This window comes from Algoriphagus sp. 4150 (genome assembly GCF_031457395.1).
Classification (GTDB): domain Bacteria; phylum Bacteroidota; class Bacteroidia; order Cytophagales; family Cyclobacteriaceae; genus Algoriphagus.
The window spans coordinates 1-57,671 of record NZ_JAVDWS010000003.1; the positions used below are offsets into that span (position 1 = coordinate 1).

A 57,671-nucleotide genomic window follows, 5' to 3' on the forward strand; every position below is an offset into this window, starting at 1 on the left:
TCGTTAGTGGTTCCTCTTGGTATCTAAATAAAAGATCTTCAAACTCCATATTATTGTCACAATATCGCACAATAATCGGAAAATTTCCGATTATTTACCAAAAATTTGACAATAATTGAAAATATTGTTCAAACGAATACTGTCACAGATTTTAATAAGGTTTGTGAAGAATGTGGCCCGAAGAAGTAACTTAAAGGCCTCTTGAATGATTAAAAGCATTTCGATGTTTTCCTCGGACGTCAGAAGCATCACCTACATAAATCATAGCAGGTGTTCATTCTTTGCAAAAAATCCCGTTAACAAATCCCTGAAAATAAATGGGACTCTTTGCACTTCCCCAACGAGCCCAAGAGAAGAAAGTTCATGCCTGACTAAAAGGATTTAACAAAAACTATATTTTTAGTAAATCAATGATTTTAGTTTAATGCCTCGCTTATTATTTTAGAACCAACAATCTCATATCTATTCTTAAATATCTTGCTATTTTTTGTAGATTTAACTTGGAATAAAGTTCATTCAAATAATAGAAATAATACAGGCGTAAGTAAAGAGGATTTATTATAACATACTGTAAATCAGTATGTAACAAACCTTGCGTAAATCGTGTAGTTCTTGAAAATTTATAATTGTAAGTAACTGATAATTAGACGAATACAACCAAGGTTCACATCCCTCTTCCTCTGCTGATTGAATCACAAATCCCTGTTTACCACTGGTTTACAGGGATTTTTTTTTTTATTGCATTAATCACAAATGAGTCACCAATTTATTGTGATATTTTTTTTTGTTTTGAAATATTAAAAAACATGTCCTTCCAGCGAGAATAATTTCCAACCAACTATACAAGCTATAAAAACCACATTATAATGTGAAAATATAATCGAATAGGGAGTCAAGCTTCATAAATAGTCAAAAATCACACTATACTGTGAAATTGATTTGAATACCAGATCAAAAAGCTATCCGTACTGTGGGACAAAGGCCAAATTCGACTAACCTCGGAAGGAGAACAGGGGACTTACATACTTAAACCTATTCCCCGGGATCTGGATAAAATTGATCAAGTTCCGGCGAATGAACACCTGACCATGCAGATCGCTAAGCAGATATTTAAGCTAAAGGTCGATGAGAATGCCATGATATTTTTAGAAAATGGAGAACCGGCATATATCACTAAGCGATTTGATATTGATTCAGCGACATCAAAAAAATTGGGGGAGGAAGACTTTGCTACTCTTGCAGGCAAAACAAAAGAAACCGATGGTAATGAATTTAAATACAACTACAGTTACGAAGGGATAACTTCCTTGATCAAAAAATATGTTGCCGCCTACCCTGTCCCACTTGAGGAATTTTTCAGGCTCGTGACATTCAATTTCCTCTTCTCAAATGGAGATGCGCACCTAAAGAATTTTAGCTTATTAGAAACACCACAGGGCGACTACCATCTTAGCCCTGCCTATGATTTAGTGAATACAAGGATTCATGTCAAAGATCCTGAATTAGCTCTCAAAGATGGTTTGTTTGACAATGACTATTACACAAAAAGTAATGAGGCCAATGGTTTTCATGCTTATGATGATTTCTTTGAATTTGGAGTAAAGATCGGTTTATTAGAATCGAGAGTTCGACGAATACTAAATGAGTTAGCAGATCATAAACCAGAAGTAGAATCAATGATACGGCGAAGTTTTCTTAGTGACTATGCAAAGGAGATTTACAAAACCACCTACTTGGACAGACTAAAGTTATTGAATTACTCCTTTCTAAATTTAAAAAAGGATGGATGAAACATGTTGGTATTAGGAAGTGTACCAAAGATTCAAATCCTCGATTTTACCGTTTATCCCAAAAAACTGAATAAAATCCAGCATGGGAAATTAGAGATCTACCCTGAAAACAAGCGCATAAATAGGGCATACTGAGAAACGCCGGTAATAGATCAAAGGTTATCATATTGATTGATTAACCCATTTTTGATGTGAACGGTTTTTCAGCAAGCCCTAAATAAATGCACCACAAGAGATATTCGAATTCCTTTTTTTAATCCATTTTGATTGAAACATCTCCATAATGGAACAAACTCATGTTATAAGTACTGTTCTCGTAGATAAAGCCTACATAGTAGTTTCCGGAAGCCCAGGCTTTTTGACCGGTTATTGGTTGTACTGCGGGTGTATTATTGTCCGAAGCAGCTCCGATTTCAATCATTGGGTGGATTATAGTTAATGGCTTTGTTGAAAAATCATACATATTTGAACCGTATTCCGATTGGACAAGATCTTCGTGCTCCCACACATCGGCAACAATTACTTTTGAGAAATCTATGTCAGAAATCGTTTCGGGTCTGTGGTTATGCTTTTTGTCTATCAACAGACAATACATTTTCCCATCACCTTTTATGGATGCAATACCCGCAATAGGCGCTAGAAACTCATTCTTATTGATGGCTTCATCAGATTTATAGGGTTCAAAATCCTCATAAATAGTGCTTAATGCATACAACGTTTTTATTGACTTGAAATTTGCATCTACTACTTCAACACCGAAGTTAAATCCAAGATCGAGAGGTAGATTCTCAGGAGTGTAAATAGTAATGGCACGTTTGTCTTCCAATATAGTCCCATTTTGGTCGGTGACAATGATCAGAAAATCATAAGTCCCTTCCACAGCATCGGCAGGAATATCGAAGTGTTTGTGAATAGTTGCATTTTTGACTCCCCTATACTCCTCCCAGACCACTTCATGGCTCCACGTTTCGGAATAAGTCTCCTCACTTCGCTGCAGGATTCTTATCTGCACCGTTTCTATTCTGTCTCCGGCAAGTACTTCGGCATTGAAATGGAAATCGCGTCCTATGACCCCCATCTCATTATTATTCAGTCCTACCTCTACTTTATCCAGTGTGGGTACTACCTGAACAGGATCTACTTCATCATCCTTACATGAGAACAGTGAGACGATGAATAGACATATCAATAGAAATGGCATGCCTGCGATTGAATTCGGCTTTAGTTTAATGGATAGATTTTGCATGTTTGAATTGTTTGTAAAGATTTTTGCGTTAATAATAAAATGATATTGTGAGTAGCTTAATAGCGTTTACAGTGATGCTTGAACCCATAAAACAGTCCTTAGTTAAAGCTTAGGGTAGGGCATCAGCAAAGATTAAACTTCTATATACCGCCTGTTTTTTACTGATATCCCAGAAGAGTTCCAGAAATGGATATTGCAGGTCCATAGCCATCAGATTGGATTTTCGCAGTTTATAGATCGCAAGAAGTTCCTCAGCCTGCTCCCTCAGAAGAATATCTTCTTCCTGAAGTTGATACCCTTGCGGAACAGCATAGACAAAACTCCCCTCCTCCCTGCTGCTTACCGGAATCTGCAGAAATTCCCGTTTTACAAATTCTTTGGTTTCCTTCTCATGCTCCGATGCCTTTACAAAGAAGTCCACCGCATGATCCGGATATCCAAAGAAATATCCATAAGCCCTCCACCGCGAAGAGGTAAAATCAAATTCCGTTTGGCTCAAAACCTGTGAAACGGGCGTTTCAGGTAAAATCCCCCTTTTAAGGAAAAAAGGAGCATGGTCTTTAATTTTTGCTTTCACCGATTCTCTGTGATAAATCAATACTTCAAATGAACGTTGGTTCCCGTAGATCTCCCGAAAAGGAATGACAACAAAACCGACAGGAGCTTTTTCAAGTAATGAAAGGGCGACATAGAGATCATTCAACTGCCGGTTAACCTCATCTTCATTCAGATAATCCCGAGAGACTGAATCAATCTCAAACTGAAAATGAAGAATCGTACTGATCGGCTTGAGTCCTCCCATTACTGTATAGATCCCCTCATTTTCAAGGATTTCCTTAGCCAAAGAATCAGCAAGATGCAGTGTACGTGATGATTGTCCATGTGTCCCGATAGTAAGAGAAAACATGATTAATAGGGTTGAGAATAGGGTTTTCATCTGTTTATATTTTGATTTTTAATGGTCAGATAGCCTGTCCCGTCCGCCGCGGCGGACGGGAGAATCTCGCATGGCTAATAATCATCCCAGTGTGTGACTTTTGAGTCATGCTCGATTTCATGTGGATTAAAAGAGTAATTGGGTGAAAAATGAGAATTCATGAAGTGGATAACTTCGGGAAAGGCGATGCGAATAGCGGGATCCTACAAGTAGCTTATTTTCATCACTTAGTGGCACCATCCATTTGGCCCCAAGTCCCGGTTCGAGAAATGATCGGGAATAAAAAGCTTGTTGTGGACCAAGAAGCAGGTGGGATATCTCTTTGGATGAATCATAAACCAAGTCAGATTTCGCATTCCATGTTTCTACAGACGGGTTGATGTAAAACAGTGACTTACCTAAACCAAAGCGCTTCAGGACAGAAGCCTTAAGACTGAATACAGAGATGGAGACCTGTTCCCTCGCTGCCAAATCCTCAGAATTATCGGTACGGTACTGCAGTTGAAACTCTGCCTGCCAATCCTTGCCAGCGCCGAGGTTGGCAATATTGACCCAACTCACCTTTCGAAAGTCTCCTTCCACATTGATCGCATTGAAAACGGGATCATTACCGCTAAGCCGTTCCGAATCAATTGAGAGCAAAGACTCAATTTGCCCAATCCCATTTAAGCTAAAATCTAGCCCGCCTGTCCATCTAAGCCCTTTCATACGTGCCGCCCCGCCATTTAGAGGAAATGCAACCCCATCCCTCGCCTCATAGGATTTGGTTTTAAACTTCATTTCGGTGAATGCATGTACAGCTACTTTCCTATACTGCATGGCAAAAGAAACATTCGTTCCCTGCAAGCTCTGCGTTCTCTGAAAAGACTGGTAAATATTCCGCATAAATGTCCCCCACCCTCTTCCCTGGTAGATTTCCGCATCCTGCACCGCATAGCTTCCGATATGATTCTCTTCCTTGGCGGATAGCAACTGTATTCCTGCACTTACTGAAGTATAGGCTCCTGTGCGAAAGTTCTGTCCCAATCCTATGATGTATCTGTTTGTCCTAGCCAATGGTCTGGGCTCAGCATTCCTAGTATGGGTACCGACTTCATAAGCTAAATTACCCACAGTCTGCCAACGCTTTTCGGAGCCATATTCAGGGCTGGAGAATCCTACTTGAAAGCTTACCTCATCTCCTGACCAAGGCTGTATATCTTTGTCCATGAGCCGATAGGGCACAACTCCCCAGTCAGCCGTTTGAAGTAAGTATGGGCGTTTGGAACGAAGTGTTTTATGATAATTAAAATTCCCGGCCATCATCCAAGAGCCCAATTCCATTACAGAAGCGGATTGAAAATACGCCTGACTTAGGTGATGTGTATCAAAAGGCTGTTCCCGTATTCCTAAACGGGAAGTATAACCCAATCCCGCCTCATAGAAAGTAGGTTGTCCTTTTTGAAGCAAATAGGAATACTCATGAAGCTGGGCCACAAAGGGAAGATTTTGATAGAAAATCCGGTCAATAGGGAAATTTTGCCCGCCGGAAACCAGCGGGCAAAAAAGAAATCCTAGAAACCATTGTACTCTTTTGGGAATCATTGACAAGAATTATGGCAATACAGGAGTCGCTGACAATTCAAAGTCCAGCTGACTGTTATTGGTGTCCTGATACACTGTATTCCCATCCACGGAGGCAGATTTCCTGATTACAGATTCGCCTGTGTAGGTATTGGACACATAAGCAAACCCTGCATCCAAACTGGCGGCGATACGCTTATAAGCTCCATCTGCCTCACTTCTCAGAGTTTCCACAGCATCCAATACCAGAGAATTGGGAACCTTCACCACTTGGGGGAAAGTCGGGGAAGTGTCAGGAATAGCTACTTGTTCCAAGCTGCTAAAATCATCCGTTCTCCAGATAATCGTGCCCGGTCCAAAAACCGGCACCAGCGAAAACGTTGCGTTGAAGGGGTGATAAACCATCTCCATATTGGGTACATTCGGAGCATCTACATCTCTGGTCGAGCCTACTACAAACAGTTCGAAATCCGCATTGCTCAGATCGACAGGACTGCCGGGATTAGCCTCTTCAGCTTGGTGATTGATTCCTTGCTGGGCAATGATCACTCCTGTAAATGGCTGAAGAATATTATCCTGCCCGGCTCCCGGAATCCTCCAGGCTGTAGAGATGTAGACATGATCTTTGTCATCCTGAAAAGGAGATGGCGCCTGATCGGGATTGATCTGTCCGGAAACCCCATACACATTGGAAAGCATGAGACCGTCCAGTGCAATAGGTTCACTGGAGTTGTTATAGATCTCGAAAAACTGATCAAAGAAGTAATTTCCACCTTCAGGCGTTTTGGAACCGGAATAGTAAACCTGCTTGATCACCAATCCACCGGTAACAGAACCTGACAGCTGAACCGAAATCGGTCCTTTGGAGGCTAATTCCTCTGAGAGAGCAAGGCTATTATCCAAATAGTTCAGGTTGATCCCGGCAGGAATTCCCGTCAGCGCCATAGCCTGCTCCTCACTGAGAGTCATACTCGCACTGAGTTCGTAGCTACCCGGTATTAATTCTTCGAAAACAACTTTACCCTCAGCATCAGTTACTTTCTCCTGCTGGGAACCGGAGGCCAGGTTCTTCAGCCGTACAGTTACGCCTGCCGCCTGACCAACTTCGAAATCCTCAGGAAACAATGTGGAAAATTCGGCAGAGAAGGCTCTTAACCGCGGTTCATCATCCCGGTCGCAGCCAAGCAAACACAGGAAGAAAAACACCCCAAGTAGACCGGTCAATTTTGATTTAAACATGTTCATAGTTATTGTTGATTATAATTGATAGAATAGTTCAGCTCCGAAGAATAGGCTAAGGTTTCGTTGTGAATAAGTATCCGATCGGACACTCCGATATAGCGGCCTGTGATTGGTCAGATTGTTTACATAGAATGCAAAACCCCTTCCCTCACCGAATTCCTTGTTGAGTCTCAAATTAATAAGGGTAAGCGGAGGCATGCGCTCTGTTAGCAGCTGATTTTCAGCAATTTCCCTTCGATAATTGTCGTATTCAGGAAGAACAGCCTCATCCATAGACAAAGAAGTTTGTATCCCCCTTCTGTCAATAAGCCCCACAGGAAGTTCGGTATAACCTACCGGGCTGTCCATTTGGATCCAGATAGCCTGAACCAGGCAAGAGATTACTAGTCTTGCCGCCGGTACCCTGTGAATAAACCGGAGTGAGGTATTCCATTGGGCAGAAGACACCCCCACTCCTCCTGCGTAGATAGGTATATTGGGGCTATCCGTATATCTGTATATGAATCCGGGATCTACCACATTTCCCGAAGAAGTAGAAAGGGTTTTGATGTAGGCTCCTGTAAGGTTAAGTTGTGTATTTATGCGTTTGATCTCCGGAAAATCCACCGTGTATTCCAGGCCTGTATTGACAAGATTTTGATTATTGACAGGCCTATCATAAGCCAGAAACAGTGTATCATAGGACACCGGTGATCCACTCAGTATAGGAGGAGATCCTGTGGGGTATTCAAGAACTTCAAATTCAGCACGTCGGGCGAGATAATGTTCCCTTACATAGCCTGGACCGTTTTTAACAGTTTCGCGAAAAGCTGTAAGGCTAAAACTGGAGCCAAATAACTTCCCATCAACCCCTAACTCGGCTTTGGGACTTTTGTAAGGCCTTACGCCCCCATCAGGCAAATCAATTTTATTGGTGGTGACGATCAGCAGCCGCTCTTCAGGCACAGGTGCATAATAGTTGAAATTGATCAAGTCTATAAATCGTGGTCCCGGGCTGAGGTAAATCAAGGAGGGGACTTTAGACAGAACTCCATATCCTGCTTTAAGAGATAGTTTTTGCGGGATCAGCGCCCAAGAAGCATTCAGCCGTGGTTGGATATGGGTCCCCAAAGACATGGGGGATGCCCCAGAGAGAAAATAATGATCCGCACGTACACCAATCTGCCAAAACAGCGGCTTGCCCATTAACCGGGAGGAAAACCGGTCTTCCCCATACCACGACAGTTGATTGAGCCCAGGAATATCACTAAAGCTTCTGGGACGGTCTCCTGCAGAATAATTCTGACGTGGAGGCCGGGTTAAGTCAAAAGTTCTTCCGGGGCCACGGTTAGCATCATATCTCCATTCTGTACCCAGCAGCACTCTGTGAGACTCACCGAATAGTCTCCAATTTGCACTGGACTCCAGTCTATGGTAATAGTTGACAGCTCTTCCTGCTACGGTTGTTTCATTCAGATATCGTGCCGTTCCAAAAGGAACAGATCCTGTGCTGTCTTTCAGAAAAATCGGCCGTGGCCCAACGTTGGTTGTGATAAATTCTTGAAAGAACGCATCCTGCCGGTTCAGATTGAGAGAAATGGTAGCCTCAACTTTTTCGAGCCATTTGGAATCTGAATAATAAGTCAGGCGGTTGTTAATTCTGATAGCCCGATCCTGTGCTCTCCAAGCTCTCGCGGCAGGGTCATTTCCTTCGTCCTCCCTACTTACAGCCAGATTACTGCTTAGTCCCAGACGGCTTCTCCAAGTCAGCTTTGCCCCAAACAAACCGGTCAGCTCATGCCCAAGTGTAGCCGTGATTCGAGAGTACCCGTTTAGAATATCCCTGGGATCAGGCTTGGAATCAATAAAATCAAGATCCAAACTGACTGCTTGTTTTTCAGGCCGAACAGACAACCCAACTCCTCCACTGACTTGGAATGAATTGGGATTGGCACGGACACGCAGCTGAGGGGAAAATGCTCCTATTCGGGTTTCTACCAATATGGTTCCCGAAGTAGCATTTCCATGTCTGGCTGAAGCCACTCCCCGGATCACTTCCACCCGCTCAATCTGGTCTGCAGGAATCTGTCTTAGATCAGTCCCCTGTCCGGAAACTGATTGAAAAGGAGGTCGGGATCCGGGTGAAGAGTTCAGTATGTTTACATTGTATTGAAGATTGGCATCATTGGATATGGGACTGCCATCCATCACCAATGAGGTCCCAAGTTGTGCCAATGTACTTCCTGCAGAGGTAGAAGGAGCCTGACGGATCAGGATTTGTTGGGGTGAATTGACGCTGGGATTGATGGCAAGTTGCCCGGGCAGCAACTGGAGCACATCCCTGAGACTGTTGGGTTGGACATGCGCTATGGCCTGCCGGTTGATTTCCGTGCTTGTTCCCAGCCCTGCTTGGTTTTCCTTACCCGTAACCGTTACTTCGCCCAATTCCAAACTGCTTCTCTGAAGCCCCAATTTTAGGATATACCGGTCAGCACTTACATTAATCAGGGTATCCACAGGTGCATATCCCAAGAAAGAAACCTTTATACGTACGGCGGTGGACTCAGGAACTTCGACGGGACCAAAACTCCCTCTACTATCGCTGATTAGGCTTCTCCCGATTGGCTCAAGCTGAATCAAAGCCCCCGGAAGGGGAAGTTGGTTTTCATCAATTACATAGCCTTCAAGAGTCTGGGCTGTCAGGGAATGTAAAAGGAATAAGGTACAAACAAGGGTAAAGCCCCAACGCATTTAGAAATTATTTATGCAATACTGTTGCGCAAAATTAAACCCGATATTGTTTGATGCAACTTTATTGCATAAATATATTATTAGAATCAAAAAGATGTTTGGATACCAACGCAGTAGAGGTTTTGGGATTCTCTCTATCAAAGGCAACTTGGGGCAAGGAAGTGTGAGAGGAAAGAACAGCCGGGAGTCTTTCACCAAATCTCCGGGAGATTATAAAAAAACAATCCACCGAAGTGGATTGAGTAAAACTGAGTAAACTTATAGAAGTTAGCAGAAATATATAATGAGATGACAAGACCCATTATACATCTTTTCTAGCTCTACCTTATGAAAGGAATTTTGGGACTGTCATGGAATTAACCGGTTTTTTTCATCCTGGTCCAAAATCCCTTTATTGTTTATGGGGTGGTTAGCAGTCCATAATTTGTCATTAGAAAATCTTCCGAAAAACCCATTTTTTGATAAATGCCTTTTCCCATTGCAGAAGATTGAAGCGTCACAAATTCAACGTGGTCATCAATAGCATTATTGATTAAATGCGCCATTACTTCTTCTGCCAAACCTTGCTTCCTGAACTCAGGAATAATTCCCAATCCGTGTACACCCAATACATTTTCTGTTTTGTGTGCGATCACTGTTCCGATTATCTGATCATTGAAGCGAACAAGGTAATAGGAGATTAAATGGTTGGTCTTATTGAGAATTTCCGGGGAGATTTGGTATCCGAAACTTCTTGGATATAATGCACTCCAGCTAGTCGCCTGACTTTCTTCTGTCACTCTTTGCAGAGTTATACGATCTGAGTGGGTATACTTCCCGTGAAGCTTAAGAGACATTCCGATTTGCTCAGACTTCTTGCCAAAGCGAAATTGCTCGAAAATAGGATGAAGTTCGTTTTCAAAATCGCTCCAATGGCTCAGGGTCAGGGGAATCGATGAGCTCCAAATAATTTCGGCTGCTGTCTCCAACGTTTCCTCCGTTACTCCTGCAGTAAACCATACCCGGTTGGGCCATTCAGAACCGCTGACTTGACAGTAGTTTATAGTGTTTTGAGAAAATTGCTTTTGAAATGAGTTCCCTACAGTTTCCCACAGGGAAATCAGGTTGCTGATGTTTTTCTCTTTGACAGTATTATTCATTATATGCTAGTTTGAGTTGATGAAAGCTATTCCTAAAATCATTGCGGATACCCCAATCATCTTTTTCAATGTGATGGGTTCGAGCGGTAAATCCAGCCAGCCGAAATGTCCCGCTACTACAGAAAACACCAGCTGCCCGCACAATCCCATAGATATCATTTTAGAGATGCCCAGCTTGGGGATTGTAAAATAGTACAGGGTAATTCCTATTATACTAAACAAGCCTCCGGTAAACCACAGATACCAAGGAACCTGCTTTGCTGTTTGGATATTGGGTATATCTTTCGAAAAGAGCATCACAAAGACGAAAGCAAATAGAACTCCGCTGATTGATGTCGAAATGGAAGCAAGAATGGGCTTTTTGACCAGCACGCCCAATTGGGTGTTAAAACCTGCCTGTATAGCCAAGCAAACTCCGCCTATGAAAGCTATTATGGATAATAAGGATTGATTCATGTGATTATAATTTGTTTTTCAATGGCCACATAGCCTGTCCCGAACTTGATTCGGGAGAATCTCGCATGCATTATAATCATCCCAGTGTGTGTGTTCCCGTAGGTACAGGATCATGCTCGATTTCATGTGTTTTTAAACTATTTTTTACTTTTATAGAAATAGTTGAGTGGGTTTGAATGGGTTATTAAATAACATTCTGTATGATCCCGTAGGTACGGGATCAAGCCTGCGGTAGGCAGGCCTGTCTGCCACTGGCAAGCTAGATTTCTTTGTTCTTTTGGCTTGGCCCAAAAGAACCAAAAGGCCAAGACGCCAGCAATCTTCCGCCCTCAGACCAGCCGCACCCTCGTGCTGCGTCACCCCAACGCGCCCTAACAACAAGCAAATCTGCTGATGCGGTGTATGTCTGGATCATCCCCCTGTGTGTTCCCGTAGGTACAGGATCATGCATGTCTGACTCAGGCAGGCTCGATTTCATATGGTAAAATTATTTCAAAGAATCCGGCACACGCTTTACATATGTTGAGAGGGATGTTTTTTTTTACATGTATATCCGCTTTTCTGCCAGTAAAGAGACTAAAGCATTATAGGATTTGGTCAATAATAGCATTGAGGCCACTTCGGTCTCCCGTCTTCCTGCCTAATAAGCCAAGGCACTAAGGAGTCTGGCATCATTGCAATAATCACATTTTTTATATCCGATTTATTCCAACAGTGAGATGAACTCAAACTAATCTGATCAATTCGAACAGCGCTTTTGTTCTGCCTCTTTGCAAAAAATAAGGCAAATCAAACTCGCTGAGGATAATCAGATTTACTTTAAATCTTTCCGGATTCTACTCAGTTGTGTAGGGGTAATTCCCAAATGCGATGCGATGTGCTGCAAGGGAATTCTTGTGTCTATGTTCGGATACTTATCCAAAAACTTTAAATACCGCGTTGTGGCATTTTCCATTACCAAGGATATTTCCCGTTGTTCTTTATCGATTACCCAATTCTTTTCGAGGTAGGAAATGTAAAAATTTTTGACCTCATCATTTTGGGAAATAAGTTCTTTGTATCGGTAGTAATCAACACTTATAAGGGTGGTATTTTCTATTGCTTGTAAGGTGAATTCAGAAGGAATCTTTAACAGTGCCGAAACGGTGGATCCGGCAAACTGCTTTTCCAAAAAAATATTCTTATTGTATGTATTCCCTTCACTATCCGTGAAAAAAGCTATTATCGCACCTTCACAAATAAAATAAATATGCTTAGCGACATCGCCGATATTGAGAAGTATCTCATCTTTATTCAACGTTCGAAAGCTTATAATAGCTTCAAACAAAGAAAATGACTCATCGGAAATCGGAGAATACCCCAGTACCGTTTCTTTGAATTCAGCTAGGTATTTTTCAGTTATGCTCACTTGTTTTTACAGCTTGGTTTGATATTGCCTGTTAGTTTGAGACACTCGGAAGATACCTGTGCTAAACCTTAATTGGAAAGTTAAAGTTGCTTCGCAAATTTTCTTTTTGTCGAGAAATCCTATTTTCGTCTAACTTCATTTAGCTTGGCCTGTTCTTTAATCAGTCGTATTAATTCAGACTTGGGGACTTTTTGGTCCGGCTTAATCTGAATAGTTTTCTTACCTGTTTTATATCCTTTTTTCTTAAGTATTTCACGTACTTCATCATCCAAAGCATCAATACCGAAACTCACGTGCTTCTTAGCTACATCAAACCCCGCAAGTATTCCGTGATAGTTATATATGGGGACATTCCAGCTTATCCCGCCTTCAGCCTTTGGAATTGTGTTTTTTATAATTTCCGCAAGTTCGTACATGATTCCTTGAAATTCCCGGGGTGCGGCATCTATGTATTCTTCAATCGTTGTTGGTTTTATGTCCTTCATTTATTTGTTAATTATTTTATCCCAATTTAAATCGGTAAAGGATTAAAAAAAACAAGAGAGGTCAGTACATATGTGGGGCTCCCGAATGAAACCCTCACATCAAGCCGGAATCCACAAAGCGCCCCATTATCGAGTGGATAGAATTGGCATAAAATCCCGTTACAGATTTCATGTATTCCAAAGAAGCGTACCAATATATTACAGCTGTTCCAAGAATACGGAGCGGAGGAGGCGAAAAAAAATGCCACCATTGAAAATGGAGATTTTATTTAAAAATCATTTCAACAGAAATTCAACAACCAAAATATTCAGAGCCGGGTTATCGATAGAGAACCCAGCCTGTTTAATCAAAGTTTATTTTAGAAGTATCTCTTAATAGATATTTCACCGGTTCCTGATATCTTATTGTTATCACTACCAAAATCCCCGGCTCTTTGAAACTGACAGGTAAACTTGAATTCCCCCATAGCCAATCCGGTGGAAGCTCCAACGCCGGGAGTTTCCTGATAATTAAGACCACTTGCAGAAATACTCCCCGAAATACTTCCAAACCGTGAAAAAACATCCGTTCCCGGAGGTGTAATTATGATAAATCCACCATCTGCCTCTTCTGATTCAGGATCCCGGATTGGCAATACTGTATTGCCATGCATCATTACTTGGACCAGCATTTCAAAATCCCCATCCATAATATTAAAGGTAATCATCCTGTATGTAGGTTCCCCTGGAATATCAATGTACTGAGCCATAAGTTCTTCATTGGGGATGGTACCTGAATAAGACTCTCCATTTGACAAATTCACATGGTACGTATGCTCTTGAAGCACTTCAGGACCGCTTCCGCAAGAACTAAGACCTCCAATCAGCAAAGCTGAAATAAAGAAATACAGTAGTCTCATACCTCAAAAGTTGAATTTTATCCCACCTGCCAATACCAATCGGTCGAAATCACTGAGCACATACTTTATTTCGGCGAAAGGAAGTAAGTTTTTGCCCAGATCAAAATTTACACCTGCACCTAAGTTCAGACCAATCCTTCCTTCACTGACTGAAAAATCTGAAGTGCCCCCAATGATGGACAGGTCCGTTTTCACTTTCATCTGGGTATAATTCAGCCCTCCAAGTCCGTACAAATGTATCGCACCTTCCTGAAGCAGCATATAATTCAAATTCCCATTGATTTCAAAGGCACTGGTTTTCACAATCGTTTCGTCTTTGGGAAAATAAAATGAAAAGCTGGGTGAGATTATCATTTTCTCAGCAATTGGAAATTCGGCAATAGCCCCGACACCCAATGAATTGATGTTGGTTCCGTAGATCAGTTGCCCACCGATCCGTTTGGAATCCTGGGCAGAAACTTGGTCTATTCCTGCGATTAGTGTAATCACAAAAACAATTAGTAATTTTTTCATTTGTTTGTAATTGGATAAATGATAGTTAAAACAAGGTCATACTCGACCGTCTTTAGTTAGTCTGGAAAAAGAAAAAAAGGTAAACGCGGGCATTAAAATTTGCGCATAAAAAAGAGGCTGTCTCATAGCTCATAATTGTCACATTGAGCAGCCAGTCTGCCGAAGGCATGAAAGTCGAAATGGGATTAATTAGCATATAAAAGGCTTCGACTTCCCGCCAAGGCGAGGCAAGCTGCTACCAATGACGGATTTAATCTGAGTGCAGGTATTGTGTCAGTTCGAGCACCCGGAAGACGGGAGTCTGAAGGAACGAGAACCCTTCGATTTCGAGACTCTCGCCTCTCAAGTGCTCAGGATGACCTTAATTTGCCCTTAATTACCTTGCTGTCACTACTCTTCTTTTGTAAATTCTAATTTTTTATTACTCAGCCTGACAAGAAAAGCTGACTATGAGACAGTCTCAATGCGCTGAGCATCCTTACTTAGTAGCAGTCCCCAACCAGTTCTATGGAATCCGTCAAAGGTAAAGTCTGCAGTTCTCCTTGGGTATTCCTTATTCTCAGGGTGTAATCTTTGATAGGTCCCCAGTAGGTGGTGGGGTCAACTGTTTCCAGCTTCAATTTGCTCCAATACATTTGCCCCTTAGAGTCAGTATAGGATGATTCAATCCTTGTCACCAGCTGATCATGCCCCAGACCGAAAACCTGACTGAGGATTTCCGGCAACCGAAGTTCTTGCGCCTGTTGATTAAAAGCATAGATGAGCCGCGTATCATAGTCCACTGTAGCAAGATGGATAGTCTCCAAACCGTTGGAATCCTTTAACCTCCTAACCTTATACGCCTTGCTTTCCAAACCCGCTATTATCTCATTGGATTCAGGAAGGGCAATAAACTCGATATACTCATCCTTAGGAGGAATGTCTGAAAGCTGGTCCTTAGGCTCCAGATATACCGAGTCCACCGTGACCACCTTGCCGTTGCCTGGCCCTTCGGCTTCAGTGCCGAAGGTCAGGTAACTGCCATCAGGCTGGGCGATGACGTAGTCGATCATCTCGTCTTCCCTGCCCCATGCAGCCTGGTCAAAAAGAAAGCGCTTGCTGCAGGTGCTGTAATAGATCCAGATTTCGCCTGATTGTCCTGTATGATCTGAATAGGAGTAAATAATAGCCTGATCAAAATAGAGCCCACCTTCTTTGCTATCGTATGTGGCAAGGTCTATTTCCTGTGGAAACCCGACTGAAATTGAACTCACGACTCCAACTAAGTGAATGATGATTTTAGCTAGAAACTTCATATTGATCAGATTATTTGGTGACAATAAATCATATTTACCCCCTTTCCTATTCAATAATTTCTACGGTAAAAGCAATCATTACTGCAGGCGTTTTAAACTGCTGATCCCTTTTGACTGCAAAAAAGTAATAGGGAGGACTGACTAAAGCACCGGCATTATGATGACCTTGACCTTCCAGAATTCTATTGAATTTTTTTTCATCATCTGTCAGTTTAGTCTGGTCTCTCAATTCATGAAGATACACTTTGCGATGTATATTCCCGAAGTTAGCATCACCTAGAGGAAGCGCATTTGAAAGGTGTGCTTGTCCATTTATAGCTACACGTTCTGTTTTGCCCTCCAAAGCAGCTCGATTTACTTCAAATTCAAGAAATCGATCAACAGGAAATAAAGCGGGTCTTGTAACTCCCTCTCCTGATTTCGGCATATCTGCATCTTTAGCAAAACTGTAAAAACCGAAAAAATGGTAGTTTATACCTCCCCAAGACCGGTTTTTTATTTTGTCATAATATGAAAGATTATGTTTACTCGAAGCTCTTGATTTGGGAATATCAAAAACCCGTGCCGGAGCATTATTGGTAGCTTTAAGCTCTGTGGTATTGGATGAGGTCTCTTTATAGGCACGGATACTTCCAGTCCCATATAAAGCTATTGAGGCTTCATCGGTTAGGACATAGTTGAGAAAAGACTTATCCCAATACGTTGAACCTGCCAGATAAATAAATTTATACTCCACCCTCACCTTTACCGTCGGACTCAATTTGACACCTTCTCTTTCGGCTATGCCTTTATTTGTTTTCTCCACCTTATACCCAACCGTTGGGGATTTGATATAAAGTGAATTATCGTTTCCAACTATAGATCCTTCTGCATTGACCAGCTTTTTCCCCTTTTCATATAGATTATTTATAAGGAAGGTCACGCTGTTCCCCTCTACATCCCCCACAAAGAAGCGTTTATATGGATCTCCTGTGATCCCATAGTCGTTTCCTACTACACGGGCTTCAATAGTATGCTTGTGTTCTTGGTTTGGATACTGCTTGATTTCGAAGTATATGTCACGCTTGATCCCTTTGGGGTCGTCCAATCCTCTAACCACGTAAAACCCTGCCATTGGTCTAGGCTTTACTTTTGGGATGGTTGCCATCTGAACTCCTACTTTTGGAGTACCCGTTGCTTGCGTCACTACCGTACCACTTCCCACACCAAGTGCACCTTTTTGAAGTGAGGTAGCTGCCTGAGCTTTACTTGCCTGCTGATTGGTCAAGGTCTGATTCTTGAACATTGGCCCACCATAGTAGCGTGCCCCCTTTGTGCTCTCGTGCATAAACATAGTGGCATTATCATTGGCTCTGATGAAAATCCTGAACTTCTGATCCAAAGAAGCCCATTGGTTTTTGTCATATTTCAGTGTACCCGTGACTTCCTTATTGGCCATGATACCGGTAAGTGTGGCCTTCATGTTTTCCTTTTTATGAATAATTTCCCCTGTGATCGTATTTCCATTTTGGGTCAAATGGTACTCGATATTAGGATCCACTTTTGATTTGTCATTCACCATAGATGCATTCCATACACCAGTGAAATTTTGCGCCTGCGCCCATCCTGCCCAAAAGAGCAGAAATAGCTGTATTAAAATATACTTTCTCATCATGTTCGTTTTTTTAATAGAATTTGAATCTCTTTAATCTCCAGCTAGCAAACGATTGATGAAATGCTGAGCTCCGGTGGATGTGAGTTGGGGAAGTTTCGTGTCTTTGCGCTCCCCTCCCCAAGGCGTCCATTCTGTCTGCCTGCCCCATCGGTAGGTTCCTTCAAACTTATCATCACTGATTCGTGTAATTTTGAAATAGCCATCTCCCTTAGTACTGGACATAAATTCACCCTCCACCTCATTACCCGAAAAACCGATCAGGTGAATTACCCCGGTATTTTCAAAATCCCCACTTACAAAAGTTTTTCCTGTCTTTACATCATTGATCTGGATTAGCCGGATCATCCCAAGATTAGTTTTCCAAGTACCTGTCCAGGTTCCTTTTCCCATATAGGGTTCATTTGATTGGGACTGATCAGATCCCGCAGCACAATTAAATGCCAAGCTGGGTCTTGTCCGTCCTTTCCTTGTCCCTGCGGCTTTTCGGTCATTGCCTTCCAGGCCAAAATATACCTCCAATACATCCGCATTATTTCGGGTAAAATAGAACAGGAGTGGTTCTTTCTTACCTTGACAATAGGTCAATTCTCCTTCAAACTTCCCAGTATTTTTATCATAATTGCCTTTGAAATCAGCTAGTTTTTCCTTTTTCGGGGAAGCCAAAATCCCCTGAATTTCAGCCGAAGGAAGAGTCTGAAGCACTCTGAGTTCATTCCCAATATCCAGAGTAAATATCCCGGTGGCCTGAGCAGGAAAAGTCTGTGCAGACGCTAAAGTGCCCAAGGTCATAATCACCAAAGCGCCTAGTAGCAGTTTTTTGATGTAGTTTTGCATGTTATTATTAGTTTAGAAAGACCATAATCCTCCCAGGCAGAAGATGAATATCATCTACGCCGCATGAGTTACAGCCTGATTTGTAAATGGACAGTGAGGCAGATTAGAGCCGCCAAAAAGAAAATCACCTTGGATCGAACCCCTTTACCCAACCTTTGATCTTGACTTTTTCACCAGAGGTAGTTTCGGTAAAATCCCCCTCAAACTCAGCTTCTATATCTAAAATCGGATACTCTTCTTTAGTGATCTGATCCACCCATGATTTTTCCTTTTTAGATATTATCTTGTAAGAACCGCTATCGGACAAGAAAACATATTTTTTATCGTTTTTCTCCACCTTCAGCTCTATAAAAGAATTCTTTCCAAAGGGATTTTCTTCGGGCTTAAGCGGACCTATCTTATCCTCTTCCCAGATCATTCTAAAGGTACTGTTGCCCTGTGGCGGATCAATGAAGCTAACTGTGGACGCACTGATTTCCTTGTTCTCGTCCCATCTGGAATCGATGCCACCCTGCGCATACACAGGTGTAGTGAACGTTTGCCCGTCCAGCGAACCGCCGGAGATTTTGAAGGAATAGAAGGATTTGGATTTCAGTTTCTCCTTGTCCATACCCAGCTCCTTGGCTACTTTTTCAAGCGCTTGATCTTCTTTTGAGCCACCACAGGAAAATGTGATGAGTAACACACCTGCAAGGAGTATTGCCTGATTAATTAGTTTTATTTTCATGAGATTTCTATTGAATAGTGAATGAAAAAGTGGCGGGTTTGATTTGACCTTTGGCTTCTAATGGTCTGGCGAGCAGCTTAACCTGATAGCTTCCGGGGGCAAGTTTCCCAGGAGTCTCTTTCATAGTAGCCCGGTTTTTCTCGTTATAACTTAGCATAGAGATAAAGTCAAAACCTTCTGTTCCTATGATCATATCACCGGGGATATAAGGCATGGGATTTCTGGAAGTTTTCCCTACCAGTTTACCATTATGGTACACTTCGGTGATAAACTCAAAAAAGATAATCTCCCTACCCTCTTTGGATTTGATCCCATCGCCCTGAAAGGCAAATAAGATGGGATACCTATCCTTCCTGAAATCGACAAAAATATCAATCAGATTGTCGGATTTGGTTTCCAGTTTCAATTCAGAGCTTTTTCCAACGGTAATAGCTCCTTTGACAGTTTGGGCATGGGATTCGATCAAAATAAATGTGAACCATGCCAAAGCGATGATGCGGATAAATGTTTTCATTTTTTTTATGTTTTATAGCTTGGTGAAAATTTGATTTCAGGATTCTTGACCACTTTTCTTAGTATCATTTTGAAGAGAAATATCATTCCTCCTCCGGTGATCGATGGGCAAAATCACATCTCGAACTGCAGGTAATTCTTTGCAGAAACCTTCCCGGAAAAGGGAACCCAAAGCTCAGGTTGATCTACCTCCTTTTCCTTACCGAGTTTTCCATTGAACTCAAAGACAAACTCTTCAGAAGTCCAGATGATCACTTGAAGTTGGCCCTCCATAATATTTTGAGGAAAAGACATGTCGTATTTGACCTGCCCCGGCTCCCTATCCGAGTCGAACTTCCCAAATCCAATAAAAAAAACATCCCCAGCTTCACTGAATCCATGAAATAAGCCGGGTTGATTGAACGACAAAGTGTCCGGCTTCCGCTGTGCTATATCCCTCCCTGCAAATGTCAGGGAAACATGCTGGCCCTCATCGTCCATTATGGTAAACATCAGCTGGTTTGGATATACAGAAAAGGTTGCATTTTCCATCCGAACATTGTCAAATACTATTTGGTCTCCGACTTTTAAATATGCGATATTTTCCTTCTCGATATGCCTGAATTGTTTGACACTTGAGACCATCGAGAGGTGAAGCATTGCTTCTTGACGAGTAAGCAAGAGACTCACAAACCAAATAATCAGTCGCATATCTCAGTCATTTTATCCGCCAGCTTTCTTGCCAGTTCAATACTTTTCCCCTCATCCACAGATCCATAGGGACCTACTTGGGCGCTGAGCGTAAGCAATACCTCACCCACTACTACAAATACACCAAATCCTTTTTTGTTGTAAACCGCATAGTCTGCTTTTGTATCCAATGGGATGTAGGCATTTTGCTGCATACCCATGACAGTAGTTTGAAGGGTTGTATTGGAGGACGCACCGGCATTCGGTTCTTTGGACTTATCCAACTCTTCATTGATTAGATTATTCAATCTGGCTGCTTCTTCAGGCGTTTTGTCCCGGTATGTATTCTTTGTGAAATCCACGACCAGATTAGGAATATCCTTATTCTTATCTGTTCGCTTGAGTCGAAGTTTCTCTGCCGTCTCCATTTCATCAAATCCTATGAAATGGACCACACCATCTTCCATCCAGGAATATCGATACATATGTCTTGACTCATAATGATCCGGTTTGATCGGATTCCCATTGGCCAATTCTTTGATTAATTCTTCGGTGAAAAATTTCCCTTCATTTTCTCCTGTATAGTCCATCAGGCAGGAACCTTTCACCTTTTTGGAACCGGTAGTGTTACCCAAGAGACTTTTCTCCCCAGTAGATGTACTGCACATAGATGCCGCTATCAGCAGCAGATTGAATGTGATTGCAAGTAGTTTCATGATTCAGCGACTTAAAAGGCCATCCCATTTTTGTATTGGCTCATGTCAATCACTTGCTCGATCTCGCCAAGTTGTATGACTTTCATATTTGAAGAAATTTTACCCTTCTTATCGAAAGCTGTCATTTCCATCATAAAACCCTGCATTTTCTCAGGTATAGCGACTTTATTTTTGGAATAAGAACCTAGGGATTTGGCAAAGGCAGACTGATCAAACTTTACTTCAGGAGCTATCCAAAACTCACCTTTCAGGTTTTCATCTTCTATGATGTACTTCGTTGCGGCGTAACCCAAAATAGTTTTGGTTTCGTTAGTCTTGATCATTTCCGGCATGCTTTCATCTTCCTGTGCATCAGCGGCACTACCAAACATCCCCATCATTGAGGTGGACATAGCCGAATAGGTTTTGTCTTTGGGATTAATAGTCACCATCACATCACTATCCAGATCGTATATAATCAGCATGCCCGCTGTCTCCATACCGAAATAGCTGTCCCGAACATTGTACTTCCATACCTGAGTCATGGGTTTGCCCTTTTCCATGTTCATTTCCATGGTCACTTGGAAATCAAAGCTATACTCAGAAGGAGCTTTAAAATCCTTGGTTTGTCCCATCATTCCTGCTAGGTCAATCCCTCCTAAGCCATTCCCTTCGTTACTTTGATTGTCACCTGAAATGGCTTTGTTTGTCACCTGGTCTTTGAGTTTCTTCAATACTTGGGATTGACCTTCGACTACCATAAAAAACAGGCAGAGGCAGAGTACGTAAATCTTGGAGTTTGTATGTCTTTGCATAGCGTTTGAATTTTGATTGCTATGCCTTAGTCTGTTAGGATGAAAAATGGTAAACAGTCAACTCAAAAAATCTTACAGTCAAGCCCCTAAACCGGGGGATTAAAGATAACGATATCATTGCGGGCATTCAGAACGGGGATTTACAAAACATCCCTTCTTTCTTCCCACTCTCACAATTTATTTGTAGCTTGGGAAAACTTTAGGGGTGTCCTCACTGAATACAGTAAGGACTGAGATTATACCCTTTGAACCTGATGCAGTTAGTACTGCCGAAGGAAAAAGCTAAGTGATACACGTGCTGTGTCTCCCCTGAAGTATATAATTTTTACAGGATGGAGATAACATATAACAATCAAACTCAGGAGGTACAGGAAGAAACATCGGTTTCAGACTTTGTTTTTCGTCAGATAGGCGAAAAACAAAATGGTATTGCTGTGGCAATCAATGAAACCATTGTACCCAAGACAGAGTGGGCAAAGACCTACTTAAAAGCAAACGATAATTTATTGATCATCAAAGCAACTCAAGGAGGGTAAGTTATGAGCAAAAAAGACAAATCACCCATGCAGGGCAGTATTTCAAAAGGACCTATAAGCGGCTCTAAAAAAGTGTATGTACCGGGAAAAATCCACGATATCAAAGTAGCGATGCGTGAAATTGCGGTCTCGCCTACGAAGTTGTTCAGCGGAGGAACAATGAAGAATCCGCCGGTGACTGTATATGACGCAAGTGGACCCTATACGGATGAAAATGCTGTAATAGATATCAAAAAAGGATTGCCGCGCATCCGAGAGCAGTGGATTCTTGACCGCGGGGATGTGGAGCGTCTGGAATCCTCAACTTCAGATTACGGACAGGAACGATTGAACGACAGTTCGTTGGATCATTTGCGTTTTGAGCATATTGCAAAACCTCTGCGGGCGAAAAACGGTGCAAATGTGTCACAGTTGCACTATGCCAAAAAAGGAATTATCACACCTGAAATGGAATATATTGCCATTCGCGAAAATCAACGGATAGAAGATTTGAAAGCGCAATGGAACGGCGAATACGATACGATGTGTGCGCAGCATATAGGCGAAAGTTTCGGTGCGAATACTCCTAAAAATCTCATCACACCTGAATTCGTACGCGATGAAATAGCAGCGGGAAGAGCCATTATCCCAAATAACATCAACCACCCGGAAAGCGAGCCGATGATTATAGGACGTAATTTCTTGGTGAAGATCAATGCAAATATCGGTAACAGTGCCGTGACTTCATCCATTGAAGAAGAAGTGGAGAAAGCAGTGTGGGCTTGCCGTTGGGGTGCAGATACCATTATGGATTTGTCTACCGGGGATAATATTCACGAGACTAGAGAATGGATTATCCGCAACTCACCCGTCCCGATAGGAACTGTTCCGATTTATCAGGCACTCGAAAAAGTAAAAGGTAAAGCAGAAGATTTGACATGGGAGATTTTCAGGGATACGTTGATCGAGCAAGCCGAGCAAGGTGTATCGTATTTCACCATCCATGCCGGTGTGCTTTTGAGATACATTCCATTGACAGCCAAGCGAATGACGGGAATCGTCTCCCGTGGCGGTTCTATTATGGCAAAATGGTGTCTTTCACATCACAAAGAGAATTTCCTTTACACGCATTTCGAGGACATTTGTGAAATCATGAAGGCATACGATGTGGCTTTCTCTCTTGGAGATGGTCTCCGTCCGGGCTCGATCGCCGATGCAAACGATGCTGCACAATTTGCCGAGCTGGAAACATTGGGCGAACTGACAAAAATCGCTTGGAAACACGACGTGCAAGTGATGATAGAAGGTCCCGGACACGTGCCTATGCACATGATCAAGGAAAACATGGACAAGCAGTTAAGAGAATGTCAAGAGGCTCCTTTCTATACCTTAGGGCCTTTGACTACGGATATTGCACCGGGCTACGATCACATTACTTCGGCAATCGGTGCTGCGATGATTGGTTGGTTTGGTACTGCGATGCTATGTTACGTCACGCCAAAAGAACATCTAGGCTTGCCAAACAGAGAAGATGTGAAAACAGGAGTGATCACCTATAAGCTGGCTGCGCACGCTGCGGATTTGGCAAAAGGGCATCCCGGAGCACAATACCGGGATAATGCGTTGAGTAAAGCCCGCTTCGAGTTCAGATGGGAAGATCAGTTCAACTTATCGCTGGATCCGGACACAGCACGTGAATTTCACGATGAAACACTTCCTGCTGAGGGCGCAAAAGTCGCCCACTTCTGTTCGATGTGCGGACCGAAATTCTGCTCGATGAAAATCAGTCAGGAAATTCGAAATGACGCTGAAGCGGGAATGTTTGAAAAGTCAGAAGAATTTAAAGAAAAGGGAAGGGAAATTTATTCCTAATGCTGATAGTAGTCTCCAGTGCTGAAATGCTAGAAAATGAACCTGCGGCAATTAACCAATTATTTGCCGCAGGATTGAAGTTGTTTCATTTGCGCAAGCCCGACGCCGGAGAAGAAGAGATCAGAAATTTGTTGACAGCAATTTCAGAAGAATATCTCCCTCGGGTAGTGCTTCATCAGCATCATCTCTTGGCGGGAGAATTTGGAATTCACAGAATCCATTTCAAAGAAGCAGAACGGAGGAAACTAACAGCGAGCGACTATTCGATTATGGAAGATTCAGGACTGGTTTACTCCACCTCCGTGCATTCTCCGGAAGCGTATCAGAGCTTGAATCAGGTATTCCGCTACGCATTCTTCGGGCCTGTTTTTGAAAGCATTTCCAAACCCGGCTACACCCCTGAAAAGGAAATGAAAGCTGAGTTCGGAAAGTACAGGTCAACGAAAGTAATTGGTATAGGAGGAATTACGGAGGCAAATGCAGCTTCAGTCTTGGAAAATGGATTTGATGGTGTAGCTGTTTGCGGTACAATCTGGCAGAGCGGGAATAAAGTAGAAGCATTTGAAAAAATACTTATGAATTTGGGCATCGTAAACTGAGATGAAAGAGCTAATTCAATTGGTGAGATCTGCGGAGATCTGCGGACTTTTCAGCGTATATCTGCGGGAACTATTTTAGACTTTCAGAAAAAACCAAAATGCAGGATAATAGACCTTTTGTATTGACAATTGCAGGTTTCGACCCAAGCGGAGGTGCCGGATTTACGGCGGATATCAAAACGTTTGAGCAGCACAAAGTGTATGGTCTGGCTATTTGCTCGGGAATTACCCTGCAAACGGAAGACAGCTTTCTAGCTATGCGCTGGGAGAAAGTAGCGGATGTGTTGACTGCACTTGAGGTCTTATTGTCAAAGTATCCCGTCGCGGTAATTAAGACAGGGATTTTGCCCAATGTGGACTATTTGGATAAGATCGTAAGCTTTCTGAGCACACATTATCCCGGGATAAAAATTGTCGTAGACCCCGTGTTTAGAGCATCCGCAGGATTTGACTTGTTTGATTTTTCATCGAGAGAACGCTTTTACAAAAGTTTGGAAAAATGCTACCTGATTACTCCAAATCTGGAAGAAGTGAAATGGATAACAGGAGAGGAAACAGAGGAAAATGCCGCAAGCGAATTGGTAAAGCACTGCACAGTTTTCCTGAAAGGAGGACATCACGCAACTAAAAAGGGCGTCGATTATTTATATGAAAAAAAACTGATCACTGAGTTTTTGCCTGCAAAGGAAAGTACTAACAGCAAGCACGGAACAGGCTGTGTCTTATCTGCTGCGATAGCTTCCAACTTGGCTTTGGGACTTTCGCTGACAGAATCCTGCCAGAGGGGAAAAAAATATTTGGAGAAAGTATTGGATAGTAATCACACCTTATTGGGATATCATCATGTATAGATTTCAATTCATATCACAAGGTCAAACGCCTGAAGAACACCTCAAGAACTGCAAAGAAGTATTGAATGCAGGAGGCAAATGGATTCAGTTGCGCATGAAGAATTTTCCGGATGAAATTGTAGAGAAAACAGCGTTGGAAGTACAGTCATTATGTGCCCAATTTGGAGCAACTTTCATCTTGAACGACAACGTGAATCTCGCAAAAAAAATCAATGCTGATGGAGTTCATCTGGGATTGTCAGATACGGCCATTATAGAAGCGCGGTTGATATTGGGTAAGGACAAAATCATAGGCGGAACCGCCAATACGGTGGAAGATGTAGTACAAAGAATAGAAGAAGGCTGCAATTACATAGGGCTGGGTCCCTACAGATTCACCACGACAAAAGAAAAACTGAGTCCAATACTCGGATTGGAAGGTTACAGAAGCCTGATCAACCGATTGAATGAGGAGCAAAGAAAAACGCCCATCGTGGCAATTGGTGGAATTCAGTTGGAAGACATCTCCCCTATTCTAGAGACGGGAATCAGCGGAATTGCTCTATCGGGGATTTTGACCAACTCAATGCATAAAAAAGAAATTGTGGAACGCATTAATAAGATACTCTATGAACCCGTTTAAAATCGCAGACAAGGAATTTAGCTCACGCCTTTTTTTGGGAACGGGAAAGTTTGGTTCGCCTATAGAAATGCAGCATGCCATTATCAATTCAGGTTCTGAATTGGTAACAGTAGCACTGAAAAGAATTGATCTGGAAACCGATACTGACTCGATTTTGGGTCATTTACCCAAGTCTGTCAATTTGCTACCCAACACTTCCGGCGCTCGAAATGCGAAAGAAGCTATTTTTGCAGCTCAGTTGGCCCGGGAAGCATTGGAAACGAATTGGCTGAAACTGGAAATTCATCCTGATCCAAAATACTTGCTGCCCGACCCGATAGAAACCTTGAAAGCAACGGAAGAATTGGCGAAACTGGGCTTTATTGTGCTTCCTTACATTCATGCAGACCCTGTTTTATGCAAGCTATTGGAAGATGCAGGCACTGCTGCAGTGATGCCTTTAGGTTCGCCGATTGGCACCAATAAAGGACTGAGAACAATAGATTTTCTGGAAATTATAATCGAGCAAAGTCGGGTTCCCGTGATTGTGGATGCAGGAATCGGAGCTCCCTCTGATGCAGCCAAAGCCATGGAGCTGGGTGTGGATGCCGTTCTGGTAAACACTGCAATCGCAGTAGCGGGAAATCCGGCAGACATGGCCGCAGCTTTCAAAATGGCGGTAATTGCCGGCCGATTGGCCTATGAATCGAAATTGGGAAAGATCCAATCTTCAGCGGTTGCATCAAGCCCCTTAACGTCTTTTTTGAATGGGTAGCTTTGTAGACATATTCAACTCCCTCTCTTGGGATGAGGTGAAGGAATCGATTTATTCCAAGACAGAGAAAGATGTGCTTCACGCACTGTCCTCCTCGAAATTGTCTTTGGAAGATTTTAAGGCATTGGTCTCCCCTGCTGCAGAACCTTATTTGGAGCAGATGGCTGCAAAGTCGAGTATGCTGACCCAAAAGCGATACGGAAAAACCATACAGCTGTACGCACCCATGTATTTGAGCAACGAATGCAACAATATCTGCACCTATTGCGGCTTCAGTCTGACCAATAAAGTGAAACGCAAGACCCTCTCCGATGATGAAATCATAAAGGAAATTGAAGCGATAAAAAAGGAGGGATTTAACCATATCTTATTGGTCACGGGCGAAGCGAACCATACGGTAAACATCAATTATTTCTTACAGGCGATCAAGCTTATCAAGCCCTATTTTGCCAATATTTCGATAGAATTTCAGCCCTTAAGTGTGGAAGAATACAGACAAACACATGAGGCCGGTGTTTACTCCGTGTTGGTTTATCAGGAAACGTATCATAAGGAAGTGTACAAAACTTATCATACCAAAGGAAAAAAATCGAATTTCGATTACCGCTTGGAAACACCCGATAGAATCGGCGAGGCGGAAATCCACAAAATCGGATTGGGGGTATTATTAGGATTGGAAGATTGGCGGGTTGATTCCTTTTACTGTGCCGCTCATTTGGATTACCTGGAAAAGAAATTCTGGAAAACAAAATACTCTATTTCCTTCCCGAGAATGCGTCCTGCTGAGGGAATTATTGGACCCAATGTGATCGTAACAGACAGACACTTGGTGCAATTACTGACGGCTTACCGCCTATTCAACGAGGATGTGGAACTGTCAATTTCTACCAGAGAATCGGAGCACTTTAGAAATAATATTATACCACTTGGAGTCACGTCAATGAGTGCCGGGTCAAAAACAAATCCAGGGGGTTACTCCGTAGAACCTGAATCTCTGGAGCAGTTTGAGATTTCCGATGATCGTCCGGTTCAGGAGATAGTGGAATTGATCAAAGCCAAGGGATACGAGGCCGTTCATAAAGACTGGGACCGAAAATTCAGTGAAGACTATGCTTAGCAGAGAAGAATTCAATCGCTACAATAAGCAGGTAATGCTGGAGGATGTGGGCTTGACTGGGCAGACAATGCTAAAAGAAGCAAAGGTGCTTGTCATCGGTGCCGGAGGCTTGGGTGCACCACTACTTCAGTACTTAACTTCGATGGGAGTGGGAACCCTAGGAATTGTTGATTTTGATGTAGTTGAAATATCTAATCTCCATCGTCAGATTTTATTTTCGCCTGAAGATGCAGGACGGTTAAAAGTGGATGTAACCAAGGAAAAATTAGTAAAACAAAATCCTTATGTATCCATAACTACCTATCCCGAATTACTGTCAGAAGAAAATGCCAAGCAAATTTTTAACGATTACGACTTTATCGTGGACGGCTGTGACAATTTTCTGACGCGATACATTGTGAACGACACCTGCGTGAAGATGGGAAAACCCTTAGTATATGGCAGTATCTTGGGATATCATGGACAAGTAGCGGTATTTAATTATAAAGGGAGCAAGCACTTGCGGGATTTATTCTCCGAACCGCCAAACGCTGAAGATGTCCCGAGCTGCTCAGAAAATGGTGTGATGGGCTATGTACCAGGAATTGTGGGATTGTATATGTGTGATTTTGTGACTCAGTTGATCATGGGACAATTTGAACAAGTCAACACCTTGTTTCTGATTGATTTGAAAACTATTGGAATGAGACAGATTCGATTTTAAACAAGGAGAGTGATTGATTTTTGAAGAAAATTTTGGGAGTAGTCTATGGTAAAAAGCAATCAATCCGGAGCCTCCAGACTTGTGTCCTGTAGACTGAAGTCTCCTCACTGACAGCATTGGATCATGAAACGGGAAACCAGCCTGACAGGAGACAGACTCAAACTAGATAAGTACTAAGTACTGCTTCTGGAGAAGCAGCATAGCAACAACAACGATAAACTAGCTGCGTACTTTGTTGTTAAATACCGTATGTAATGCTGACTTCAGACTATCTAGTCAGGATCCATCTAAGTAAAAAGAAGTCTGGAGAGACTTGAATAAGACAGTTGATTTTATAACATCCTGAAAATAAACCGACAACAACAAACTAAGTATATGTTTTAAGAAAAATTATTTTTATGTTTACCTTATTCCAATTTTTAAGACTAAACGTAGATGAGTGATATTCTTATAGAAAGGTTAAAGTCTGGGGATAAGGCTGCACTTGGGGAGATATACAAATTATATCGGGAGCCTTTCCTACAATTTGCAAAGCGATATCACCAGGATGTAGAACTTCTACATGATATCTATCAAGACGTAAGCATAGCCTTATTCGACAGAGCTGTAAGTGGAAAGCTCGAGCTTGAAAAAAGCAGTATAAAAACCTACCTCTTTTCTATGGGAAAGTTCATGCTGTTCACCAAATTAAAAAAAGAACACCCCAACCTTGAGTTAAAAGAAGAACAGGAGTGGTCTCAGGGATTCTATGAAGAAGCCAAACTCTTTATAGAAGAACCTGATCCAAGGGTATTTTTCCTTGGAAAATCACTTGCCAAGCTTGGCGAAAAATGCCGGAAAATCCTCGAGTTTTATTACTACGAGAACAAAAGCATGAAGGAAATCCAGCAGATAATGGAGTATAATCACCCCGATGTGGTCAAAAGCCATAAATCCCGCTGTATGAAAGCACTCAAGGAGTCGTTTAAACACAAAAAATTTGAATACTAATGGAAGGTAATGAACTGCTTGACCGCTTCTTTAAGGGAAAGCTGACTGAGGAGGAAAGACAGAGATTGGAGAATTTACTTCAGTTAGACGAGGACCTAAGGGAAGAGTTCGAATTTCAGCAAGCTGCACGTGAAGCGATCATTAGAAATAAACATATAGAACTTAAATCCTACTTGCGGGATGTTGATGAAGAGTTAGATGCAAAACCTAAAAAAGGTGAAATTCTTCCTTGGACTTCACTGTGGAAGGTTGCTGCCGGCCTGGTGCTGGTATTAGGTGCGACATTCTTATTCCTAAAAATCACCGATTCTAATACAGATCCCCAGACTTCAGATTCATTTCTTTCTTACTACAACGCTTATCCAAACGTAGTGTCACCGATTACACGTGGGGAAGGGTTCAATCCGGAAGATCAGGAGAAAGCTGCATTCCTTGCTTACGAAAGTGGAAACTATCGCCTTTCTGACAGTTTGTTTACCGGCATTTTACCATATCAGACAGATTATATCCATTTTTATAAAGGCATTTCGAAGTTTGAACTCGGGCAATACGACTCGGCCATCCTTTATTTTGACAACTATCTATATAGCGATGGAACGCAGCTACGGGATCAGGCCAAGTGGTACATGGCTTTAAGCTATCTAGTAAAAGGTGACACGGTCAAGGGAAAAGAGGAAATGATCCGTCTGAGAAAAAGCAGCGGCTATAAAATGGATGAGGTGGAGCGGATTCTGTTAGAGATAGAATAAAAAGTAATTGAAGTGACTTAAAGTTAATTATTCTGAGTACAGAATTCTGCCAATAAGCAAATTCTCTTGGTCAATAGGGATGCTGTCCTCCGGCAGGGAAAGAAGACCGAAGAAAGATGTTTCGTTTTCGGTATTGTTGAGAGTCCCGAGTTGTAGTTTAAAGTAGCTACCGGTAAAGTAGCGTGCATCTAAATAAACACTATGAAAATTATTTACCTCAAGTATTTAGCTCTGTTTTTTATCCTTGTGTGTAGCACAACTCTTGCGAGCCATAGCCAATCTCTAGACAGTACTGAGTACAAGAGCAAAATAGCACAACTGGAAAGCATAAAGACTGAAAGTATAACAATTCCGAAAAGTGAAATAAAGAATAGAGTTTTACTTAAAGAATTGGAGCGTTATTTCAAGAATGAAGAATTGTATGATAATTATTTGGAGACCTTACTACACTTATCCTATTCGCATTACTTTGAAGCAAATATGGATAGCACTTTGTATTATTTAGAAAAAGGATTGTCCGAAATAATACGTCCAAAAAAATCCGATAAATTAGAAACTATTAACATTTTTTTCAACCGCTATGCATCGTTTCTAAACGACGATGGCCAATACAAAAAGAGTAAAGACTTATATCAGGAACAGTTAGAACATTTGAGAAAAAACGACCCCTCGGGCTTAGCTAGGGCATATAATAATTTTGCTGTATTACTGAACAACCTAAAAGAAAGCGAGCAATCACTACGCTATTACGACAGCTGTCTGACCATACTGAAGCAACAGGGATTAGATGAAGGAACTCCCTTGGCTTTTACTACTTATCTCAACCAATCCATGCCAAAGATCAACATAGGGCAATATCAAGAAGCATTGGAAAGCCTGAAAAAAAGTGAATTGAACTTGATAAAAATGGGTCGTGACAAAAGTCCGGGTGACGTAATTTTAACTTCTTTATATTATGCATATGTATATTCTCACAAAAATGAATATTCAGATGACCTTGAACATGCCTTTACCTATGCAAATAAAGGTTATCAAATGCTCTATGAAATCAATAAAGAGAACTTCTACATGACTTATTTTTATTTGGTATTAGCCGATATTGAAGAGAAAAGAGGAAACTTTAAAGAAAGCCTAGACTATAACAAAAAGGCTGTGGCCTTGAAGGCAAAATTATCGGGAGAGGTCAACGATGACATGCCTGCGATGCTAACAAATGTGGCTAGAGTAAATAATAAATTGGATTATAAGGATTCTGCAGAGTATTATTTCAATCAAATAAAGAAAATATACGATGAACCGACGCAGAACAAAACTTACGACTACATAGAATATCTTTTCGAAAAAGCAGATTATTATCTGAAATCGAAGAGATTCCCAGAAGCTGAGAATGTTCTTCTGGAAGCATTGAAAGGATTTATCCCCGCTTATAATTGGAATCGTAGAATTGCAGACAATCCTCCTTTTGAGCTAATACCAGACGTTTATCAATCCGCATTCTTCTTTATAAAAAAAGCAGAAATAACTCAAGAAATCGCTGAGAAAAATGAGGATTTTGATTTATTAAAATCCTCATTAGACTCCTATATAATTGGGATCATATTGCTGAATAAAAGTAAAAGTGCGATCTTCAATTTGCGCTCAAAAGCTCAATACGGTCAACAAAAGAGTATCTATTATTCAGAAGCTATCCAGCTTGCAAACAAACTATTTCAAGAAACAGATGATAAATCCTACTGGGAAAAAGCATTTATACTTTCAGACTTGGACAAATCCTCAAATCTAAAAAACCATCTGAACCAACAATCCACAGCTTATCATAGTACCATCCCCAAGTATTTGCTAGTGAAAGAATTGGAATTGAAAAGCGAAATAAATTTACTGGAACAAGAGGCCTATAGAGACAGCTTCTCCAAAGCTATCCAATCCAGTTCAAATGACTCAACCCTTAGTCTCATCGTAAGTAAGAAGGAGGAAATGAATAGGCTGCTGTCCCAGTATAAGCAAGAATATCCCAACTATTACGCGATGCAATATGGAGGTCTGGATTTTCTACAGGAAGATATTCTGGCAGGTGACCAGATCAAGGAGCTGAGGGGATCGAATAAACTGATCTTACAATATCATGAATTGGACGACAAATTCTTATTGGCTTATGTCAAAGGTAAAAAGCAAGGGATTTTGGATATTTACAAAGATGAAGTATTTACCAGAAATCTAGAAGAGTTTATCTGGAATACCAAAACTCCTTCCTCAGTTGATTTTCAAAACTCAGCACATTACTTATATCAAAACTTATTAGCTCCCGTCCTTGAGTTATTACCTTCTAAACAAATTATCATAATTCCCGACGGAACGCTGAGCTATATCAACTTCGAGCTCCTTATCAGTGACCCAATAGCAGAAAAAGCCAACTATAAAGAATTTAACTACCTTCTCAAAAGTCACACGATCACTTACCATTATTCAAGCTCTTTGATAAAATTCAAACCGACCAACTTGAACGGCAAGTCCAGCATATTTATGGGTTTTGCGCCTTATCAGAATATTACCGACCCAAAACACATAGCTCAGTATGAGCGAACAGCCACATTTGACTTTGCTTCGTATTCTCCCCTTCCATATAGTGATCGAGAAGTTGGAGAAATAAGTGAAAAATTCTCTGGTAAAGGTTATTACGGTTTGGAAGCGAAAGAAAGCTTGCTAAAAAGCGAGGGCATTCAATCAAATATATTGCATTTTGCTACGCATAGCTATATAGATGCCAAAAATCCTATTTTCTCTGGATTGCTATTATCCGCCGATGATGAGAATGACGGGATACTTTATACCCATGAGCTGTTTGATCTGAAACTGAACGCTGATCTGGCCACATTATCAGCCTGCAATTCCGGTTCCGGTGAATTTCAAAAAGGTGAAGGAGCAATTAGCCTTGCAAGAGGCTTTATGTACGCAAATGTGCCAAACGTATTGATGAGCCTTTGGGCGGTTTCTGACCAATCTACAAGCAAATTGATGGCGCTTTTTTATGACAACATTTATAATGGAGAGCAATACAGCGAAGCGATTAGGAACGCTAAATTAGACTACCTGGCCAGTGCAGACCATAATCTAGCGCACCCTTATTACTGGGGAGCTTTTATCTATGCAGGAGATGTAGAAGGTGAGAGAAATACTAATTTCTATTACTTTCTTATTGCCGGAATATTCATCGTAGGAATATACATCCTGTATCGGCGCTTCATGACATAAAACACTTGTTAATTTTAATATGCCCATCACACTGTCTCTTTACCAATTCTTGTTGATATTCTGATTGGCAAAAAGGTGAAGGGACCAGATTCCAAGGTTTGGGATTTTCACCACAGTCCATGTAAACCCATTTTAAAAGCAATGGACATTCAAATTAAGGAATAAATAAACCCATCGCTCAGTTGAGAAGGTTAGGTTTCTTTTTTAAAGTTAAGTTCACTTTTAATTAATTAAATCATGATCAGGGCATTGGTGTATGTTGCATATGAATCGGCTGAGAAAGGGTGGAATAAATGGCGGCTCAGCGTACAGGTTTTAGGAGAACTCTATTTTTTTCTCTTCAACAGGAAACATACCTCTTTTGCAGTGATTTCATTACTCTTGCTGGGAGCATGCGGGGCAGAAAAAGTTAAAAAGGATGATTTCCCTTCCGAAGCTGCATCTACTGTGGGGATTATGGAACTGTACATGGACAAAGGTGCCGATTGGTACCCGCATAGCCTAAAAGCTGACTCCCTTCAGGAATTAGCCATGCATGCCGAATCATTACCCTGGAGGCAGAAAGCATTGGAATCGGGAAAGAATGAGAACAGCGAAGTCCAAAATTACTTAAGGGTGAAAAGGAACCATTCCCTTGCAATGACTTACAACTATGCAGCGGAAGGCATCCCCCTATTGGCTGATGCTTTTCAACTGATGGATAGTACCAAGCTAAATACAGATGAGAAAATTTCTCTACTAAATGCCTATTATCATTTCCTCGGTTATAACGGAAAATGGTCTGAAGCGCTTCCGGTAGCCACAAAAATCCACACAACCCTTAGTACGACAACCGATCCTGACCCAGAAAGTTTATCGAGTGTTCTTTTTGACATCGCATATATCCACAACAAAATCGGGAACTACCCGGAGGCTGTGGAATTTTATGAGCAAGCGTTGGAAATTCAAATCGGTTTTTTGGGAGAAAGCCACCAGGAAGTAGGCCTTACCTACAACAATCTGGCTTTCAATTACGGATTACTGGGGCTTGCGGACAAAGAATACCAAACCTACCAAAAAGCGTCAAAAACCTGGGAAGAAGCTGATGGAACTGACCAGAGTTATCTGATGACAGTGTATGGAAACCTGATCAATTGGAATCTTCGCTATGGGGATCTCAATGAAGCTGAGGGGTTACTGGCAAAAATCCGACTACTGATGGGGAATCAGGACGAGAGCTTTGGAAAACGAAATCGATTAATCGCACAGAAAAAAGACGATCCAAACACCAAGTTGGTATTGAATTACTGGAACAAACATATTCATGTGCTTTCCCGGCAGGGAAAACTCGATGAAGCGACCAAGTACCGTGACTCAGTCGCAGCTCTGGTTTCGACCATCGATCACAGCAAAGTCAGTGAATACCTGATTTACCTCGTCAGTTCCGAAGAAGAGCTTGCCGAATTACATTTTCTAAACGGGAATCTTGACGCTGCCATTTCTCATTACCTGCAGGCATTGAATCTAAAAGGCGCCTATGAATTTAACCCCTCACTACTGTCAGACACTTACGCCAAAATTGCACTGATCCATCTCGATAAAAATAATCTAACAGATGCTAAAAGCTACATTGATTCAGCCATTGCCGCACCCAAGCATTCTCAGGTTTTGAAAGATTATTATTTTGCGGCTGCCAAAATATCACTTGCCTCACTCAACCTTGAAGAGGCAAATGCCCAAAGTACAAAAGCATTAGCTATACTGACGGGTTCCGACAGTCTTGCTGCCCTACCACAAAGAATTCAGTTGGCTGATTTTAGTGGTCAGGTGCATTCCAATTACATCTCCGGCTTGACTGTAGCAGGCCAAACTTACCTCTCAATTTTTGACAGCTCAAAGGTCACTCAAGACCTGGAAACAGCCCGGCACCTTTTTCAACTTGCCCTAGAGATGCTAAACAGCTATTACCTCGGCGGTGCCTACACGGATGCTTTGGCATCCATGCAGTCTAAAATCCAGCTGGGACTGCTCGAGTGTCAGCTTCGATCAGACAATCCCCAAAATTCGGATTCACTAGGCAGTTTGATTGAAAAGCTGGAAAATAACAGGAGCAGCCAGGACTGGAAAAAATTTATAAAAAATGCCCGACATGCTGATATCCTGATTCCTGATTCTATACAGCGAATGGAAGATGAGCATCGCAAACTCATCGCCCACTACAAAGATCAATGGCATAGTCTTCAAAATGATTCTGCTGCCCAAAATCAAAAGGATTTTTTGAAGTCAAAACTTCACCACCATGAGCGGGAACTCCAAAAACTGGAGGCGCATTTGGACAAAGTAACTCCCCAATACCTCAGTCTGAGTCAAAGCCATGTAAACCTAGCTCAAATCCAAGCCAAGTTGGATAAGCAAACCACGCTATTGCGATACCTAGTCACAGATTCTACGGCCTATTTGTTTGAAATTTCCAAATCCAAAATCCTTCTGCATAGACTGGGATCCACGGATCAATTAAGAGAGATGGTGAATCGGACCATGGATCAATTAAGAAGCAGAGATAAAGCTTTCTATACTTCTTCGTCACAACTATTCACATTCCTGAGTCCACCACCGGTTGAAAAAGAATTGCTTCAAAACCTGCTAATCATTCCGGATGATATCATCAACTATGTGCCATTTGAAGCGTTGACCCCAGCTGGGAAGTCCGAAGGTTTTTTGATTAACCGGCATGAAATAAGTTACTCCTCATCTCTGCCACTTTGGTTGCTTCAAAGTGGTAAGAAAAATCCCACCCCCCCGACCTTCGCAGCTTTTGCTCCGGATTACTCTTCTCCGCAGCAGATTGGTTTTCTTCGTGACAGTACTGCCACAAGTCTGCCGGGAGCGGCATCAGAAGCAATGAGGATTTCCGAATTACTGGGCGGGATGATCCATCAGGGAACTAATCTGGACAAAGCATTTTTTCTGCAAAAGGCTCCGGAATATTCAATCCTGCACCTTGCCATGCATGCCGAAATCAATGATCAGGAGGGTGAACGATCGAATTTTGTCTTTGCAGATGACAGCAGGCTCCATGCTTATGAACTTTACAACATGAGACTTGATGCTGATCTAGCAACTTTAAGTGCATGTAATACAGGCTACGGTCCGATCAAAAAAGGGGAAGGCGTAAAAAGTTTGGCGACCGCATTTTCTTATGCGGGAGTTCCAAGTCTGATCATGGGTCTATGGCAACTTCCGGATAAAAGTTCTGAAACGCTTATGGTCTCTTTTTATCAGTCTTTGCTTGATGGTCAGCCAAAAAATATCGCTCTTGCCCATGCCAAACGTGAATATTTAAAAGCAAATCCCGATGAGGAGCTTAGCCATCCTTTTTATTGGGCAGGATTGGTGGTTTCCGGAAATATAGATCCGATACAACAATCCCCAATTCTCATATGGCCTTTTGCCCTAGCTTCTATTTTGATCATTGGTGGAATTGGCTGGAAAATCAGAACCAAAGGATAATCCGCTTATTTGGAATAGATAATTGGCAGATCCTTAAACCTGAAATATGCATTAGCAATTCTATTGCAGCCATTAATTGCCTCAAAATAAGATCATTTATTCTGTATTTATCTGTCCAGTTTAAATCAGTCATTTAGTTCTGCAACTTTGTTAGGTATTCTTGGTACAACTCCCATCCGGACATAAGGTAAAGGATCCTGCTCTTTCCGTTTGCACTGAATTCTGCTCGGTTTCTCTCGTTGAATTACTAGAATTGTCACTAAAAACAGCTGCCCCAATAAGTAGCAGGAATGAAATCGTAATGTTGACCGTCATTGAGATTGAAAGTTTAGTTAGAATTGCAAAGAATCCATAAGTTAAACGCCTCGCTATAAAAATTAGCTCTTCTTTTGATCTAACTAAAGATAAAAGCACCAAGATTGCTCCTGATGCTTTTCAAACCTATGGTCAGAGGTTCTTATCCCTGCTGAGACTACCTTTTCACCAACACCACTATACCGAATTCTTCTTCGTCAAAAGTAAGTCTGACTGAGCTATTGCTGATTTTTTCCAGCGTGGCATTTCCCAACTCACTTTCCATTCTATTCCCTGTAATCAGGTAATTTATATCCACTCCCAACCCATCATTCAGCACTGCTGCACAATAAGTGCTATTTCCATCACTTGCAGTCACACGGGGATTGACATTAAGTACTCCACCAGCCATAAAATTGTAGGAAGTTTCGCGGTTGCAATCATCAATAATTTCAGGCTCACCAGACAAAGTGAAAGTCTCGGAGATGGTCCATTCTCCCATCATAAACCGGGAGTAATCAGTGGCAGGCTCCTCTTTTTCTTTGCAATAAGACAGAATCAGAAGAGTTGACAAACTTAACAGTGCGACTACTATTTTTTTATTTTTCATATGTTTATAATTGATTTTTTAAGGGTCATAACCTGTCCCGTGACGAAGGAAACAGGATGGAATCTTTGACGATTAATCCGCCAGCTGGCGGAGCCCTGTGTGTTTAATGATGATTTTAATCGTGTCGATTTCATAGGTCTTAAAGTTATTTTGTAAAAATCACATAAGATTAAAAGGCCAACATGCTCAATTTGAACAGCGCCGGTAATTAATTTGAAAGTAGATGGAATCAGTTGAGGATAAATTCTACCCTTCTATTATTTGCCTTGCCCGTCGGTGTGTTGTTCTCAGCTATAGGATCCGAAGCTCCTTTTCCTGAAGTTTCCATTGTATTGCTTACACCAAATTCATTTTGCAAAGCCATCTTTACCGCAGCCGCACGTTCCTCGGAAAGACGCTGGTTGAGTTCAGCTGAGCCATCGCTATCAGTATGCCCGATGATTGATACAAACTTACCAGACTCGGACTTCAAAGCATCTGCGATTTCTTTAAGAATGGCATAGGACTCAGGTTTGATCTCTGCTGATCCGGAGTTGAACGTGATTGCAGAGGTGCTGTACGTCCCGCTCGCCAGAAGTTTATTTCGGGTATCCGGTTGACCTACGGCATACCTGATATTGCTGAGGTAATAATTGTCTCCATCCGTAGCGTTGTTGACAAAAAATCTAGCACTGGTTAACTTGACGTCTTTCTGAAAAGCAGCTGTCAGATCCAATACTTTTTCCTCATTGGCAAAGACCTGAACGCGTCTACGCATCCGGGAAATAGAAATATGAATAGGCTCGTTGGCGCCTTCGGCGTTTATAAGATGCTTAGCATTGAAATCATTCCTGAAATTCAATCCCTTCTCTGTGTGAACTGCTTTTCTGGCAATAATATAAGGGCCGCCATCATGACTATTTCCTGAAAACTGGATCCCCAAATAGTTGTCAGATAATTTCTGGAGGTTAAAGTAATCTCCGCCTCCATCCCAGTCCATATTTCCTTCAGGGTTGGATATGTCTGTAAACACCAGCATCAAACTCCTGCTCATACTAAAAGCGCCAAAAGCAAAGTCATACATCAGGTCAAACTCCACCGTAAAGTTTTCGGGAAAATCGCTGAGGTATTCGGGTATGAAGTTTCCTTTGGTCTTGTTGAACCATACCCAGTTGCCATCAATGCCGTCAAAATTGACGATTTCGGCCGTTCCGGTAGTGATCCATGAGGCAGGAAGGTCTCCTACCTTGTCCTGCATAAAATCATCGTAGGCAATGATGTCTTCCCCCTGAACAAAGGAAAATTTGGTGTATTTGGAAAGGCTTGGGGAGCCTTGTGAAAGCATCTCCGAATCCATAGTCCCCTGGCTTTGTTCATCCGCCCAATCTTCCGAACCATACTCACCGCTCATACCCTGTCCGTCGCCAGACCTCATCCCGTTAGACTGGTTATCGCCCTTATCTTTATTCTTTTTACCCTTTTTAGTAAAAATCCCTTTTACACCATTGACAATACCGTCCCCCACAGATTCAATGGTTTCGTCCACTGTCCGTTCAGCTTTATTTGAGGATGATTCCTTGGCGCGTTCTACCACTCTCTCCTTTATCTGCGCATGTGTCGGAGAAAGAAATCCCCCCATAAGCATGACAGCAACTGTCCATACTATCTTTTTTATCCTTAATCTGTACATAGCATATTATAGTCTTGTTAAACTTGATTCTGCTACTTAGTCTTAGGTGGGTAAAAAAGGTAAACAAATAAATTACCTAGTCTGTGGGGAGACAAGCCGATACACCAACCTTTTATAATGGTGTTCAACTGTTTGAAAACAGTCTTACCTCAGAATAACAGGTAGCTAGACTAGTCAATCCAAATTGACAACCCCATAAGAGGAGGATTTGTAGTTCATCCCAATTTCACAAAAATTAATACGCTTCCCTTGTCTATCAAATATAGATTGTATTATTTCGCACTCTAATGACGCAATTGGTAACCAGACTTTTACTAGCACTATCTATCCTCTTCTCAAGTGGATATAGTCAAGTATATGCTCTGGACGATGCCTCATCGGCAGATTCCGGTTTTTTCAGCTCAGACAGCCATCAAGAATCCACAATCAAAAAAGGTTCTACCGGTCATAAATCCGAGAATGAGAACTTAAACATCTTCGAAATCGAGGAAAAGGATGATTCCCTTGTCTCTTTTAAGAAATTCGTAGAATACAGCAATTATTTTACTGCTATTTTTTGTACCCTTTTATTGGGTTATCTAGTTCATATTGCAAATATCCGCTTGCTTTACCGTGAGCGCTTTTCAACTATTTCGCCAAATCGATTACATCTTGTAATTCAGGTTTTCCGGATATAATACCGTCTATAATAGGCTATTCTTTTTGCCTATTCCCACTGTTTACTTACTGCTCTTAACGACATAGCGAATAGCTATTAGAGCTTCCGTGTATCTGTTATACACGCCCAAAATCACCCGAAAAGCACTATTCGTTTCTAAAAAATCAACCTATGAAATCGAGCATGACTCAAAAGTCACAAACTGGGATGATTATCCCATATGCGAGATTCCATATGGCCATTGAAAAACAAATTACAATCATATGAAAAATCAAATTTTCATGCTCTTGAGCCTATGCGGCACTTTGTGGATTGCAAGCTGTAGCTCACACGGAGAAGAGCATAAGGAAAGTGAAACCAAATTTCCGGTCACTAGCCCTTTACTCATGGATACTTTAATCACCAAAGAGTATGTCTCCCAAATCCATTCTATCCAACATATTGAGCTTCGTGCACAAGAAAGAGGCTACCTACAGAAGATCTATGTAGATGAAGGTCAACTCGTGAAAAAAGGACAGCTTTTATTCAAAATCATGCCTAAACTCTATGAAGCGGAGCAGCAAAGTGCGGCAGCAGAAGTGGATTTCGCAGAGATCGAGTATCAAAACACCAAAACACTGGCCGATAGAAATATCGTCGCACAAAATGAATTGGCCATGGCAAAAGCAAAATTGGCAAAAGCAAAAGCGGAGCTCGCTCTTGCAGAAGTACACTTACAATTCACGGAAATCAGAGCCCCTTTTGATGGAATTATCGGCCGCTTCCGGGTTCGTGAAGGAAGTTTACTGGATGAAGGAGAGCTTCTTTCTGAATTCTCAGACAACAGTAAGATGTGGGTCTATTACAATGTTCCGGAAGCAGAATACTTAGAATACCAAGCAGAAGTGAAGAGCGAGGATAATGTCATTGTCCAGCTCCTAATGGCAAACAATAAGTACTTCACCTATCCGGGAATAGTGGAAACAATTGAAGCAGATTTCAATAACGAGACCGGTAATATTGCCTTCAGAGCCACATTCCCAAATCCGGATGGTCTATTGAGACATGGAGAAACAGGCAATATAGAAATGAGCATTGCGCTCACGGACGCATTGCTTATCCCACAAAAAGCAACTTTTGAGGTACTGGATAAGAAATATGTGTATGTCATCGATGATGAAAATAAAATCCGCTCCAGAGAGATAACTATCGCCGCCGAACTTCCGCACATTTATGCTATTTCGGGTGGGTTGGAAAAGACTGACAAGATCCTTCTGGAAGGTCTTCGGCTGGTAAGGGAAAATGATGAAATCCATTACGATTTCGTGCAGCCACACACAGCATTGTCCCAATTAGGCTTGTATGCAGAATAGTCTATTCTCTCCTAAAAACCAGAAGTAAAATGTTTACTACATTCATAAAAAGACCAGTCCTCGCGATTGTGATTTCATTCATTATCGTATTTGTAGGTTCGCTGGCCATCAAGCAACTGCCAATTTCGCAGTTCCCCCAGATTGCACCTACGACGGTGAGTATTTTCATAGCCTATCCGGGATCAAGTGCAGATGTACTTGTGAAATCCACGCTTATTACACTGGAGAACTCTATCAACGGAGTGGAAGGCATGCGTTACATGGCCACGGATGCTACCAGTGCAGGAGAAGCCACGCTGAACATCATCTTCGAACCCGGTACCGACCCCAATCAGGCTGTCATACGGGTCAAGACCAGGGTGGATCAGGTAATGCCTCTCCTACCCGAACTCGTACAGAGAGAAGGTGTGGTAATCACGCCTATACAGCCAAGTATGCTGATGTATGTCAACCTGTATTCCACGAGCGAAAATATGGATGAAAAATTCCTGTATAACTACGCCAACGTGAATATGATCCCTGAAATCAACAGGATCAAAGGAGTGGCAAGATCCCAGATATTAGGTAGCAGAACCTATGCGATGCGTGTATGGCTAAATCCTGACCGTATGCGTGCCTACAACATCTCTGTGGAAGAAGTCATGGAAGCAATGCAAGAGCAAAGTATAATAGGACGTCCCGGCAGAATAGGACAAAGTTCAGGTATTGAAGCTCAATCTCTGGAATACGTATTGACTTACAAAGGTTGGTTTAGCAAACCCGAAGAATATGACAATATCATTATCCGGGCAAATGCGGAAGGCGAGAGCATCAAACTGAAAGATATTGCCAAAACCGAATTGGGAAGTGAGTTCTTTGATATTTACTCCAACTTGGATGGTCACCCGTCGGCAGCAATTGTATTGAAGCAAAACTATGGTAGCAATGCAAGTGATGTAATCGAAGAAGTAAAAGCGGAACTGGAAATAATGAAGGCTTCCTTTCCTCCCGGAATGGATTACAAAATCAGTTATGACGTATCCCGGTTCTTGGATGCGTCCACCGAGCAGGTGATCCATACACTTCGGGATGCCTTTATCTTGGTAGCCTTGGTTGTATTTGTCTTTTTGGGAGATTGGCGATCTACGTTGATCCCTATCATAGCAGTCCCCGTATCGCTGATAGGAGCTTTTTTTGTTCTTCAGATGTTCGGGCTCTCGATCAATATCATTACGCTATTTGCTTTGGTACTTGCCATCGGTATTGTGGTAGATGATGCGATTGTGGTGGTGGAAGCCGTACATGCCAAGATGGAGGAGTTCCCTCATTTGACACCCTATCAGGCTGTAAAACGAGTGCTCGGTGAAATCAGTGGGGCGATCATCGCCATCACTGCGGTCATGGTATCGGTATTCTTGCCCATCTCATTTATGAGTGGACCTGTAGGCACATTCTATCGCCAGTTTTCTATCACCATGGCCAGCTCTATTGTGATTTCCGCCATCATTGCGTTGACGCTGACACCTGTGCTGTGTGCTATGCTGTTGAAAAACAATCATGGGAAAGAGAAGAAGAGAAATCTACTGACCAAAGCACTGGATAGTTTCAACAGTGGCTTTGATAAATTGACCGGTAAATATGTAAGCTTGCTAAGATCCATGGTAAGCAGAAGGTGGCTTACATTCGGAATTCTCTTACTCTTCGGTGTAGGAATTGTCTTCGAAAATCAAATTTTGCCTTCAGGATTTATCCCAAGTGAGGACCAGGGTACCATCTACGCCATAATCCAAACGCCTCCCGGTGCCACACTGGAAAGAACCAATCAAGTCTCACAGAAGCTACAGAAAATCTGTGAGGAGATAGACGGTGTGGAATCCGTTTCTTCTCTGGCGGGCTATGAAATCATGACTGAAGGACGTGGATCCAATGCAGGTACTTGTTTGATCAACCTAAAACCATGGAGCGAACGAAAGCACAGCGTGAAAGAAATCATGGAAGAACTGGAAGAAGAATCCAAAGGTCTAGGTGCGGTGATAGAATTCTTCGAACCACCGGCAATTCCGGGATTTGGTTCCTCAGGTGGCTTCTCTATGCGTCTTTTAGACCAGACCACTACTACTGATTATCAAGAGTTTGACAAGATCAACAAGCAATTCATGGATGACTTGGGCAAGCGAAAAGAAATCACAGGCTTGTTTACCTTCTTTGCAGCAAACTATCCCCAATACGAATTGGAAATAGATAACGACAAGGCAATGCAGAAGGGTGTATCCATAGGAAAAGCGATGGAAAACCTGAACATCCTTATCGGTAGTACTTATGAGCAGGGATTTATCCGGTTTGGCAGATTCTTCAAAGTATATGTACAGTCAGATCCTGCATTTAGGAGACTTCCTTCCGATGTCTTGAATCTATTTGTCAAAAATGAAGCTGGAGAAATGGTTCCCTACTCAGCATTCATGACCATGAAGAAAACTCAGGGACCGAATGAAGTCACCCGATTCAACATGTACAATTCCTCATCCATCCGTGGACTTCCGGCGCCGGGATTTACGACTGCAGACGCAATTCAAGCAATCAAAGAAGTATCTGCCCAGACACTGCCTAAAGGCTACGACATTGCCTGGGAAGGACTTTCATATGATGAATCCAACAGAGGAAACGAAGCTCTTTATGTATTCCTGATCGTATTGGTATTCGTGTATTTTGTATTGGCAGCACAGTATGAAAGCTTCATCATTCCGCTCGCAGTTGTGTTTTCGCTGCCTGCAGGAGTATTCGGCTCTTTCTTATTACTGAAACTGATGGGGCTGGACAATGATATTTATGCGCAGATTGGACTCATTATGCTAGTCGGTTTATTGGGTAAAAATGCCGTACTGATCGTGGAATTTGCCGTTCAGAAACGTCAGGAAGGATTGAGCATTTTTGAGGCAGCCATAGAAGGCGCCAAGGTACGTTTTCGCCCGATCTTGATGACATCATTTGCCTTTATCGCAGGTTTGATTCCATTGATTTTGGCATCAGGAGCGGGAGCTATCGGTAACCATACCATCGGCGCCTCTGCACTTGGAGGCATGCTATTCGGTACCGTTTTCGGGGTGATCATTGTTCCGGGCCTATACTTCATATTTGGAAGTTTGGCGGATGGTCGACATCTGATCATGAATGAAGATGAAAGTCCATTATCCGAACCAAAACACCACTCACATGCTTAAGAAAACAATACATATATGTCTTGTATCAGTGACAATAGCTTTAGCCGTGACTGGCTGCAAAACTCCTGAGTTACTACAGAAAGACATAAATAGCGAGGTACCCGAAGGCTATACCGACAGCGCTCAGGACACAGCAAATACTGCATCAGAAGTGAAATGGCAAGATTACTTTGCAGATCCCTACCTGAAGGCACTGATTGACACTGCACTGAGTAATAATCAGGAACTGAATATCACCTTGCAGGAAATTCAGATCGCACAGAATGAGGTTAGAGTTCGCAAAGGAGAGATTCTACCTTCAGTGAATATCGGGGCAGCGGCAGGAGTGGATAAGCTCGGCAGGTATACCAGCCAAGGTGCAAATGATGCCAATACCGACATCAAGCCGGGTAAAGAAATGCCTGATCCACTTCAAGACTATATGCTTGGAGCTTATGCCACTTGGGAAGTCGATATTTGGCACAAGCTCAGAAATGCCAAAAAGGCTGCAATGAGCCGGTATTTGGCCAGTGTGGAAGGCAAAAACTTTATGGTGACCAACCTGGTCTCCGAGATCGCCAACTCATATTATGAATTGCTGGCCCTGGACAATGAGCTGGCTATTGTAAAGCAGAATATTGAGATTCAAACTAATGCGCTGGAGATTGTAAAATATCAGAAAGATGCAGCCCGGGTGACAGAGCTGGCTGTGCGTAGATTTCAGGCACAGGTGCTCAATACCCAGAGTTTACAATATGGTATTCAACAAGATATCATAGAGGTCGAGAATCGAATCAACTTTCTGGTGGGAAGATTTCCACAGCGGGTAGAGAGAAACTCAGCTGCATTTGGAGATTTGATCCCAGAAACAATCCAGACCGGAATTCCTTCCCAATTATTGGCAAACCGTCCTGATATCCGACAGGCTGAACTCGAATTGGCAGCTTCAAAAATTGACATCTCGGTGGCAAAAGCTGACTTCTATCCTTCTTTGGCCATCACTGCCGGTCTTGGGTTTAATGCCTTCAACCCAAGCTACATTTTCACGGCCCCTGAGTCTCTGATCTATTCTGTCGCCGGTGAACTGGCAGCTCCCATGATCAATAGAAATGCTATCAAAGCAAAGTATCTGACTGCAAATGCCAAGCAGATTCAGGCTATCTACAACTATGAACAAACCATTTTGAACGCTTATATAGAAGTTGCAAACCAGCTTTCCAATATCCGGAATCTGGATCAAGCCTATAATCTAAAGTCGCAGGAAGTTCAGGCACTTACCCAGTCAGTTGATATTTCCAATGAACTATTCAAATCAGCGCGAGCGGATTATATGGAAGTGCTGCTGACACAAAGGGATGCGCTGGAATCCAAATTCGAATTGATCGAGACTAAGATGAAGCAGATGAATGCCAAAGTGAATATATACCAAGCCCTAGGCGGCGGATGGAAATAAATTGGTTGATTAAAGGTTGAACCTCTATCCATTCAATGGTATGGATAGGAATGTGAAAAGTCCCTCCGAGCGTTTGGAGGGACTTTTTGAAGTATTAATTACGAGTGTAAGTGGCTGTACCTTCTCTTTTACTCACTATAGTAGATCCTGGATAATCTACAGTCGATTCTTCAAGAAATTTCAATACCAATGAATTGGCATTCAATTTGGCGATGGTAATTTCTTGTGATGGCTGACTTGAGTTATCTACAATTAGTTTATCACCACTGATTTCCCAAGTACCATCTTGAAAAAGGTTGTCTAACTTAATTTCCTCTTCGAACGATTCACCATCTACCTCTGCCGTCAGTAAAATAACATAACTCCCTTTTCCAGAGTAAGTATTAGGAGATTCGCTAAAAATCACCTGGGCGTCGCTTTCAGTAGCCACACCCCTGTTGAAAGTTTCAAAAACCTCCTCTCCATATGTCATTTTTGTACTAATTGAATATTCGTAGGATTCCATATCCCATCCTCCGACTATCAACGCTGAATCGACAGGTGATTCGTTTTCACTAGAGCCACATGAGAAGCCAAGACTTATTGCAGCTAATAAAATAAGGTTTTTGGAAAGTTTCATTTGATAGTTTAAAGATGTGAATTAGATATAAAGTTGTGAATATAAATATTTTATTGAACTAACATATAATTAATAATACGGTCAGCGTCTAGCCAATATAGATTTTATTACTATAAAGACATTATCATCTGGTTATTAAAACTTTACATACACAGATAAAAAAAACAAAACCCTATTTCAATCTGCCAAAATCCTAACAAGTTCTTCATTCACATAATACACTTCTTTCCCATCTCTTTTGGGGAAAAGAATTTTTGCCTCCGCTAGCTCAGAAAAATACTTCGTCAACGTCGTTCTTGAACTCACTCCCATCAATACCCCTAGCGTTTTGGATTTGAGATACGGCTGGGAAAAAACCAGTTCATTGACCTCTTTCGAATACCATTTGATTTTTGACTTCCCATACTCAAGTGTGGCATTCATTTGGACGATAATTTGACGGATCAAATCCTCTGTGAGAATAGAAGTTTTCTCCACCGCTTCCAGCATAAATAAGATCCAAGTCTTCCAGTCAGCCCGCTGTGTAACTCCACCTAGATGGTAATAATAGTCTTCTTTATGCACGATGATGTATTTTGACAGATAGAGCACAGGAAGATCGAGAAGTCTTTTATTGACCAAATAAAGCTGATTCAAAATTCTACCCGTTCGCCCATTTCCATCTGCAAATGGGTGAATCGCTTCAAATTGATAGTGGGAAATGCACATTTTCAGCAGCGGATCCGTCGGAAAGTCATTGTCATTCCAGAGGTATTCCGTCCAATTATCCATCAAGTCCTGAAGCAACTTCTCTCCCCTGGGTGGAGTGTAAACGGTCTCCCCTGATCGAAACTCACTATTGCCCCGCTTGATAATCGTCTGTGTGGCAGGAGATCTAAAACCAGCATTCGTGTTTTTCACTTCTCTGAACACCCCCAAGATCACGTCTTGATTAATGCTAGACTTGTCTTTCATGGTTGCATATCCTTCCCAGAGCGCTTCCCTATACCGCAGCACTTCCTTGGTCGCCGAATCTGCTCTTTCCTCTTGGATCAAGTCTGAAACTGCTTTGTACAATTCATCTTCTGTCGTAAAAATATTCTCAATAGCAGTAGAACTCTTGGCCTCCTGAAGAGCGATGGTATTCACCAACATCGTTGGATTTGGCAAGCGAAGTACGCTGGCATTCACAGAAGCTAGTGCTCTCGATGCAGTTACCAGTTTTTTTAGAATCGTAATATCTTCTTCCACTTCCTTGGATGGAGGAAGTAAAGGCAAGCCATTAAAGGGAATATTCCGATCGTAAGGCATAGAATACATTTTTTATCGTGTCCAAATTTACTGATTAAATGAACATGAAAAAATAAATATGTCCATTTTTATATAAAAAAATGAACACACACTAATTATACGTCCATTTGGTGGACACATATCGACTATATGTTCAGATTTTAACAAAATATGGACATGTATGCAAAACCTGTCCAGAAAAATCACTTATTCTACATCATGTTTATTTTAAGCTAAGTAAATGAACATGATTTCCACAGCTCAGCCTGTAAAATAAGCATCCAGCTCGGTCAGCATCGCGGATTTATCTCTCAGGTCATTGATGATCTTGCCTTTTTCAAGTAAGACAATACGATCACAGATATCCGTCACATGGTTCAAATCATGGCTGGATATCAAGAAGGTAACCTGGGAATTCTCCTTTTCCTGAAGAATCAATTTCTTCAGTCGGATCTGAGAGCTTGGATCCAAATTTTCAAATGGCTCATCCAAAAACACCACCTCCGGACTCCCCATCAAAGCAGCTGCAATTCCCACTTTCTTCAAATTTCCCTTTGACAGATCACGGATGTATTTCTTTTTTCCCACTATTTCATCGTTAAACAGCTCTGTGAACTTGCTCAGATGAAGCTGCAAATCAGCCTCTGATAAACCATAGATTTTTCGCAATGTCTGGAAATACTCATCTGCGGTCAAATAAGACAATAGCATGTGCTCATCCAGATACGCTCCGGTAGTGGCCTTCCAGTCTTCTGATTTGCTTACATCCCTGGAATCAATCTCTACCTTTCCTTGTGAGGCTCTCACAAGATCGAGCATAATTCTAAACAAGGTAGTCTTGCCTGCGCCATTATTTCCCACCAATCCAAAGCACTCGGATTTGGGAATGGTTAGATTGGCCACATCGAGAACCACAGCTTCTTTATATTGTTTTTTGAGATCGGTAACTTGGATCATAACTCTTGACGGAATGAAGATGAAATTTCGTATCGGTTTTTCAAAACCCGATTTACATTAATAGTTGAAAGTTTGTTGAAGAATAAAATCCCCACCACGCCTATAGTACCCAGGGCCAACAAACCGACATAGGAATTGAAAAGCAGTGCAAAAGGAACATATATCACGTATGGAGCCACCATCATAGGGATAATCATCAAAAACTGAGCTGCTCCCACCCCTTCGTAATTGAACATCGCCCCTTTATTCAGATCCATTGGTTTGGGTTTCCAAATAGCCAAGTAGATAATCAAATGGATCAAAACACCGGCATTGAAGAGGAAAGTGGCCAAGTGGATCAACAGGAATTTCCAACCAAAATAGACATAGGGAATTGACAGCAAAAAGCATAATAAGGAGATTGACAGCAGCAGTAGGTATTTTCCTCTTACTAGATTTTTGATACCATCCTTTCGATTAAGAAAAAAATCGAAGTATCCCGAATTCCAGCTTAGGAAAAGCTGTCCGTACTGAATCATAAATATACCCGTGATAAAAACTCCTACGAAAATAAAGATGAAATTAAACCCGTCTCCGGCATCATTGTATTGAGGATTATTATAGAAAATCATCCCGTACAGCAAGAAGAATGCGCTTAGCATTAGGAATGTTCTACTTTTTTTGTGACGGATAATCAGCTTCCACTCCAAGTCTGCAAGCTCTCCGGCCATTCCAAATCTGGAAAAGAATCCTACAGATTGATTTACAAATCGAACTTCCTCTTCCTTGGCAAGATCTTCCAGATAAGCATTGTTCAAATAGTAGGAAAACGCAAGATAGTAGCCTACCATACACACCATCAGCAGCAAAGCCATCGGTAGAAAACTGCCCATAGCATAGGTGAAAAATGGAGCAACCACTTCACCCAAATTAAACCAGCCCATGTAAGTAGACCCTCCACCAAACAGAAGAACTATAAATACGATCAACACCCCTAACAGACTATCCTCAAAACGCTGCTTGAACCAAAGCATAAACCAGTGCAAAGTCCAACTGATAAACACCACTACCCCCAGCCAAGATATTGCTCCAGAAGCACCGTAGCCAATAGAGATTTCAGTGAACGCAAAAGGTGTGAAGAGCACTAAAGCAATTATACTTAATGGGGAGAAAAACGACCTTCCCAGAAACATATGCATGATTTTTTTCTTAGAGATGGGAAGGTGCAAAAGACTTTCCAATTCAATTACAGGCAGTTGCTGTAAGAAATATCGATACATAAACTCTACTAAAAAGAAGAAAATCAACCCTGAGTTCAGCACCTGAATGGGATCTTGCCCCTCGGCAAGTTCTGCCAAAATCCTGCTCAGAAAAATCCCCGCCATCAAAAGGTATCCCAAAAGCATAATTGCCAGAAAACCAAGAAAAATAGCTACCATCAGGCTCTTGGCAAATGCCGTGGATCGGAAACTCTTTAGGAATTCCAGACGGATCAGTTCAAATAACATAAAATCTTAAATAATTAAAAGTCTAAATTTCAACCCAAAATATAGGAAAAAGATGCTTCAATCTTAGTGTATGGATTTAATAAAAGAAGTATAAACCTAAATTTTGGAAATAAGACTTCGACTTCGCTCAGTCTGACAAACCTCGCCTAGCGCAAGTCTCCCGACTCATCTTAATGCAGTCTCCCGACTGCCTGTAAAACAGACCTCTTCCCTCCTCCCGCTTCTATAGTTGAGACAACATTTTATAAAAAAACCTACATCAATAGACTTCCTCTCCCATCGGACAGGGCTGCCGGAAAAATATCTCTAAACTGCGGCCTCCTCAAAAACCATTGGGGTAAAAAAAGAAGATTAGTCATGCGACAAAAAGTCCAAAAACCCTTCTACACTCTGAAATTCATTGCTCGCATATTTAATCAAAAAAGGAGATTTACTGACTATAATTTCATCCGGTAATTCCTTAATTCCGGCTTTCTCAAGCGCTTTTGAAATCCACGTAGCCAATTCTTTCGGTCCGGAAATCTTAAATTTTAGATCTCCCCCTTTCGATTCAATTCTCCCCTTTTCCAGACTAAACCGGAAATTCTCTCCGGGCAATAACTGATTGATCTTTCCCGAAATCACCAAATCCTCCGGCAAGCCTGAGATCAGAGGCGCTCCGCAATTGAGTAACCAAAATCTATCGGCTGTCTCCAGTGCAATCTCCAAGTCATGCGTGACCACCAGAATGGACTTTCCCTGACTTTTGGAGATCTCCCGAAGCAAATGCATGATTTCGTAGCGATTCACCAAATCTAGATGAGCAGTAGGTTCATCCAAGACCATCACCTTTCCATCTTGAGCCAGAGCTCTTGCGATCAATGCTTTTTGCCGCTGCCCATCACTTATTTCGGAAAGTCTCTCATCACGTAGATATCCAATTTTCGTAGCTTGAAGTGCTTTTTCAACTACTTCGCGATCACCGTCAGTCAGTTTTCCAGTCCAATTTGTGTGAGGAATCCTTCCCATCGCGACCAATTGACCCACTGTCATATTACCGGGCAGAAAAGGTTCAGTCAGTACCACTGAAAGCTCTTTGGCCAAGACTTCCTTAGCGTAGGACAAAATAGGGCTTCCATTCAGCAACACCTCCCCTTTGAATGGCTGCAACTGTCCCAAAATAGCCTTAACCAACGTTGATTTCCCTACCCCATTCGGCCCAAGCAAGCAGGTCATTTCACCTGCCAAAAGCTCAAAATTCAATCCACTCAAAATCTCCTTCTGAACTTTCCCTTTGGTATACCCCAGACTGAGATTTTCACCTATGATTGATTCCTTCTTCATAGCCTAAAATTCTTTACTGAAATTTTTACGAAGCACCAAGCTGATCACTATAGGAGCTCCTACGAGTGAGGTCACTGCATTGATAGGCAGCGTCTGAGCCGATCCCGGCAACTGACCCACAGCATCACATAAGAGCAGCAAACTCGCTCCAATCAGCGCTGAGGCAGGAAATAAAATCCGGTGATCTGAAGTCTTCCAGACCATCCTTGCCAAGTGCGGCACCGCAATCCCAATAAATGCTATCGGCCCACAAAATGCCGTAATACTCCCAGCCAATAGGCCGGTACTAAGAATCATCAACCAACGAAGGCGATCAGGGTTGATCCCCATACTTTTCGCATAGCTTTCACCCAGAAGCATTCCATTGTAGGATTTGACAGAAGCAATCACGGGAATAATCCCTATAAACATCACCAATCCCAACACCCAGACCTGATTCCAAACCAAGCCCCCCAGACTACCCATCGACCAAATGGTGAAAAGCTTCAATGATTCGGCACCCGAAAAATAGGAAAGAACCGAAATAATCGCTGAAACAGCTGATCCAAACATCAAGCCTACGATCAAAAGCGTCATGCTGTCCCTGACTTTCCAAGCTGCCAAACTCACCGAGAGCAATACCAAACTTGCGCCTAACGTACCGGCAATCGCAATTGCCCAAGGATTAATTGCTCCCCCAAAAGAGGACAACCCAAACGCTGACCCTGCAAGCATTAAGATCGCCACTCCAAGCCCAGCCCCGGAACTAATTCCCAGCACATAAGGCCCCGCAAGTGGGTTTCTAAAAAAAGTCTGCATCTGAAGTCCGCTGATGCTGAGTCCTATTCCTGCGAGAATCGCAACCAATGCTTTGGGAATCCTATAGTTCAGAATAATCTGCTCACGAGATGCTTTTGTCCATTCTCCCGTGAAAATCCCTGAGAGAATTTCACTTGGAGAAATAGACACCGATCCCAAACTCACATTGAGCAAAAAACTCAAAACCAGCACAATCAGTGCTACAAAAAGGAGAAGGATGGGACTACTTTTTTTCATCGAGTTGTTGATAAAAATACAACTCATACTCGGGAAGTAAGTCAGGATGAAGGATTTTGATCAGATCTTTAAGAATCAGGTCTGGCCGCATATATCCCAGTTCAAAATATTCCAGTCCGCCCGCTCTCCCCCGCTTCTGCGTATAAGAAAACACATTTCCCGACTGATAAGCTTTAAAAGCTTTGTAGCGGGGCTCCGAATTCCCCATAGTCTTCAAATCAGGGAAATCAGCAGAACCTATCCAAAAATCAGCTTCCAATGCATTTTCCAGCACAAATTCATAATTCAACTGCGCGCTTCCGGTTCCTTTCTGATCTGAGAAAATATAGTTTCCCCCTGCATTTTCGAGGATATTCGCTCCCCAGCTCTCGCTTCCCGGAGCATACCAAATATCCTGATAGAGCACTCCACTCAGTACTGTAGGAAGAAGGGAATCACTAATGGAATCACTCAATCTCTCAGCTTCCAAATAATCCTTCTCAACCTTATCAAAAGCGACTACCGCTTCCTCATATTTGCCCAACAGTACGCCCGTAAACTTGATCCATTCAGCTCTCCCAAGCGGATGCTGCTCCACATATTCTCCATTGATCACTGCAGGAATGTTGGCTTGCTCCAGCAAATCCAAGTACTTCAGATTATCTCCTTGGGTAGAAATCATAATCCAATCAGGATCTAAATCAATGACTATCTCTGTATTTGCCGAAGGCCCCGCACCCAAATCTTCCACCTGCCCGGCATCAATCCGTGCCCAGGTTTTCTCAGAAGAAATCAAATCCAAATTCGGAAATCCTATCAATTTTTCCGTCACATTCAGTATATCCAGATGTGGAATGTGAGTGGTCGATGTCAGGATGATTTTTTCCACCGGAAGTTGAATCATCGCATCAAAATGACCTTCAGGTTTTTCGGCATTTTCTTCCAAAATCAAATAGGTAAATATCCTATCGGCTTCGGCCCAAGCCTGAGTAACTTCCAGCTCCCAAAGACCATTTCCCCTTGAAATTGTAAATCCCGAAGCATAGCTCAAGTCTATTTTCTCAAGCTCGTACCCTTGCGTCGCACTCTTCTCATTACATCCTGAAAAAGAATACATTACAAGTAACAAAATTGAAGAAAGTAAGAGTCTAAACTGTATGTTTTTCACAGGATTTCTTGGTGATATTGAAATTCAAAATAAGCCCGGGATTTTGCCACTTCCAAAATTTGTCTCCAAACAGATTTTTTTTCTAAGCTTTCCCGATCTACTTTTGCAGCCGAAATAGGTTCTCAATCTCATAATCTGAGCTCTTGGGATTAAAAGGGAATTTGGTGTAAAACCAAAGCTGTCCCCGCAACTGTAAGCCGAGCGGATTTTTCCGCAAATTTGTCAAAAAAGCCATTGTTCCGGAACGAGAAGGCGGCAAATCAAGGCAAGCCAGGAGACCTGCCGATTTCTGTTGATTCTGTGCTTTCGGAGGAAAAGCGACGAAGAATGTGCCTCAGCCGATTTATCGGCTTCGATCCCTTCTTCCCATTTCCCTTCAAGCCCGAATTGAATTTACTACTAATTCGATCAGGCATGACTTTGCTTTTGTGGGTTTACACATTTGTCGGCTTTAGCCCGATCAGTCAGGACACGATACCCTTGGCTGAGGTGGAAGTCTATGCACCGGCTTTGGATAAATTCGCCCAAGGGCAAAAAGTAATCAACTGGACAAAAAACGAATTGGAGGCTTACCAAGGCCGCTCACTGGGCGACATCCTTCAAGAGCGATCCCCGGTTTTTGTACGGCAATATGGCGCAGGAATGATCGCCTCCCCTTCCTTTCGCGGCACTTCAGCAGGCCATACGGCAGTATTCTGGAATGGACTGCCGATCAACAGTCCTTCTCTCGGACAAAGCGATTTGTCCATTTTGCCTATTTCCTCCGTCGATCAGGTTAGTGTACAGTTCGGGAATGCCGGAGCACTTTTTGGAAATGAAGCCATAGGCGGAAGTGTTCATCTAGGCACCAATTCTGAATTTGGAAAAGGACTTCAAGCGGGGATTTCACAGCAGATTGGCAGCTTTGGTCTATTCAATACCAGTGGATTTGCAGGGTTTTCATCGAAAAATTTCAGTAGCAAGACAAAAATCTACAGAGAGTTTTCAAAAAATAATTTCCCCTACAAAGACCTGGGTCAATTCGGCACTCCTGAAGTGAAAGAAGATCATGCCCAAGTAGAGCAAATCGGAATTGTTCAGGATTTGGCATGGAATATCAGCACAGCCAACCAGCTAAAAACTGCCTTCTGGTGGAATAAAACTAATCGGGAAGTCCAGCCGGTAATGGGTTCGCACACTAAGGATAGACAGGAAGATCAGGCGTTCAGGGTAGCCATAGATTTCTTTCATTTTGAGGAGAAGTCGGTATGGAATCTGAAAACAGGGGTTGTCCGAAACGAGCAACTCTTCAATGCCAGTCAAAACAACAGCACACAATATTTTCTGGGTGGAGATTGGGATCAGGAGATTTCCGGCAAGTGGACCTCAAAATTAGGTGCGAGATATACGCTGACAAAAGGAGATCTAAGCACTTATCAAGCGGATGATAAACGTATCGAATTGTATCAAAGCACGAAATTCTCCGCTACGGACAAGCTATCTTTTGCCTTAAACCTCCGTCAGTTGGTTTATTCCGGCACTTTCGCACCTTTCACTCCAAATCTGGGGGCTGAGTGGAGCTTTTGGAATGCAGGTTCCCAAACCTTACAGTTGAAAACATCCCTGGGAAAAGGCTTCAAAGTCCCTACGCTGAATGACAGATTTTGGAATCCCGGCGGAAACCCCGACTTACTTCCTGAAGAAAGTCTTAGCGGTGAAATTGGCTTGACTTGGAGCAATAATGGAAAGCTCAACTGGACTCAAGGCTTGACCTATTACAAAATGTCCGTGGACAACTGGATCATTTGGCTACCTAAAGGAAGCTTCTGGACTCCTGAAAACATCAAGAAAGTCAGTAATCAGGGACTGGAATATCAAGGGAGTCTGGCAGTCCGATTTCTATCGTGGGATTGGGAACTGACTACATCTTACACCTACTCCGAAGCAGTAACCACAAAAGGCGCAGATGAGAATGATCAATCCGTAGGAAAGCAGCTGCCGTACACACCACAACACCAAGCCAATGGAAAAGTGCAGGTAAAGAAATCAGGGTTCACCTCCTCCATTGGGACTTATTTCGTGGGCGAAAGATCCGTCACTGCTGACAATCCGCGCATGATGTCCTCATTTCAACTCTTCAATTTCGGGATGGGCTATGACAGACTTGAGCTTGGCAAAGTCCACTTCCCCGTAAGTTTTCAAGTCAACAATCTGCTCAATACCGACTATCAAGTCCTCTATCTGAGAGCAATGCCGGGAAGATCCTATCAATTCAACTTATCTATATTATTCTGAAATCGAGCATGTCGAGAGCGACACACACCGGGATGATTATAAGCCATGCGAGATTCCATCCCGTTTCCTTCGTCACGGGACAGGTTATGACCCTTAAAAAATCAATTATAAACATATGAAATCGAGCATGACTAAAAAGTCACACACTGGGATGATTATAGATCTTGCGAGATTCCATATGGCCTTTAAAAATCAAAATATAATCATATGAAATTAAAACAATTACTCTGGGCTATCGCCTTAATTTCCTTCTCTTTTGCCTGTTCAAACAATGATGAAGAAAGACCTTTAGGCAAGTATGACAATGGCATTCTGATCATGAACGAAGGCAGCTTCGGATCCAATGACGGTGAAGTATTTCATCTGAATCCAACTACAGAAGAGCTTCTTCCAAATATTTTTGAAGCAGAGAATTCCCGTCCTTTCGCGGGTCTGATTCAAGATATGGTGCTTGAGACTGACAGATTGTACTTGGTAGCCAACACAGGAAAGGTGGAAATCGTGAATCCGGCAGATTTCAAAAGTCGTGGTGCTGTGACAGCAGAATTGGACCAACCTCGATCGCTGGCTGTAAATGGAAGCAAACTTTTCATCAGTGATTACGGTCCCTATGATGCCAACTATGGCACACCTGATTCTTACATCGCCGTAGTGAACGGTCTTGATGGCGGAGTAGTTTCGAAGAAAATTGCCGTTTCCAATAAGCCTGGGGATCTTTTCTCTCACGGAAACTATATCATCGTTGCCGGCTCTGAAGAAAGGAAAATCGAAATCATCGACGCGGCTCAAGAGGCAGTAGTTACCACTATTGAGCTGGACGCTTCTCCAAAGAAATTCCATGCAGAAGGTGGAATACTATGGATATATGCCACTACGGCAGAAGAGGTCAAGTTCTATACATTAAATCTTAGTAACCTTACTTTAGGAAATACTTATACAGTTCCTGTTACGAAACCTACCGGCAGAATTGCATTCGACGGAGATGACAAAATGTATATTGTAACTAGTTCTGATTATCCGGAATACAACGATGCCATTCTCGCAATTGAAATCGAAGGAAGCACTGCCACAGCTACAGAATTGATGACCGGTTCGGGCTTCTATGGCATTGGATATGATGGCAACTTAGATCAAATCTATGTAGCTGACGCTAATGGTTTTCAAGGGAATGGAACTGTAAATGTACTTTCTAAGACAGGGTCGCTAATCCGAAGCTTCGATGTAGGAA

At 42.2% G+C, this 57,671-nt stretch carries 49 protein-coding genes and 2 riboswitches (1 of these 51 running past the window's edge); of the genes, 20 read left to right on the top strand and 29 right to left on the bottom strand.

The window, feature by feature from the left end; translation table 11 throughout:
* The first annotated feature begins 968 nt into the window (after window positions 1-968).
* Entirely contained in the window at window positions 969-1,790 is an 822-nt protein-coding gene (locus J2X69_RS06105; RefSeq protein WP_310101022.1) for a HipA domain-containing protein, read from the top strand.
* Between the two features lie 253 nt (window positions 1,791-2,043).
* On the opposite strand, the gene J2X69_RS06110 is transcribed toward J2X69_RS06105, so the two are convergent.
* From J2X69_RS06110 to J2X69_RS06130, 5 genes are all read right to left on the bottom strand, one after another.
* Window positions 2,044-3,036: a DUF4625 domain-containing protein gene (locus J2X69_RS06110; RefSeq protein ID WP_310100117.1), complete on the bottom strand. Its 993-nt coding sequence runs from the start codon at window positions 3,034-3,036 to the stop codon at window positions 2,044-2,046.
* 109 nt (window positions 3,037-3,145) lie between these two features.
* Window positions 3,146-3,973 (bottom strand): hypothetical protein, encoded by an 828-nt coding sequence (locus tag J2X69_RS06115; protein ID WP_310100120.1) that lies wholly within the window; start codon window positions 3,971-3,973, stop codon window positions 3,146-3,148.
* Between the two features lie 126 nt (window positions 3,974-4,099).
* Entirely contained in the window at window positions 4,100-5,557 is a 1,458-nt protein-coding gene (locus J2X69_RS06120) for a DUF6850 family outer membrane beta-barrel protein (RefSeq protein ID WP_310100123.1), read from the bottom strand.
* Window positions 5,558-5,566: 9 nt separating this feature from the next.
* Window positions 5,567-6,775: a DUF4876 domain-containing protein gene (locus J2X69_RS06125; RefSeq protein WP_310100126.1), complete on the bottom strand. Its 1,209-nt coding sequence runs from the start codon at window positions 6,773-6,775 to the stop codon at window positions 5,567-5,569.
* A gap of 18 nt (window positions 6,776-6,793) precedes the next feature.
* A complete protein-coding gene (locus tag J2X69_RS06130; protein ID WP_310100129.1) occupies window positions 6,794-9,508 on the bottom strand; it encodes a TonB-dependent receptor plug domain-containing protein in 2,715 nt (904 codons plus the stop codon).
* A 94-nt stretch (window positions 9,509-9,602) separates the two neighbouring features.
* Here J2X69_RS06130 and J2X69_RS06135 point away from each other — a divergent pair, with 94 nt between their 5' ends.
* Entirely contained in the window at window positions 9,603-9,764 is a 162-nt protein-coding gene (locus J2X69_RS06135; RefSeq protein ID WP_310100132.1) for a hypothetical protein, read from the top strand.
* A 142-nt stretch (window positions 9,765-9,906) separates the two neighbouring features.
* Here J2X69_RS06135 and J2X69_RS06140 read toward each other — a convergent pair whose 3' ends face one another.
* The 15 genes from J2X69_RS06140 to J2X69_RS06210 form a co-directional block, all read right to left on the bottom strand.
* Window positions 9,907-10,647, bottom strand: coding sequence for a GNAT family N-acetyltransferase (locus tag J2X69_RS06140; protein WP_310100135.1), 741 nt, complete (start codon window positions 10,645-10,647; stop codon window positions 9,907-9,909).
* A 6-nt stretch (window positions 10,648-10,653) separates the two neighbouring features.
* Window positions 10,654-11,103, bottom strand: a complete 450-nt coding sequence (locus J2X69_RS06145) for a DMT family transporter (RefSeq protein WP_310100138.1) — start codon at window positions 11,101-11,103, stop codon at window positions 10,654-10,656.
* 259 nt (window positions 11,104-11,362) lie between these two features.
* On the bottom strand, window positions 11,363-11,581 hold the full coding sequence (locus J2X69_RS06150; protein WP_310100141.1) for a hypothetical protein: 219 nt from the start codon (window positions 11,579-11,581) through the stop codon (window positions 11,363-11,365).
* 336 nt (window positions 11,582-11,917) lie between these two features.
* On the bottom strand, window positions 11,918-12,511 hold the full coding sequence (locus J2X69_RS06155; RefSeq protein WP_310100144.1) for a Crp/Fnr family transcriptional regulator: 594 nt from the start codon (window positions 12,509-12,511) through the stop codon (window positions 11,918-11,920).
* 119 nt (window positions 12,512-12,630) lie between these two features.
* Window positions 12,631-12,996, bottom strand: a complete 366-nt coding sequence (locus tag J2X69_RS06160) for a DUF1801 domain-containing protein (protein WP_310100147.1) — start codon at window positions 12,994-12,996, stop codon at window positions 12,631-12,633.
* A 359-nt stretch (window positions 12,997-13,355) separates the two neighbouring features.
* The gene (locus tag J2X69_RS06165; RefSeq protein WP_310100150.1) at window positions 13,356-13,895 is read right to left on the bottom strand and encodes a hypothetical protein; all 540 of its coding nucleotides are present in this window, start codon (window positions 13,893-13,895) and stop codon (window positions 13,356-13,358) included.
* Window positions 13,896-13,898: 3 nt separating this feature from the next.
* The gene (locus tag J2X69_RS06170) at window positions 13,899-14,408 is read right to left on the bottom strand and encodes an outer membrane beta-barrel protein (protein WP_310100154.1); all 510 of its coding nucleotides are present in this window, start codon (window positions 14,406-14,408) and stop codon (window positions 13,899-13,901) included.
* Window positions 14,409-14,890: 482 nt separating this feature from the next.
* The gene (locus J2X69_RS06175) at window positions 14,891-15,703 is read right to left on the bottom strand and encodes a hypothetical protein (RefSeq protein ID WP_310100157.1); all 813 of its coding nucleotides are present in this window, start codon (window positions 15,701-15,703) and stop codon (window positions 14,891-14,893) included.
* Window positions 15,704-15,749: 46 nt separating this feature from the next.
* The gene (locus J2X69_RS06180; RefSeq protein ID WP_310100162.1) at window positions 15,750-17,357 is read right to left on the bottom strand and encodes a hypothetical protein; all 1,608 of its coding nucleotides are present in this window, start codon (window positions 17,355-17,357) and stop codon (window positions 15,750-15,752) included.
* A 30-nt stretch (window positions 17,358-17,387) separates the two neighbouring features.
* Window positions 17,388-18,191 (bottom strand): hypothetical protein, encoded by an 804-nt coding sequence (locus J2X69_RS06185; protein WP_310100165.1) that lies wholly within the window; start codon window positions 18,189-18,191, stop codon window positions 17,388-17,390.
* 124 nt (window positions 18,192-18,315) lie between these two features.
* Entirely contained in the window at window positions 18,316-18,918 is a 603-nt protein-coding gene (locus tag J2X69_RS06190; RefSeq protein WP_310100168.1) for a hypothetical protein, read from the bottom strand.
* A gap of 7 nt (window positions 18,919-18,925) precedes the next feature.
* Window positions 18,926-19,432 (bottom strand): hypothetical protein, encoded by a 507-nt coding sequence (locus J2X69_RS06195; RefSeq protein WP_310100171.1) that lies wholly within the window; start codon window positions 19,430-19,432, stop codon window positions 18,926-18,928.
* A 113-nt stretch (window positions 19,433-19,545) separates the two neighbouring features.
* Entirely contained in the window at window positions 19,546-20,121 is a 576-nt protein-coding gene (locus tag J2X69_RS06200) for a hypothetical protein (RefSeq protein ID WP_310100174.1), read from the bottom strand.
* Window positions 20,112-20,816, bottom strand: coding sequence for a hypothetical protein (locus tag J2X69_RS06205; protein ID WP_310100176.1), 705 nt, complete (start codon window positions 20,814-20,816; stop codon window positions 20,112-20,114). The genes J2X69_RS06200 and J2X69_RS06205 overlap by 10 nt, the downstream gene beginning before the upstream one ends.
* A gap of 11 nt (window positions 20,817-20,827) precedes the next feature.
* The gene (locus tag J2X69_RS06210) at window positions 20,828-21,610 is read right to left on the bottom strand and encodes a DUF4412 domain-containing protein (RefSeq protein ID WP_310100179.1); all 783 of its coding nucleotides are present in this window, start codon (window positions 21,608-21,610) and stop codon (window positions 20,828-20,830) included.
* A gap of 191 nt (window positions 21,611-21,801) precedes the next feature.
* Window positions 21,802-21,905: riboswitch (TPP riboswitch) on the top strand.
* 37 nt (window positions 21,906-21,942) lie between these two features.
* On the opposite strand from J2X69_RS06210, the gene thiS reads away from it, so the two are divergent.
* The 12 genes from thiS (at window position 21,943) to J2X69_RS06270 (ending at window position 37,120) form a co-directional block, all read left to right on the top strand.
* Window positions 21,943-22,146, top strand: coding sequence for a sulfur carrier protein ThiS (gene thiS / locus J2X69_RS06215; RefSeq protein ID WP_192085910.1), 204 nt, complete (start codon window positions 21,943-21,945; stop codon window positions 22,144-22,146).
* A gap of 3 nt (window positions 22,147-22,149) precedes the next feature.
* Window positions 22,150-23,997, top strand: coding sequence for a phosphomethylpyrimidine synthase ThiC (thiC, locus tag J2X69_RS06220; RefSeq protein WP_310100186.1), 1,848 nt, complete (start codon window positions 22,150-22,152; stop codon window positions 23,995-23,997).
* Window positions 23,997-24,596 carry a thiamine phosphate synthase gene (locus tag J2X69_RS06225; protein WP_310100188.1) on the top strand — a complete coding sequence of 200 codons (600 nt, stop codon included), beginning with the start codon at window positions 23,997-23,999 and terminating at the stop codon, window positions 24,594-24,596. The genes thiC and J2X69_RS06225 overlap by 1 nt, the downstream gene beginning before the upstream one ends.
* A gap of 98 nt (window positions 24,597-24,694) precedes the next feature.
* Window positions 24,695-25,447 carry a hydroxymethylpyrimidine/phosphomethylpyrimidine kinase gene (locus tag J2X69_RS06230; protein WP_310100191.1) on the top strand — a complete coding sequence of 251 codons (753 nt, stop codon included), beginning with the start codon at window positions 24,695-24,697 and terminating at the stop codon, window positions 25,445-25,447.
* Window positions 25,440-26,069: a thiamine phosphate synthase gene (locus J2X69_RS06235; protein WP_310100194.1), complete on the top strand. Its 630-nt coding sequence runs from the start codon at window positions 25,440-25,442 to the stop codon at window positions 26,067-26,069. The genes J2X69_RS06230 and J2X69_RS06235 overlap by 8 nt, the downstream gene beginning before the upstream one ends.
* Window positions 26,056-26,823: a thiazole synthase gene (locus J2X69_RS06240; RefSeq protein WP_310100196.1), complete on the top strand. Its 768-nt coding sequence runs from the start codon at window positions 26,056-26,058 to the stop codon at window positions 26,821-26,823. The genes J2X69_RS06235 and J2X69_RS06240 overlap by 14 nt, the downstream gene beginning before the upstream one ends.
* Entirely contained in the window at window positions 26,816-27,940 is a 1,125-nt protein-coding gene (gene thiH / locus J2X69_RS06245; RefSeq protein WP_310100199.1) for a 2-iminoacetate synthase ThiH, read from the top strand. Before J2X69_RS06240 ends, thiH begins: the two co-directional genes overlap by 8 nt.
* Window positions 27,933-28,643 (top strand): HesA/MoeB/ThiF family protein, encoded by a 711-nt coding sequence (locus J2X69_RS06250; protein WP_310100202.1) that lies wholly within the window; start codon window positions 27,933-27,935, stop codon window positions 28,641-28,643. Before thiH ends, J2X69_RS06250 begins: the two co-directional genes overlap by 8 nt.
* A gap of 435 nt (window positions 28,644-29,078) precedes the next feature.
* Complete coding sequence (locus J2X69_RS06255) at window positions 29,079-29,633, top strand: sigma-70 family RNA polymerase sigma factor (RefSeq protein ID WP_310100205.1); 555 nt, start codon at window positions 29,079-29,081, stop codon at window positions 29,631-29,633.
* Complete coding sequence (locus tag J2X69_RS06260; protein ID WP_310100212.1) at window positions 29,633-30,382, top strand: hypothetical protein; 750 nt, start codon at window positions 29,633-29,635, stop codon at window positions 30,380-30,382. Before J2X69_RS06255 ends, J2X69_RS06260 begins: the two co-directional genes overlap by 1 nt.
* 201 nt (window positions 30,383-30,583) lie before the next feature.
* Complete coding sequence (locus J2X69_RS06265) at window positions 30,584-33,631, top strand: CHAT domain-containing tetratricopeptide repeat protein (RefSeq protein WP_310100215.1); 3,048 nt, start codon at window positions 30,584-30,586, stop codon at window positions 33,629-33,631.
* A gap of 237 nt (window positions 33,632-33,868) precedes the next feature.
* A complete protein-coding gene (locus J2X69_RS06270) occupies window positions 33,869-37,120 on the top strand; it encodes a CHAT domain-containing protein (protein WP_310100219.1) in 3,252 nt (1,083 codons plus the stop codon).
* Window positions 37,121-37,592: 472 nt separating this feature from the next.
* On the opposite strand, the gene J2X69_RS06275 is transcribed toward J2X69_RS06270, so the two are convergent.
* Window positions 37,593-38,024 carry a hypothetical protein gene (locus J2X69_RS06275; protein ID WP_310100222.1) on the bottom strand — a complete coding sequence of 144 codons (432 nt, stop codon included), beginning with the start codon at window positions 38,022-38,024 and terminating at the stop codon, window positions 37,593-37,595.
* A 229-nt stretch (window positions 38,025-38,253) separates the two neighbouring features.
* A complete protein-coding gene (locus J2X69_RS06280; protein WP_310100225.1) occupies window positions 38,254-39,693 on the bottom strand; it encodes an OmpA family protein in 1,440 nt (479 codons plus the stop codon).
* Between the two features lie 287 nt (window positions 39,694-39,980).
* On the opposite strand from J2X69_RS06280, the gene J2X69_RS06285 reads away from it, so the two are divergent.
* The 4 genes from J2X69_RS06285 to J2X69_RS06300 all read left to right on the top strand — a co-directional run bounded on the left by J2X69_RS06285 (window position 39,981) and on the right by J2X69_RS06300 (window position 46,332).
* Window positions 39,981-40,370, top strand: a complete 390-nt coding sequence (locus J2X69_RS06285) for a hypothetical protein (protein ID WP_310100228.1) — start codon at window positions 39,981-39,983, stop codon at window positions 40,368-40,370.
* Window positions 40,371-40,614: 244 nt separating this feature from the next.
* Window positions 40,615-41,703, top strand: coding sequence for an efflux RND transporter periplasmic adaptor subunit (locus J2X69_RS06290; protein ID WP_310100231.1), 1,089 nt, complete (start codon window positions 40,615-40,617; stop codon window positions 41,701-41,703).
* A gap of 29 nt (window positions 41,704-41,732) precedes the next feature.
* The gene (locus J2X69_RS06295; RefSeq protein ID WP_310100234.1) at window positions 41,733-44,900 is read left to right on the top strand and encodes an efflux RND transporter permease subunit; all 3,168 of its coding nucleotides are present in this window, start codon (window positions 41,733-41,735) and stop codon (window positions 44,898-44,900) included.
* A complete protein-coding gene (locus J2X69_RS06300; RefSeq protein WP_310100238.1) occupies window positions 44,893-46,332 on the top strand; it encodes an efflux transporter outer membrane subunit in 1,440 nt (479 codons plus the stop codon). The genes J2X69_RS06295 and J2X69_RS06300 overlap by 8 nt, the downstream gene beginning before the upstream one ends.
* A 94-nt stretch (window positions 46,333-46,426) precedes the next feature.
* Here the strand turns inward: J2X69_RS06300 and J2X69_RS06305 are convergent, their stop codons facing one another.
* The 7 genes from J2X69_RS06305 to J2X69_RS06335 all read right to left on the bottom strand — a co-directional run bounded on the left by J2X69_RS06305 (window position 46,427) and on the right by J2X69_RS06335 (window position 54,169).
* Entirely contained in the window at window positions 46,427-46,951 is a 525-nt protein-coding gene (locus J2X69_RS06305) for a hypothetical protein (protein WP_310100240.1), read from the bottom strand.
* 177 nt (window positions 46,952-47,128) lie between these two features.
* Window positions 47,129-48,241 carry a Fic/DOC family N-terminal domain-containing protein gene (locus J2X69_RS06310; RefSeq protein ID WP_310100243.1) on the bottom strand — a complete coding sequence of 371 codons (1,113 nt, stop codon included), beginning with the start codon at window positions 48,239-48,241 and terminating at the stop codon, window positions 47,129-47,131.
* A gap of 240 nt (window positions 48,242-48,481) precedes the next feature.
* Complete coding sequence (locus tag J2X69_RS06315) at window positions 48,482-49,177, bottom strand: ABC transporter ATP-binding protein (protein WP_310100244.1); 696 nt, start codon at window positions 49,175-49,177, stop codon at window positions 48,482-48,484.
* Window positions 49,174-50,664 (bottom strand): DUF5687 family protein, encoded by a 1,491-nt coding sequence (locus tag J2X69_RS06320; RefSeq protein ID WP_310100248.1) that lies wholly within the window; start codon window positions 50,662-50,664, stop codon window positions 49,174-49,176. The genes J2X69_RS06315 and J2X69_RS06320 overlap by 4 nt, the downstream gene beginning before the upstream one ends.
* 351 nt (window positions 50,665-51,015) lie before the next feature.
* On the bottom strand, window positions 51,016-51,987 hold the full coding sequence (locus tag J2X69_RS06325) for an ABC transporter ATP-binding protein (protein WP_310100251.1): 972 nt from the start codon (window positions 51,985-51,987) through the stop codon (window positions 51,016-51,018).
* 3 nt (window positions 51,988-51,990) lie between these two features.
* Window positions 51,991-53,022, bottom strand: a complete 1,032-nt coding sequence (locus J2X69_RS06330; RefSeq protein ID WP_310100254.1) for an iron ABC transporter permease — start codon at window positions 53,020-53,022, stop codon at window positions 51,991-51,993.
* Window positions 53,009-54,169, bottom strand: coding sequence for an ABC transporter substrate-binding protein (locus J2X69_RS06335; RefSeq protein WP_310100257.1), 1,161 nt, complete (start codon window positions 54,167-54,169; stop codon window positions 53,009-53,011). Before J2X69_RS06335 ends, J2X69_RS06330 begins: the two co-directional genes overlap by 14 nt.
* A gap of 99 nt (window positions 54,170-54,268) precedes the next feature.
* A riboswitch (cobalamin riboswitch) is annotated at window positions 54,269-54,471 on the top strand.
* Between the two features lie 112 nt (window positions 54,472-54,583).
* On the opposite strand from J2X69_RS06335, the gene J2X69_RS06340 reads away from it, so the two are divergent.
* Both J2X69_RS06340 and J2X69_RS06345 read left to right on the top strand, forming a co-directional pair.
* Window positions 54,584-56,443 (top strand): TonB-dependent receptor domain-containing protein, encoded by a 1,860-nt coding sequence (locus J2X69_RS06340; protein WP_310100260.1) that lies wholly within the window; start codon window positions 54,584-54,586, stop codon window positions 56,441-56,443.
* Between the two features lie 207 nt (window positions 56,444-56,650).
* Window positions 56,651-57,671: the 5' portion of a DUF5074 domain-containing protein gene (locus J2X69_RS06345; protein ID WP_310100262.1), read on the top strand. The gene runs 29 nt beyond the window's last position; 1,021 of the gene's 1,050 nt are visible here — the first part of the coding sequence; it begins with the start codon at window positions 56,651-56,653; its stop codon lies beyond the right edge, outside the window.

What these genes read in the sequence shown, in the direction of transcription:
- J2X69_RS06110 (WP_310100117.1), bottom strand. Translation starts at nt 3,036, where the DNA reads ATGCAAAATCTATCCATTAAACTAAAGCCGAATTCAATCGCAGGCATG.
- J2X69_RS06115 (WP_310100120.1), bottom strand. Translation starts at nt 3,973, where the DNA reads ATGAAAACCCTATTCTCAACCCTATTAATCATGTTTTCTCTTACTATC.
- J2X69_RS06120 (WP_310100123.1), bottom strand. Translation starts at nt 5,557, where the DNA reads ATGATTCCCAAAAGAGTACAATGGTTTCTAGGATTTCTTTTTTGCCCG.
- J2X69_RS06125 (WP_310100126.1), bottom strand. Translation starts at nt 6,775, where the DNA reads ATGTTTAAATCAAAATTGACCGGTCTACTTGGGGTGTTTTTCTTCCTG.
- J2X69_RS06130 (WP_310100129.1), bottom strand. Translation starts at nt 9,508, where the DNA reads ATGCGTTGGGGCTTTACCCTTGTTTGTACCTTATTCCTTTTACATTCC.
- J2X69_RS06135 (WP_310100132.1), top strand. Translation starts at nt 9,603, where the DNA reads ATGTTTGGATACCAACGCAGTAGAGGTTTTGGGATTCTCTCTATCAAA.
- J2X69_RS06140 (WP_310100135.1), bottom strand. Translation starts at nt 10,647, where the DNA reads ATGAATAATACTGTCAAAGAGAAAAACATCAGCAACCTGATTTCCCTG.
- J2X69_RS06145 (WP_310100138.1), bottom strand. Translation starts at nt 11,103, where the DNA reads ATGAATCAATCCTTATTATCCATAATAGCTTTCATAGGCGGAGTTTGC.
- J2X69_RS06150 (WP_310100141.1), bottom strand. Translation starts at nt 11,581, where the DNA reads ATGAAATCGAGCCTGCCTGAGTCAGACATGCATGATCCTGTACCTACG.
- J2X69_RS06160 (WP_310100147.1), bottom strand. Translation starts at nt 12,996, where the DNA reads ATGAAGGACATAAAACCAACAACGATTGAAGAATACATAGATGCCGCA.
- J2X69_RS06165 (WP_310100150.1), bottom strand. Translation starts at nt 13,895, where the DNA reads ATGAGACTACTGTATTTCTTTATTTCAGCTTTGCTGATTGGAGGTCTT.
- J2X69_RS06170 (WP_310100154.1), bottom strand. Translation starts at nt 14,408, where the DNA reads ATGAAAAAATTACTAATTGTTTTTGTGATTACACTAATCGCAGGAATA.
- J2X69_RS06175 (WP_310100157.1), bottom strand. Translation starts at nt 15,703, where the DNA reads ATGAAGTTTCTAGCTAAAATCATCATTCACTTAGTTGGAGTCGTGAGT.
- J2X69_RS06180 (WP_310100162.1), bottom strand. Translation starts at nt 17,357, where the DNA reads ATGATGAGAAAGTATATTTTAATACAGCTATTTCTGCTCTTTTGGGCA.
- J2X69_RS06185 (WP_310100165.1), bottom strand. Translation starts at nt 18,191, where the DNA reads ATGCAAAACTACATCAAAAAACTGCTACTAGGCGCTTTGGTGATTATG.
- J2X69_RS06190 (WP_310100168.1), bottom strand. Translation starts at nt 18,918, where the DNA reads ATGAAAATAAAACTAATTAATCAGGCAATACTCCTTGCAGGTGTGTTA.
- J2X69_RS06195 (WP_310100171.1), bottom strand. Translation starts at nt 19,432, where the DNA reads ATGAAAACATTTATCCGCATCATCGCTTTGGCATGGTTCACATTTATT.
- J2X69_RS06200 (WP_310100174.1), bottom strand. Translation starts at nt 20,121, where the DNA reads ATGCGACTGATTATTTGGTTTGTGAGTCTCTTGCTTACTCGTCAAGAA.
- J2X69_RS06205 (WP_310100176.1), bottom strand. Translation starts at nt 20,816, where the DNA reads ATGAAACTACTTGCAATCACATTCAATCTGCTGCTGATAGCGGCATCT.
- J2X69_RS06210 (WP_310100179.1), bottom strand. Translation starts at nt 21,610, where the DNA reads ATGCAAAGACATACAAACTCCAAGATTTACGTACTCTGCCTCTGCCTG.
- thiS (WP_192085910.1), top strand. Translation starts at nt 21,943, where the DNA reads ATGGAGATAACATATAACAATCAAACTCAGGAGGTACAGGAAGAAACA.
- thiC (WP_310100186.1), top strand. Translation starts at nt 22,150, where the DNA reads ATGAGCAAAAAAGACAAATCACCCATGCAGGGCAGTATTTCAAAAGGA.
- J2X69_RS06225 (WP_310100188.1), top strand. Translation starts at nt 23,997, where the DNA reads ATGCTGATAGTAGTCTCCAGTGCTGAAATGCTAGAAAATGAACCTGCG.
- J2X69_RS06230 (WP_310100191.1), top strand. Translation starts at nt 24,695, where the DNA reads ATGCAGGATAATAGACCTTTTGTATTGACAATTGCAGGTTTCGACCCA.
- J2X69_RS06235 (WP_310100194.1), top strand. Translation starts at nt 25,440, where the DNA reads ATGTATAGATTTCAATTCATATCACAAGGTCAAACGCCTGAAGAACAC.
- J2X69_RS06240 (WP_310100196.1), top strand. Translation starts at nt 26,056, where the DNA reads ATGAACCCGTTTAAAATCGCAGACAAGGAATTTAGCTCACGCCTTTTT.
- thiH (WP_310100199.1), top strand. Translation starts at nt 26,816, where the DNA reads ATGGGTAGCTTTGTAGACATATTCAACTCCCTCTCTTGGGATGAGGTG.
- J2X69_RS06250 (WP_310100202.1), top strand. Translation starts at nt 27,933, where the DNA reads ATGCTTAGCAGAGAAGAATTCAATCGCTACAATAAGCAGGTAATGCTG.
- J2X69_RS06255 (WP_310100205.1), top strand. Translation starts at nt 29,079, where the DNA reads ATGAGTGATATTCTTATAGAAAGGTTAAAGTCTGGGGATAAGGCTGCA.
- J2X69_RS06260 (WP_310100212.1), top strand. Translation starts at nt 29,633, where the DNA reads ATGGAAGGTAATGAACTGCTTGACCGCTTCTTTAAGGGAAAGCTGACT.
- J2X69_RS06265 (WP_310100215.1), top strand. Translation starts at nt 30,584, where the DNA reads ATGAAAATTATTTACCTCAAGTATTTAGCTCTGTTTTTTATCCTTGTG.
- J2X69_RS06270 (WP_310100219.1), top strand. Translation starts at nt 33,869, where the DNA reads ATGATCAGGGCATTGGTGTATGTTGCATATGAATCGGCTGAGAAAGGG.
- J2X69_RS06275 (WP_310100222.1), bottom strand. Translation starts at nt 38,024, where the DNA reads ATGAAAAATAAAAAAATAGTAGTCGCACTGTTAAGTTTGTCAACTCTT.
- J2X69_RS06280 (WP_310100225.1), bottom strand. Translation starts at nt 39,693, where the DNA reads ATGTACAGATTAAGGATAAAAAAGATAGTATGGACAGTTGCTGTCATG.
- J2X69_RS06285 (WP_310100228.1), top strand. Translation starts at nt 39,981, where the DNA reads ATGACGCAATTGGTAACCAGACTTTTACTAGCACTATCTATCCTCTTC.
- J2X69_RS06290 (WP_310100231.1), top strand. Translation starts at nt 40,615, where the DNA reads ATGAAAAATCAAATTTTCATGCTCTTGAGCCTATGCGGCACTTTGTGG.
- J2X69_RS06295 (WP_310100234.1), top strand. Translation starts at nt 41,733, where the DNA reads ATGTTTACTACATTCATAAAAAGACCAGTCCTCGCGATTGTGATTTCA.
- J2X69_RS06300 (WP_310100238.1), top strand. Translation starts at nt 44,893, where the DNA reads ATGCTTAAGAAAACAATACATATATGTCTTGTATCAGTGACAATAGCT.
- J2X69_RS06305 (WP_310100240.1), bottom strand. Translation starts at nt 46,951, where the DNA reads ATGAAACTTTCCAAAAACCTTATTTTATTAGCTGCAATAAGTCTTGGC.
- J2X69_RS06310 (WP_310100243.1), bottom strand. Translation starts at nt 48,241, where the DNA reads ATGCCTTACGATCGGAATATTCCCTTTAATGGCTTGCCTTTACTTCCT.
- J2X69_RS06315 (WP_310100244.1), bottom strand. Translation starts at nt 49,177, where the DNA reads ATGATCCAAGTTACCGATCTCAAAAAACAATATAAAGAAGCTGTGGTT.
- J2X69_RS06320 (WP_310100248.1), bottom strand. Translation starts at nt 50,664, where the DNA reads ATGTTATTTGAACTGATCCGTCTGGAATTCCTAAAGAGTTTCCGATCC.
- J2X69_RS06325 (WP_310100251.1), bottom strand. Translation starts at nt 51,987, where the DNA reads ATGAAGAAGGAATCAATCATAGGTGAAAATCTCAGTCTGGGGTATACC.
- J2X69_RS06330 (WP_310100254.1), bottom strand. Translation starts at nt 53,022, where the DNA reads ATGAAAAAAAGTAGTCCCATCCTTCTCCTTTTTGTAGCACTGATTGTG.
- J2X69_RS06340 (WP_310100260.1), top strand. Translation starts at nt 54,584, where the DNA reads ATGACTTTGCTTTTGTGGGTTTACACATTTGTCGGCTTTAGCCCGATC.